The organism is Acidovorax sp. SDU_ACID1, from assembly GCF_045291395.1.
GTDB lineage: Bacteria > Pseudomonadota > Gammaproteobacteria > Burkholderiales > Burkholderiaceae_C > MR-S7.
The window spans coordinates 4,148,023-4,202,272 of sequence record NZ_CP152342.1 but is presented as its reverse complement, the minus strand read 5'-3'; the positions used below and the strand labels follow the sequence as shown (position 1 = coordinate 4,202,272).

Sequence of the window (54,250 nt, the reverse complement as noted above, 5' to 3'; positions counted from 1 at the left end):
GGTGGAAGCGCTCGGCGACTACCTGCGCGCCCAGGGCCTGGCGGGCAGCGCGCCGCTGGAGATGCGCGTGCTCGCGGGCGGCCAGTCCAACCCCACCTACCGCATCACGGCGGGCGAAGGGCGCGACTACGTGCTGCGCAAGAAGCCGCCGGGCACGCTCATCGCCTCGGCCCACGCCATCGACCGCGAATACCGCGTGATGAAGGCCCTGGCGGACACCGATGTGCCCGTGCCGCGCATGCTGCACTACTGCGAGAGCAGCGAGCTGCTGGGCACGCCGTTCTACGTGATGGAGTTCCTCCAGGGCCGCGTGCTCATGGACCAGTCGCTGCCAGGCATGCATCCCGACGAGCGCCGCGCCATCTACCGCGAGATGAACCGCGTCATCGCCGCGCTGCATGCCGTGGACTACCGTGCCGTGGGCCTGGGCGACTACGGCAAGGAGGGCAACTACGTGGGCCGCCAGATCGCCCGCTGGTCGCGCCAGTGCCGGCAATCCTCCTTGCCCATGAACGGCGCGATGCACCGCCTCATGGACTGGCTGCCCGAGCACCTGCCCGCGGGCGACGAGACCACGCTGGTGCACGGCGACTACCGGCTCGACAACCTCGTCTTCCACCCCACCGAGCCGCGCGTCATCGGCGTGCTGGACTGGGAGCTGTCGACCCTCGGCCACCCGCTGGCCGACCTGTCCTACCAGTGCATGGCCTGGCGCATCCCGCCCAGCCTGTGGCGTGGCATCGGCGGGCTGGACCTGGCCGCGCTGGGCATTCCGCAGGAGGCAGAGTACATCGCCTGGTACGGCGACGCCACCGGCCGTGATGCGGCAGGCGATTGGGACTTCTACATCGCCTACAACCTGTTCCGCATGGCGGCCATCCTGCACGGCATCGCTCAGCGCGCGGCCGACGGCAACGCGGCTGCGGAGGACGCGGAGGAGACGGGGGCCAAGGCCGGACCGCTGGCCGAGCTGGGCTGGGAGAGCGCGCAGCGCCACATGGCGGCGCGCGGGTGAGCTATCGAATCAGGAGCTGCTTGCGCTTTTTGTAAGCCATTTTCCTTATCAAAGAATAGGGAAAGCGGCGAATACCAAGCGCAAGCAGCTCCTGAATTCAGAGCGCCAGCTCATAGCCCACCGTGATGGGCGCATGATCGCTGAACTTCTGTGCGCGGTAGATTTCCTCGGTGCGCGCCAGCCGCGCGAGGGCCGGCGTGGCCAGGTGGTAGTCCAGCCGCCAGCCCACGTTGTTCGCATAGGCCTGGCCGCGGTTGCTCCACCATGTGTAGCAGGCATCCGTGGTGTCGGGCTGCAGCAGGCGGTACACGTCCACGAGGCCGCCGCCTTCGTCAGTCGTGTGCAACAGCTTTGTCATCCACGCGCGTTCCTCGGGCAGAAAGCCGCTGTTCTTCTGGTTGCTGCGCCAGTTCTTCAGGTCGGCCTGCTGGTGGGCGATATTGATGTCGCCGCACAGGATGAACTCGCGCTCGGCCTTCAGCCGCATCAGGTGCGGGTGGAAGTTGGCGAGGAAGCGGTACTTGGCCAGCTGCCGCTCCTCGCCCGAGGAGCCGCTCGGAAAATACGCGCTGATGATCGACATCTTGCGCGCGGGCGTGTCGAAGCGCAGCTCCACGTACCGGCCCTCGGGGTCGAACTCGTTGCAGCCGTAGCCCACCACCACGTCGCTCGGCGCGTGGCGCGTGTAGATGCCCACGCCCGAATAGCCCTTCTTGGCCGCGAAGTGGAAGTGGCCCTTCAGGCCCGCGAGCTCCTCGAAGCGGCCCTGCACGTCGCCCGCCTGGGCCTTGATCTCCTGCACGCAAATACAATCCGGGCGGTTCTGGGCGATCCACGCCTCCACGCCCTTGGACGTGGCCGAGCGGATGCCGTTGAGGTTGAGACTGGTTAATTTGAACAAGGAAGAAGTCATGGTGGAGCGGCAGGGCCAGGATCTGGCACAGGAGTTCGTGCGGTTCGCGGTGGAGGCGGGCGTGCTGCGCTTTGGCGAATTCAAGACCAAGGCAGGCCGCATGAGCCCGTATTTCTTCAACGCCGGCCTGTTCGACGACGGCGCCAAGATGGGCCGCCTCGCGCAATTCTATGCACAGGCCCTGGTGGCCAGCGGCATCGAGTTCGACATGCTCTTCGGCCCCGCCTACAAGGGCATCCCGCTGGGCGCCACCGTGGCCGTGGAACTGGCGCGCCTGGGCCGCAACGTGCCCTTCGCCTACAACCGCAAGGAAGCCAAGGACCACGGCGAGGGCGGCACGCTGGTGGGCGCGCCCCTCCAGGGCCGTGTGCTCATCATCGACGACGTGATGAGCGCCGGCACCGCCGCGCGCGAATCCATCGCCCTGATCCGCGCCGCGGGCGCCACGCCGCACGCCATCGCCATCGCGCTCGACCGCCAGGAAAAGGCCACCGAGAACGGGCGTGACGTGGATCACAGCGCCGTGCAGTATGTGCGGCGCGAGCTGGGCATGCAGGTCTGCGCTATCGCCAAACTGGCAGACTTATTGCAATATCTATCGGCAAGCGGTGGCGATGCACAAATGCACGACCACCACGAACGGGTGCTGGCCTACCGCCAGCGCTACGGCGTCAACGACGAATAGCGGCAGCGCGGGGGCAGGGACTTGAAAGCAGGTGCAGCAGGGCGGATCGGCAGGTGCGGCGCGGCGGTGCTTTGCGCGCTGGCGGCGTCGGGTATGGCGCCCGCGTGGGCGCAGCAGGACAAGCCCGCGCAGGAGGTCTACACCTGCATCGACAAGAGCGGCCGCCGCATCACGGCCGACCGTCCCATTGCCGACTGCATCGACCGCGAGCAGCGCATCCTGGACCACACCGGCGCCGAGCGCCGCCGCATCGGCCCCACGCTCACCGAGCACGAGCGCGCCGCCCAGGAGGTGCAGCGCCGCAAGGAGGCCGAGCAGCGCGCCCGCATCGCCGAGGAGCGCCGTCGCGAGCGCGTGCTGCTGGCCCGCTACCCCGACGAGGCCACGCACCGCGAGGAGCGCCTGAACGCCCTCGCGCAGGTGGACGAAGTGGTCGCCGTGGCGCACAAGCGCATCGCCGACCTGCGCGGCGAGCGCAAGCGCATCGACGTGGAGCTGGAGTTCTACCGCCGCGACCCCGCCAAGGCCCCTGCGAAGCTGCAGCGCCAGATCGCCGAGAACGACGAGGCCGTGGCCGAGCAGCAGCGCTTCATCGCAGCGCAGGACCAGGAAAAGCGCCGCATTGCCCAGCGCTTCGACGCCGAGCTGGCCCAGCTGCGCCAGCTCTGGGCGGCCCAGCGCGCATCCGCCGAACAGTGGACGCCGCCACCCGGTACGCGCTGAACAGGAAAAAGGGCTCCCCCAGGGAGCCCTCTCTTTTGATAGCTGCCAGCGCTTGGCTGGAAAGCGCTTCAGGCCAATTTGGCTTTCAACAGCTCGTTGACCTGCGCCGGATTGGCCTTGCCCTTGCTGGCCTTCATCACCTGGCCCACGAGCGCGTTGAACGCCTTGTCCTTGCCGGCCTTGTACTGCTCCACGTTCGCGGGGTTGGCGGCGATCACCTCGTCGATGATCGCCTCCAGGGCGCCCGTGTCGTTCATCTGCTTGAGGCCCTTGGCCTCGATCACCGCATCCACGTCGCTGCCCTCGCCGCTCCAGAGCGCGTCGAACACCTGCCGCGCCGCGTTGTTGCTGATCGTGCCGTCGCCGATACGGCGGATCAGCGCGGCCAGTTGCGCGCTGCCGACCTTGGCCTGCTCGATGCCGATTTCCTCGGCGTTCAGGCGGCGCGATATCTCGCCCATCACCCAGTTCGATGCGAGCTTGGCAGCGCCGCTGGCCTTCGCCGCATCCTCGAAATACGCGGCCATCGCTTGGCTCTGCGTCAGCGTGTCCGCGTCGTACTCGGGCAGGCCGTACTGCGCCACGAAGCGCGCGGCCATCGCGCGCGGCAGCTCGGGCATGCGGGCCTTCACCTCGTCGATCCAGCCGGCGGCGATGCGCAGCGGCGGCAGGTCGGGATCGGGGAAGTAGCGGTAGTCGGCCGCGTCTTCCTTGGTGCGCATGGCGCGCGTCTCGCCCGTGTCGGGGTCGAACAGCACGGTGGCTTGCTGGATCGCGTGGCCGTCCTCGATCTGCTCGATCTGCCAGCGGATTTCGTAGTCGATCGCCTGCTGCATGAACTTGAAGCTGTTCAGGTTCTTGATCTCGCGGCGCGTGCCCAGCGGCTGGCCGGGCTTGCGCACGGAGACGTTCGCATCGCAGCGGAACGAGCCTTCCTGCATGTTGCCGTCGCAGATGCCGATCCACGTCACGATCTTGTGCAGCTCGCGCGCGTAGGCCACGGCTTCTTCCGTGCCGCGCATGTCGGGCTCGGTCACGATCTCCAGCAGCGGCGTGCCCGCGCGGTTCAGGTCGATGCCCGACTGGCCGATGAAGTCCTCGTGCAGCGACTTGCCCGCGTCTTCCTCCAGGTGCGCGCGCACCAGGCGCACGGTCTTCTTCTCGTCGCCCAGGTAGAACGACACCTCGCCGCCCTGCACCACGGGGATCTCGAACTGGCTGATCTGGTAGCCCTTGGGCAGGTCGGGATAGAAATAGTTCTTGCGCGCGAAAATGCTCTCTGGCGCAATGTGGGAGCCGAGTGCCAGTCCCAATTTGATAGCGCAGGCCACCGCCTCGCGGTTCATCACCGGCAGCGTGCCGGGCAGCGCCAGATCGACCGCGCAGGCTTGCGTGTTCGGTTCCGCGCCGAAGGCCGTGCTGGCGCGGCTGAAGATCTTGCTTTTCGTGGCGAGCTGGGCGTGCGTCTCGAAGCCGATGACGACCTCGTAGCCCTGGATCAGTTTCGCGGTCATGTCAGATACCCCCCGGTGTGCGGAGGTGGAAGTCGGTCGCCTGTTGCAGCCGGTGCGCTGCGTTGAGCAGCCGGCTTTCCTGGAAGTAGCTGCCGATCAGCTGCAGCCCCACGGGCATGCCGTGCGCGCCGAAGCCCGCGGGCACGCTCATGCCCGGCAGCCCGGCCAGCGATGCGGGCAGCGTGAAGATGTCGGCCAGGTAGTCGGCCAGCGGGTCGCTGCCGTGCTCGCCGAGCTTCCAGGCCACGCTGGGCGCCACGGGGCCGGCGATCAGGTCGCATTGCTGGAATGCCTGCTGGAAATCCTGAGCGATCATGCGGCGGATCTTTTGCGCCTGCAGGTAGTAGGCGTCGTAGTAGCCGTGAGAGAGCACGTAGGTGCCGATCATGATGCGGCGCTTGACCTCGTCGCCGAAGCCCTCGGCGCGGGTCTTCTTGTACATGTCCACGAGGTCGGTGTAGTCCTTGGCGCGGTGGCCGAACTTCACGCCGTCGAAGCGGCTGAGGTTGGACGAGGCCTCGGCGGGCGCGATGACGTAGTACACGGGGATCGACAGCTCGGTGCGCGGAAGGCTGATGGGCACCAGCTTGGCGCCGAGCTTCTCGTATTCCTTGAGCGCGCCATCGACGGCGGCGCGCACGTCGTCAGCCAAGCCTTCACCGAAGAACTCGGCGGGGATGCCGATGCGCAGGCCGTCCAGGCTGTCACCCAGCTTGGCGCTGAAATCCTCGGCAGGCACGTCCAGGCTCGTCGAATCGCGGTCGGGATCGGGGCCGCACATCGCCGAGAGCAGCAGCGCGCAGTCCTCCGCGCTGCGGGCCATCGGGCCGGCCTGGTCGAGGCTCGACGCGAACGCGATCATCCCGTAGCGGCTCGCGCGCCCGTAGGTCGGTTTGATGCCCGTGATGCCGCAGAACGACGCGGGCTGGCGGATCGAGCCGCCCGTGTCCGTGCCCGTCACGGCGGGCGCGAGGCGTGCGGCCACGGCCACGGCGCTGCCGCCCGAGGAGCCGCCGGGGATGCGCTCGGCGTTCCACGGGTTGCGCACCGGCGCGGGCGCATCGAAGCCCACGGGCGCAACGGCGGAGTTCTCGTTGGCCGAGCCCATGGCGAACTCGTCGCAGTTGAGCTTGCCCAGGGTCACGCAGCCGGCCTCGGCCAGCTTGGTGACCACGGTGGCGTCGAACGGCGAGCGGTAGCCGGCGAGCATCTTGGAACCGGCCGTGCTCGGGAAGTCGCGCGTGACGAAGATGTCCTTGTGCGCGATCGGCACGCCCGCGAGCGGCGCGGCCGTGCCTGCGGCGATGGCGGCGTCCTGCGCGCGCGCCTGGGCCAGCGTGGCGTCCTCGTCGATGGAAACGTAGGCGCCCAGGTTCTGGTGCGCCTTGGCGCGGTCGAGGAAGTGCCGGGCGGCCTCGGCGGCCGAGACGCGCCTGGCGCGCAGTTCGGCGGCCAGCTGGGCCACGCCCAAGTCATGCAATGCGGTGGAGCTCATTCGATCACCTTGGGCACGAGGAACAGGCCGCGCTCGACGGCGGGGGCGCTCTGCTGGTTGGCCTCGCGCTGGTTCGGCTCGCTGGCCACGTCGTCGCGCAATCGCAGGGCGATTTCCTGGATCGCGGCGACAGGGTGCGGCAGGGGTGCGATGCCGTTGGTATCCACAGCCTGCATCTTCTCGACGATGCCGAAGAAACCGTTGATCTGGGTGAGCATGCGCTCACTGTCCTCGGGGCGCAGTTCCAGCCGCGCCAGATTGGCGATGCGGCCGATGTCCTGGGGTGTCAGTGCCATAGGGAAAAGGGCGCGGGAAACCGGATGTAAAGCTCCAATCCGGGCCGTGCCATGGGAAGTTATTCACAGGGGATGCGTTATTATCCCGGCTTTGCCGCAATACCCTCCCTACCGCCGGTCATTGTGCGAAAAAAGCCCACAAACACCCCCTAGATTTCCGGCGACGGCAGGCCGACGTGCATGCCGTGCCTGAGAGGATCCCTGCATGTTCGGAGCATTCCGTCGGTATTTCTCCACCGACCTGGCCATCGACCTTGGCACCGCCAACACCCTGATCTTCGCCCGTGACAAGGGCATCGTGCTCGACGAGCCTTCGGTCGTCGCCATCCGCCACGAAGGCGGCCCCCACGGCAAGAAAGTCATCCAGGCCGTCGGCCACGAGGCCAAGGCCATGCTCGGCAAGGTGCCCGGCAACATCGAGGCCATCCGCCCGATGAAGGACGGCGTGATCGCCGACTTCGTCATCACCGAGCAGATGATCAAGCAGTTCATCAAGATGGTGCACCCGCGCTCGGTGCTCACGCCCAGCCCGCGCATCATCATCTGCGTGCCCTGCGGCTCCACCCAGGTCGAGCGCCGCGCCATCAAGGATGCGGCCGAGGCGGCAGGCGCCACCGCCGTCTACCTGATCGAGGAGCCCATGGCCGCCGGCATCGGCGCGGGCCTGCCCGTGTCCGAAGCGTCCGGCTCGATGGTCGTGGACATCGGCGGCGGCACCACCGAAGTCGGCGTGATCTCGCTGGGCGGCATGGTCTACAAGGGCAGCGTGCGCGTGGGCGGCGACAAGTTCGACGAGTCCATCATCAACTACATCCGCCGCAACTACGGCATGCTGATCGGCGAGCCCACGGCCGAGTCCATCAAGAAGCACATCGGCTCGGCATTCCCCGGCTCCGAGGTCAAGGAGATGGAGGTCAAGGGCCGCAACCTCTCCGAGGGCGTGCCGCGCAGCTTCACCATCTCCAGCAATGAAGTGCTGGAGGCGCTCACCGAGCCGCTCAACCAGATCGTCTCCGCCGTCAAGAACGCGCTGGAGCAGACGCCCCCGGAATTGGGCGCCGACATCGCCGAGCGCGGCATGATGCTCACCGGCGGCGGCGCGCTGCTGCGCGACCTGGACCGCCTGCTGGCCGAGGAAACCGGCCTGCCCGTGCTCGTGGCCGAGGAGCCGCTGACCTGCGTGGTGCGCGGCTGCGGCATCGCGCTGGAGCGCATGGACCGCCAGGGCAGCATCTTCACCAGCGACTGATAACCCATGCCCCTGGGAACCCTGGACCGCTCGGCGCCGTCCTTCTTCCGGCAGGGGCCTTCCCCGCTCTCGCGTCTCGCCCTCTACAGCGCCCTGGCGCTGTTTTTGATGGTGGCGGACGCGCGCTTCCACGTCACCGAGCCGCTGCGCAAGGGCGTGGCCACGGTGCTGTACCCGCTGCAGTGGCTGATGCTGCAGCCGGTGGAGTTCGCCGGCCAGGGCGCGGGCTACTTCCAGTCGCTGCAGGAGGCGCAGGCCGGCACCGACGCGGCGCGCCGGCAGATGGCGCAGATGGCGGTGCGCGCGGGCGAAACCGACCAGCTCCTGCGCGAGAACGCCGAGCTGCGCCAGTTGCTCGCGCTGCGCGAACGCCTGCAGACCCCTGCCCAGGCCGCACAGGTGATCTACGACACGGCGGACCCCTACACCCGCCGCATCATGGTGGACCGCGGGCAGCTCGCCGGCGTGGAGCCCGGTTCGCCCGTGATGGACGCCTCGGGCGTGCTGGGCCAGGTCACGCGCGTCTATCCCATGCTCAGCGAGGTCACGCTGCTCATCGACCGCGACCAGGCCATCCCCGTGCTCAACCTGCGCACCGGCGCACGCAGCGTGGCCTACGGCGACCCGACGATGGGCCACGGCGGCGGCATGGAGCTGCGCTTCACCCCCGGCAACGCCGACGTGCAGGAGGGCGACCTGCTCACCACCAGCGGCGTGGACGGGCTGTATCCGCCGGGCCTGCCCGTGGCCCGCGTGATCCGCGTGGAGCGGCGCGCGGACTCCACCTTCGCCCGCATCTACTGCGCGCCGCTGGCCCAGGTCTACGGTGCGCGCCACGTGATGGTGCTGCAGCCCTTGACCGGCGAAACGGCCGAGGGGGCCAGCCTGCCGCCGCGGCCCGCGCCCGAGCCGCAGGCGCCCAAGCGCGGAGGCCGCAAATGATCATGCCCAAGGGGCAGCAGCTGCTGCTGCCCGTCAGCCCCGCCTTCATCGCGGCCAGCCTGGTGGCGGCCCTGGCGCTGAACATGCTGCCGCTGGGCCGCGTGGTGTGGACGCCCGACTGGGTGATGGTGCTGCTCGCGTTCTGGGGCATGCACCAGCCCCAGCGCGTGGGCATGGGACTGGCCTTCGCCATGGGGCTGTGCATCGACGTGCACCAGTCCGCGCTGCTGGGCCAGCATGCGCTGGTCTACTGCGCGCTCATGTTCGCCGTGCACCTGTCGAACCGGCGCCTGCTGTGGTTCGGCCCGCTGGCGCAGGCGCTGCAGCTGCTGCCGCTCTTCGCCGGCGCGCACGCGCTGGAGCTGCTGCTGCGCATGGCCGGCGGCGGCCTGCTGCCCGGGCTGGACGGCGTGGCCGCCCCGCTGCTGGAGGCGGTGATCTGGCCGCTGGCGAGCTGGCTGCTGCTCGCACCCCAGCGCCGTCCGCCCGACCAGGACGACAACCGGCCGCTATGAACCACCCCCTGAGTCGCTTCGCGCCTTCCCCCTCCAGGGGGACGACGCCGGTGGCCTGGCAAAGCCAGCTCCACGGCGTCCGCTGGCATGGCTTGCTCCGTAGCCATCGGAGGGGTGAGGCCGCGCGCAGCGGGCAGGTGGAATGACCGAGCTGCACAACGTCGAGGCCGATGCGTCGCGCTTTCGCCTGCGCGTGTTCGTGGTGGGCGCAGTGGTGCTCCTGGCGTTCCTGCTCATCGTCTGGCGGCTGGTGGTGCTGCAGGTCATGCGCCACGAAGACCTGGCGGACCAGGCCGAGAGCAACCGCACGGCGGTGGTGCCCATCGTGCCCAACCGCGGGCTGATCCTGGACCGCAACGGCGTGGTGCTGGCCACCAACTACTCGGCGTACACGCTGGAGATCACGCCCTCGCGCGCGATCGACCTGGAGGCGACGATCGACGAGCTGGCCAAGATCGTGGACATCCAGCAGCGCGACCGGCGCCGCTTCAAGCGGCTCATGGACGAGTCGCGCAGCTTCGAGTCGCTGCCCATCCGCACGCGCCTGACCGACCAGGAGGTGGCGCGCTTCGCGGCGCAGCGCTACCGCTTCCCCGGCGTGGAGATCAAGGCGCGCCTGTTCCGCAACTACCCGATGGGCGAGGTGGCCAGCCACGCCATCGGCTACATCGGCCGCATCAACCAGCGCGAGAAGGAGCGCATCGAGGACTCGGACGACGCGGCCAACTACCGCGGCACGGACTACATCGGCAAGCTCGGCGTGGAGCAGAGCTTCGAGTCCACGCTGCACGGCCACACCGGCTTCGAGCGCCTGGAGACCTCGGCCGGCGGCCACGCGGTGCGGCGCCTCAACAGCCACCCGGCCACGCCCGGCGGCACGGTCATGCTGTCGCTGGACATCAAGCTGCAAAAGCTCGTGGAGGAGATGTTCGGCGACCGGCGCGGCGCGCTGGTGGCGCTGGACCCGCGCAACGGCGAGGTGCTGGCGCTGGTCTCCAAGCCCACGTTCGACCCGAACCTGTTCGTGGACGGCATCGACCAGGAGAACTGGCAGGCGCTCAACGAGTCCATCAACAAGCCGCTGCTCAACCGCGCGCTGCGCGGCACCTACCCGCCGGGCTCCACCTACAAGCCCTTCATGGCCCTGGCCGCGCTGGAGCTGGGCAAGCGCAACCCCACGGCGGTGTTCAACGACCCCGGCTTCTTCAACTACGGCGGGCGCACCTTCCGCAGCCACGAAGGCGGGCTGGGCGGCGTGGACATGCACCGCGCCATCCAGTATTCGAGCAACACCTATTTCTATTCGCTGGCCGTCGAGATGGGCGTGGACGCCATCCACGACTTCATGAAGCCGCTGGGCTTCGGCCAGATCACCGGCATCGACCTCGGCGGCGAGCTGCGCGGCGTGCTGCCCAGCACCGAGTGGAAGCGCAATGCCTACAAGCGCCCCGAGGCCAAGCGCTGGTATTCGGGCGAAACCGTGTCGCTGGGCATCGGCCAGGGCTACAACAACTTCACCATGCTGCAGCTCGCCGTGGCCGAGGCCACGCTGGCCAACGGCGGCACGCGCCACCGCCCGCACCTCATCAAGGCGGTGAAGGACTCGGTGACCGGCGAGGTGACCGAGGTGCAGCAGCCGCCCGGCGAGAACCTGGGCTTCAAGCCGAAGAACGTGGCCATCGTGAACAACGCCCTCATGGCCGTGAACCAGGCCGGCACGGGCCGGCGCGTGTTCGCGGGTGCGCCCTACACCTCGGCCGGCAAGACCGGTACCGCCCAGGCCGTGAGCCTCGGGCAGAACGTGAAGTACAACGCCCAACTGCTGGCCGAGCACCAGCGTGACCATTCGCTGTTCGCCGCCTTCGCGCCCGTGGAGGAGCCGCGCGTGGCCGTGGCGGTGATCGTGGAGAACGCGGGCTTCGGCGCCGCCGCGGCCGCGCCCATCGTGCGCCGCGTGTTCGACTACTGGCTGCTGGGCCAGTACCCCAGCGCGGAAGACCTCGCCGCCGTCGCCAAGGGACAGGCCGGCGCGCCCATGGGCACGCCGCGCCGCGCCGAGGACGTGCCGCTCACGACGCCCTGAGCCTTGCGGGAGGCGGCGGCATCTGGCTCACCACCAGCGCCGCCACGATCAGCGCTGCGCCCGCCAGGCCCGCCACGCCCAGCCGCTCGCCGATCAGCACCCAGGCCGTGGCGGCGGCGAACACCGGCTCCAGCCCGAAGACGATGGCGCTGCGCATCGCGTCCACGCGCTGCTGGCCCCAGGCCTGCAGCGTCACCACCAGCACGCTGGCGACCACGCCCAGGTAGACCAGCGCCGCCAGCGCCGGTCCGGGCAGCGCGGCCAGCGCCTGCAGCGACGTGGCAGCGCCGCCGTGGCGCGCCAGCACCAGCGCGCCGGCGGCGGTGAACATCACCAGCGCCTGCACGGCCGCCATGCGCGTGGCGCGCAGCGGCTGCGCGGAGTTGCGGCGCGCACATTCCTCCAGTGCCAGGATGTAGACGGCGTAGAACAGCGTGCTCGCCAGCGTGAGCGTGTCGCCCAGGTTCCACGGCGCGTCCTCGTGGAACATCAGCACCATGCCCGCCAGCGCCATGCCGCAGGCCAGCCACAGCGCGCCGCCGTAGCGCCGCCCCAGCACGGCCATGGCCAGCAGCGGCACCACGAGCACGTTCAGCCCCGTGACGAAGGCGTTGCGGTTGCTGGTGGTGCGCGCCAGCCCTTCGATCTGCAGCCAGAACGCCAGGAACAGCAGCGCGCCCAGCAGCAGCCCCCAGCGCCGCTCGGCCGCGCGCAGGCCGCGCCACATCGGCGCAAGCACCAGCAGGGCGATGGCGAAGCGCGCCCAGATGATCTGCGGCGCGTCCAGGTACGCCGACAGCATCTTCATCGCGGGAAAGGTGGTGCCCCAGACGACGACCACCACCAGGAGGGCCAGCAGGCCCTGGCGTTCGGGACGCATGCGGTTGCTTGTCAAAAAAGGAGCTGGTCGCGCTTGTTGTAAGCCGATTTCAGCATGTTTCGATGCTGAAACCCTTGTATACCGAGCGCGAGCAGCTATGGTTTTTGGGGGTGAGGGCTCAGGCGCCCATGCGCCCGATGAACGCGCGGATGCGGTCGTTGGCCGGGCGGGCGAAGAACTCGGTCGGCGGCGCATCGTGCGCGATGCAGCCCTGGTCGAAGAACATCACGCGGTCGGCCACCTCGCGGGCGAAGCCCATTTCGTGCGTCACCACGATCATCGTCATGCCGCCGCGTGCCAGCTCGCGCATCACGTCCAGCACCTCCTGCACCATCTCGGGGTCGAGGGCGCTGGTGGGCTCGTCGAACAGCATCACCTTCGGCTGCATGGCGAGCGCGCGGGCGATGGCCACGCGCTGCTGCTGGCCGCCCGAGAGCTGCCAGGGGTATTTGTGCGCATGGTCCTGCATGCCCACGCGCCGCAGCAGCGCCATGGCCTTGTCGTTGGCCTCGCCGCGCGGCGTGCGGCGGATGCGCCGGGGCGCGAGGGTCACGTTGTCCAGCACGCTCATGTGGCCGAACAGGTTGAACTGCTGGAACACCATGCCCACCTCGCTGCGCTGCAGTTGCAGCGTGCGCGGGTCGTCGGTCACTTCCACGCCGTCGATGGCGATGCTGCCGCTGTCGTGCGGCTCCAGGCGGTTGATGGCGCGCAGCAGCGTGCTCTTGCCCGAGCCCGAGGCGCCGATGATGACCGTGACCTCGCCCGTGCGGAACACGGTCGAGACGCCCTTGAGCACCTCGTGGCTGCCGAAGGCCTTGCGCACGTCCTTGCAGACGATGTAGGGCGTGGCGTTCGTGTCCTGCGTCATTTCACGCGCCCTTCCACGTCGAAGCGGTGCTCGATCGCGTGCGTCACCTGCGTCACCAGCGTGGTCAGGATCAGGTAGGTGATGGCCACCGTCACCAGCGTCGCCACGGGCTGGAAGGTGGCCGACTGGATGCGGTTGCCCACGTTGGTCAGCTCCACCACGCCGATGGCGTAGGCCAGCGACGAATCCTTGAGCAGCGCCACGAAGTTGCTCACCAGCGGCGGCAGCGCGATCTTGAACGCCTGGGGGAACACCACGTCGAAGAAGACATGGGTGCGGGACAGGCCCAGTGCGCGCGCCGCCTCGGTCTGCCCGCGCGGCACGGCCTGCAGGCCGGCGCGGATGGCCTCGGCGTTGTAGGCGCCCACGTTCAGGCCCAGCGCCACCACGGCGGCGGCGAAGTCGGGCAGGTTCAGCCCCGGCACCAGCACCGGCAGCGCGAAATACACGAACAGGATCTGCACCAGCAGCGGTGTGCCGCGGATGGCCCAGATGTAGAAGCTGGCCACCCAGCGCAGCCATGCCAGGCGCGAGGTGCGCGCCAGCGCCGCTGCGGTGCCCAGCACCAGGCCCACGGCGCCGCTGACCAGCGTGAGGGTGAGCGTGGTGAGCGCGCCTTCGGAGAAGAGGGCCGCGTTGGAGCCGATGGGCTCGGGGAAGAACGAGAGGAACTGGCCGAGCAGCGAGAGGACCAGGGCCATCAGCACCAGGGCCGCCACCAGGGTCGCGTTGCTGCGCTGGGAACGGCTCCAGTGTGCGGGCCAGAGAGCGAGAAGCATGGGAGAAGCGGGCAGGGCGCGCCGCGCCCGGCCGGGAGTATGAAAGAGGTTACTTACAGGTCACGTCTTCCTGGAAGTACTTCTTGGAGATCGCCGCGACGCTGCCGTCGGCGATGGCCTCCTTCAAAGCCTTGTTCCAGGCATCGGCCAGGCCCTGGTTGCCCTTGGAGACGGCGGCGGCCACCTGCTCGACGAACAGCATGTCGCCGGTGTGGAAACCTGCCTGGGGCGCCTTGGCCAGCATTTCCTTGGCCACGAAGCGGTCGGTCACCCAGGCGTCCACGCGCTTGGAAGCCAGGGCGTTGCGCGCGGCCTCGTCGGTGGGGAAGTTCTTCACGTCCTTCACGCCGGGCACCTTCTTCACGGCTTCCAGGTAGGTGGTGCCGGTCTGCACGGCCACCACCTTGCCGGCCAGGTCGCCGGCCTTGCCGATCTCGGCCTTCATGGAGACGATCTGGCCGCCCGAGCAGTAGTGCGGCAGCGTGAAGGTGACGGCCTTGGAGCGCTCGTCGGTGATGGCATGCGAGGCGATCACCAGGTCCCAGCGGTCCTGCGCCAGGCCGGTGAGCAGGGCGTCGAAGCCCACGGTCTTCCACTCGTGCTTGAGGCCCATCTTCTTGACCACGGCCTCGGCCACCTCGATCTCGTAGCCCGTGAGCTGCTTGCCCTTGAAGAAGTTGAAGGGCGCGTACTGCCCCTCGGAGCCAAGGACGATGGTGCCGCTCTTGCGGATGTCCTCCAGCGGGCGCGCCTGCACGGCGACTGCGGTGCACACGGCCAGCACGGCGGCGGCCAGGGTCTTGAGCATCTGCATGAACGTGTTCCTGCGTGGGAGTGTTTTCAGGTACAAAAAATCCGGCCTTGCGGATCACAAGCCGGAAAACCGTTGCCCGCGCAAGGGGCCCGGGTGGGGCGCGTCACGAGGCGGTCACATTATAGGGAGCCCGCCTGGGCGGCGCGCATCGCCATAAACCCTGTCACATCCGCATCAGCGTGGACTTGCCGAACAGGCTCTCCAGCAGGTCCACGGCCAGTTCGGCCGTCTGGTTGCGCACGTCCAGCGCCGGGTTCAGCTCCACCAGGTCGGCCGAGCCGAGCGCGCCGCTGTCGGCCAGCATCTCCATGCACAGCTGCGTCTCGCGGTAGGTGGGGCCGCCGCGCACGGCCGTGCCCACGCCGGGGGCCACGGATGGGTCCAGGCAGTCCATGTCGAAGCTCACGTGCAGGTGCGTGTCCCGGTCCACGTCCTTCAGGGCAGCCTGCATCACGGCGCGCATGCCCAGCTCGTCGATGGTGCGCATGTCGAACACCTCGATGCCGTGCTCGCCCACGAAGCGCTTTTCGTTCGGGTCCACGCTGCGCACGCCGACCTGGGCGATTTCGCCCGCGTGCAGGGCCGGGCCGCTGCCGGCCAGCTGCGTGAGCGCCTGCGGGCCCTGGCCCAGCAGGCAGGCCACGGGCATGCCGTGCAGGTTGCCGCTGGGGGTGGTGTCGGGCGTGTTGGCGTCGGCATGGGCGTCGAACCAGAGCACCTTCAGCCGCTTGCCGCGCGCGCGGCAGTGCCGGGCCACGGCGCTGATGGAGCCGATCGCCAGGCAGTGGTCGCCGCCCATCAGCAGCGGCAGCTCACCGGCCTCCAGGGCAGCGTGCGTGGCGGCGAAGACCGCCTGGTTCCAGGCCACCACCTCGGCCAGGTGGCGAAATCCCTCCGAGGGCGCGTCCTGCGGATTGCCCGGGCCGGCCAGGTTGCCGATGTCGCGCACGGCAAAGCCCCGCTCGCGCAGCGCACGGGCGATGCCCGCGATGCGCAGCGCGTCCGGGCCCATGCTGGCGCCGAGCACGCTGGCGCCCACGTCGGTGGGCGCGCCGATCAAGGTCAGGACAGGCATGTGCTTCTCCGGCAGGTGGGGGGTGGAACGAAAGGGGCATGCTGCACCCGCGGGCGCTCCGTCAGCGTAGGAATGCGTCGTACCCGGTCTTGAGGATCAGCAGCCCCACCACCAGGATGAAGATGCCGCGCACGAAGCCCGCCCCGTGCTTGAGCGCCAGGTGCGTGCCCAGCACGCTGCCGACCACGTTGGCCACGGCCAGCGGCAGCGCGATGTGCCACCACACGTGGCCCTTGAGCGTGAACAGGATCAACGCCGCCAGGTTGGTGGCCAGGTTCAGCAGCTTGGCCGACACCGAGGCGTTCAGGAAGTCGTAGCCCAGCACGCGCACGAACAGGAAGACGAAGAAGCTGCCCGTGCCGGGGCCGAAGAAGCCGTCGTAGAAACCGATCAGCACCCCGATCAGGCTGGCCGCCAGGGTTTCCCGGCGCGCCGCGAAGCGCGGGGCGTGCTCGCGGCCGAGGTCCTTGCGTGCCAGGGTGTAGAGCAGCAGACCGGCCAGCACCACGGGCAGCAGCTTGCGCAGGAAGTCCGCCGAGATCAGGGTGACCACCCACGCCCCGGCGAAGGCGCCGGCGAAGCTGGCCAGCGCCGCCGGCAGCATGGCCGGCCAGCGCATCCGCACGCGGCGGCTGAACTGCCAGGCGGCCACGCCCGTGCCCCAGATGGCGGCGCTCTTGTTGGTGCCCAGCAGCGTGGCGGGCGGGGCGGCGGGGAAGGTGGCGAACAGGGCCGGCAGCAGGATCAGGCCGCCTCCGCCGACGATCGCGTCCACGAAACCGGCCAGCAGCGAGGCCAGCGAGACGATGATCCATTCCATCCGCCGGATTGTCGCACCGCCCTGCAGCCCGCCCGGGGCGGCGCCGGAGGACAAAAAAAGCACCTGGGTCACAGGTGCCTTGGGAATTGCGAGCATCTCGACGCGGATGCTAATGATTGTGTGTTCTTGGAATTTAGGGCTGTCTCCTCGGTCCCCTCGTGTGGCGTGCCGAGGCGCGCTTCGAGTGCATGCAATGTAACCATCGCACCCCGATGGTGCATCGGTGATTTCCCGCACCCCCTGGACAGGGCGCCCGCTCCCCGATACCTCCCGTTTTCCCGTTTGGCACAACTTGTGCGATGCGTTTCCCGACGTTACAAGGAGGGCGAGCGATGCGGTACGGATGGCATGGGGTCCTGGTGGGAGTGGCGGGCTGGGGGCTGCTGCCCTGCGCCGTGCAGGCGCAGGCCGCGGGCGCGCCCGTGCGGCCCGGCATGGTGGACGCGCAGGCGCTCAGCGCGGCCGACACGGGCTGGATGCTCACGGCCACGGCGCTGGTGCTGCTCATGACGCTGCCGGGCGTGGCGCTGTTCTACGCCGGCATGGTGCGGCGCAAGAGCGTGCTCAACACCATGGCCAGTGTGGTGGCCATCGCCGCGCTGGTCAGCGTGCTGTGGTTCGCGGCGGGCTACTCGCTGGCCTTCACGCCGGACACGGCCTGGCTGGGCGGGTTCGCGCGCATGGGGTTCGACGGCCTGCAGTTCGACCTGGCGGCCGGGCGTGTGGCCGTGAGCCACGTGGCGCCGCACATCCCCGAGTCGGTCTACGCCATGTTCCAGCTCACCTTCGCCATCATCACGGCGGCGCTGGTCGTGGGCGCCTTCGTGGAGCGCATGCGCTTCGCGCCGATGCTGGTCTTCATCGGGCTGTGGTCGCTGCTGGTCTACGCACCCATCGCGCACTGGGTGTGGGAGCCGGGCGGCTGGCTGGCGCGCATGGGCGCGCTGGACTTCGCCGGCGGCGCGGTGGTGCACGTCAACGCCGGCGCGACGGGGCTGGCCTGCGCGTGGTACCTGGGCCCCCGGCGCGGCTACGGGCGCGAGGCCTTCGAGCCCTACAACCTGGGCTTCACCATGGCGGGGGCGGCGCTGCTGTGGGTGGGCTGGTTCGGCTTCAATGCCGGCTCCGCCCTGGCCGCGGACGGGCGCGCGGGCCTGGCGATGGCGGTGACGCACATCGCCGCGGCGGCCGGCGCGCTGGCCTGGATGCTGGGCGAGGCCGTGCTGCGCGGCAAGCCTTCGCTGCTGGGACTGTGCTCCGGGCTGGTGGCGGGGCTGGTGGCCATCACGCCGGCGGCCGGCTTCGTCACGCCGCGCGCAGCGCTCGCCATCGGCGCCGTGGCCGGGCTGGCCTGCTACTGGGGCGCCACGGCCCTCAAGCGCCTGCTGGGCGCAGACGATTCGCTCGATGTCTTCGGCGTGCACGGCGTGGGCGGCATCGTGGGCTCGCTGCTCACGGGCGTGTTCGCCAGCCGCACCGTGGGCGGCGTGGAGGGCAACGTGCTCACCCAGGCCCTGAGCGTGGGCGCGGTGCTGGCCTTCAGCCTGGCGGCCTCTTTGGTGCTGCTCTGGATGATGGACTTCGCCCTGGGTTTGCGCGTGGACGAGGAGGGCGAGGCCACGGGCCTGGATCTTTCGCAGCACCGCGAGCGCGTGGGCGGTTGAGGAGCGGACATGAACGACAGCGACAGACTGGCCATCGCCGCCCACCTGCACGTGCTGCTGCGGCGCAGGACGGGGCGGGTGACCGACACCGAATGGATGGCGGCCAACGCCGACTATGCGCAGGAGATCATCCGCTTCGCGCGCCAGCGTGCCCAGCAGGACGATGCGCCTGAGCTGGCCGAATGGGCCGCCAAGCTGGAGCGCGCCATGGCCGAGGCACTGGCCGAGGCGAGCGCGCGCAAGCCCCTGCTGGAGCGGCGGGAGGCTCCCGCGCCGCGCTACGTGGGCGGCATCCGCTAGAAGGCGCTCAGCGCGGCTGCGCGCGGATCCATTCGGCCGCCTTCTCGGCCATCATCAGCGTGGGCGAGTTGGTGTTGCCGCTGGTGATGGTGGGCATGGCGCCGGCATCGATCACGCGCAGGCCCTGGATGCCGCGCACGCGCATCTGCGCGTCCAGCACGGCCATCGGGTCGTCGGCGCGGCCCATGCGGGTGGTGCCCACGGGGTGGAAGATGGTGGTGGCGATGTCGCCCGCCAGGCGGGCCAGGTCCTCGTCGCTCTGGTACTGCGGGCCGGGCTTGTATTCCTCGGGCTGGTAGGGCGCGAGCGCGGGCTGGGCCACGATGCGCCGCGTGACGCGCAGGCTGTCGGCGGCCACCTGCCGGTCCTCGGGGGTGGAGAGGTAGTTGGGCGCGATGGCGGGCGCGGCCTTGAAGTCCGCGCTCTTGATCTGCACGCTGCCCCGGCTCGTGGGGTTGAGGTTGCACACGCTGGCGGTGAACGCGGGGAAGCCGTGCAGCGGCTCGCCGAAGGCTTCGAGCGACAGCGGCTGCACGTGGTACTGGATGTTGGCGTGCGGCCGGTCCGGGTCGCTGCGCGTGAAGGCGCCGAGCTGCGAGGGCGCCATGCTCATCGGCCCGCTGCGCTTCCATGCGTATTCGAGCCCGATGCGCGCCTTGCCCAGCAGCGTGCCGGCCAGCGCGTTCAGCGTGGGCACGCCCTTGACCTTGTAGACGGCGCGGATCTGCAGGTGGTCCTGCAGGTTGGCGCCCACGCCGGGCAGGTCGTGCACCACCGCGATGCCGTGGTGCTGCAGCAGCGCGCCGGGGCCGATGCCCGAGAGCTGCAGGAGCTGCGGCGAATTGACCGCGCCCGCGCTCAGGATCACCTCGCGCTGCGCGTGGGCGGTGACCATCTCCTCGCCCGTCCAGACCTGCACGCCGGTGCAGCGGCGGCTGCCGTCGGCCTGCGTCTCGATGAGCAGGCGCGAGGCTTGCGCCGAGGTCCACATCTCGAAGTTCGGCCGGCCGTAGCAGGTGGGGCGCAGGAAGGCCTTGGCGGTGTTCCAGCGCCAGCCGGCCTTCTGGTTGACCTCGAAGTAGCCCACGCCCTCGTTGTCGCCGCCGTTGAAGTCGTCGGTGGCGGGGATGCCGGCCTGCTGCGCGGCCTGGGCGAAGGCGTCCAGCACGTCCCAGCGCAGGCGCTGCTTCTCCACGCGCCACTCGCCGCTGCCGCCGGTGGTCTTGCTGCCGTGCAGGCGCTTGAAATTCTCGTTCACGCCCTCGGGGCGGTCCAGGCGCCAGTGGTCTTCGTGGCGGCGGAAGGCGGGCAGCACGTTGTCCCAGCGCCAGGCATCGTCGCCGGTGATCTGCGCCCACTGGTCGTAGTCGCGCGCCTGGCCGCGCATGTAGATCATGCCGTTGATGCTGCTGCAGCCGCCCAGCGTCTTGCCGCGTGGGTAGCGCAGCTGGCGGCCGTTCAGGCCCGCGTCGGGCTCGGTCTGGTAGAGCCAGTCGGTGCGCGGGTTGCCGATGCAGTAGAGGTAGCCCACGGGGATGTGGATCCAGTGGTAGTCGTCCTTGCGGCCGGCCTCCACGAGCAGCACGCGGTTCCTCGCGTCGGCCGACAGGCGGTTGGACAGCAGGGCGCCGGCCGTGCCGCCGCCGATGATGATGTAGTCGAAGGTGGTGTCGCTCATGGATAAGGGCAGCCCGCGCGGTGGAAGAAAAGAAGTGCAAGGGGCTGGCGGCGCATTGTGCGAGCCCCGGCGCGGGTGTCGAGAGGGAAAGCGCTAGCAGCTATGTTTTATATAGCTGCTAGCGCTTGCTGTATAAGCGCTGGGGCCGGATTTTGATGTTTTTTCAAGAACGGGCCATGAGCGATTCCAGCAGCCGCGCCACGTGGATGGCCTCGCGCGCGGCGCCGTCGGCGATCTGGTGGCGGCAGCTCGTGCCGTCGGCCACCACGATGGCGTCGGGCTGCTTGCGGATGGCGGGCAGCAGGCTGGCCTCGGCCATCTGCAGACTCACGTCGATGTGCGCGGCCTCGTAGCCGAAGCTGCCGGCCATGCCGCAGCAGGAGCTTTCAATGAGCTCGGCGCGCGTCTCGGGGATGAGCCTCAGCACCTCCATGATGGGCGTGACCGCGCCGAACGCCTTCTGGTGGCAGTGGCCGTGCAGCAGCACCTGCCGCCCGGCGGGGCGCAGCGCGAGTGCGAAGCGCCCGGCCTGGGCCTCGCGCGCGACGAATTCCTCGAACATCAGTGCCTGCCGCGACACGGCGACCGCCTTGTCGCCCAGGCCCAGGGACAGCGCCTCGTCGCGCAGCGTGAGCAGGCACGAGGGCTCCAACCCCACCACGGCCACGCCCTCGCGCGCCAGGGGCAGCAGCGCGTCGATGAGCTGCTCCATGCGCTCGCGTGCCTCCTGCACCATGCCGCCGGCCAGGTAGGTGCGGCCGCAGCAGTGGTGGCTGCCATGGCCCTTCTCGACGGTGTGCACGGCGTAGCCGGCGGCGTGCAGCACGCGGGCGGCGGCCAGCGCGTTCTCGGTCTCGAAGGTGCCGTTGAAGGTGTCCACGAACAGCACGGCGGCCTTGCCCGTGGTGCGGGCGGCGGCGAGCGTGTCGGCATGGCTGGAGAACAGCGCGCGGTCGGCTTCCTGCATGCGCCAGAAGGTGTCGCTGCGCCACGCGGGCAGGCTGCGGCGGGCCGACAGGCCCAGCAGCTTCTCGCCCAGCCAGGCGGCGCCGGGCAGGCGGTTGCGCAGGTTCATGAGCCAGGGCATGCGGCTGGCGCTGGCGGCGTACTCGGGCAGGCGGGCGATGAGCCGGTCCTTGAGCGTGTGGCCGTGGCGGCGCTTGTAGTGCGCGGTGAATTCGATCTTCATCTTCGCCATGTCCACGCCCGTGGGGCAGTCGCGCTTGCAGCCCTTGCAGCCCACGCACAGGTCCATGGTTTCGCGCATCGCCTCGCTGGTGAAGGCGTCGGGGCCGAGTTGGCCCGACAGCGCCAGGCGCAGCGTGTTGGCCCGCCCGCGCGTGACGTGCTGCTCGTCGCGCGTGACGCGGTAGCTCGGGCACATGGTGCCCGCGTCGAACTTGCGGCAGTGGCCGTTGTTGTTGCACATCTCCACGGCCTTGGCGAAGCCGCCGGTCACGTCACCGCCGGTGCCGGGCGCGGTGACTTCCTCGGTCACCGGGTCGGCGTTCACGTTCCAGGCCGACCAGTCGAGCACGGGCGTGATGGGAATGCGCTGGTAGGGCCGCGGCGCGCTGGGCGGTGCGAAGCGGAAGAGCGCGCCGTCGTCCATGCGCGGCGGGTCGATGATCTTGCCGGGGTTGAACAGGCCGGCCGGGTCCATGTGCTGCTTGATGGCGCGGAAGGCCTCGTTGATCGCGGGGCCGAACTGCCACCCGATCCACTCGCCGCGGCACAGGCCGTCGCCGTGCTCGCCGCTGTAGGCGCCCTTGTACTTGCGCACCAGCTCCGCCGCCTCCTCGCCGATGGCGCGCATCTTGGCGGCGCCGCCCTCGGGGCCGTCCACGCGCATGTCGAGGATGGGGCGCACGTGCAGCGTGCCCACGGAGGCGTGGGCGTACCAGGTGCCGCGCGTGCCGTGGCGCGCGAAGACCTCGGTGAGCGCGTCGGTGTACTCGGCCAGGTGCTCCAGGGGCACGGCGCAGTCCTCGATGAAGCTCACCGGCTTGCCGTCGCCCTTGAGGCTCATCATGATGTTCAGGCCGGCCTTGCGCACCTCCCACAGGTTCTTCTGCGGCGCGTCCTCGGGCATGCGCACCACGCTGCCGGGCAGGCCCAGGTCACCCATCAGCTCCACGAGCTGGTCGAGCTTGGGCCGCAGGCCGGCCTTCTCGGGCCCGGCGAATTCCACGAGCAGGATGGCGGCGGGCGTGCCGTCGATCAGCGCCGTCTGCATGGTGGGGCGGAAGGCCGGGTTGGTGAGCGCCAGGTCGATCATGGTGCGGTCCACCAGCTCCACCGCGCAGGGGCCGAGCTTGACGATGTGCTGCGCCGCGTCCATCGCCGCGTGGAAGGTGGGAAAGTTCACCACGCCCAGCACCTTGGCGCGCGGCAGCTCGGCCAGTTGCAGGGTGAGGCTGCGCGTGTAGGCCAGCGTGCCCTCGGAGCCGATGAGCAGGTGCGCGAGGTTCACCGAGCCGTCGGCGGTGTAGGGCCGCTCGCTCTGGTTGTGGAAGATGTCCAGGTTGTAGCCCGCCACGCGGCGCATCACCTTGGGCCAGCGCGCCTCGATCTCGGCGCGGTGCTGGCCCGCCAGGTCACGCACGAAGGCCGCGATCTGCGCCGCGCGCCCGCGCAAGGCCGCCACGGGCCCGAAGTCCAGCAGCTCGCCGCTGGACAGCCAGGCGCTGGCGCCCAGCACGTTGTGCACCATGTTGCCGTAGGCGATGGAGCGCGAGCCGCACGAATTGTTGCCCGCCATGCCGCCCAGCGTGGCCTGCGCGCTGGTGGACACGTCCACCGGGTACCACAGGCCGTGCGGCTTGAGCTGCGCGTTGAGGTGGTCGAGCACGATGCCGGGCTCCACCGTGGCCGTGCCCGCCTGCGGATCGACGTGCAGCACCTTGCGGAAGTGCTTGGTGTTGTCCACCACCAGCGCCGCGCCCGTGGTCTGGCCGCACTGGCTGGTGCCGCCGCCGCGCGGCAGCACGGGCACCTGCAGGTCGCGCGCGACGGCCAGGGCGGTGGCGATGTCGTCCTCCGTCTTCGGCACCATGACCCCCACCGGCATGATCTGGTAGATCGACGCATCCGTGGCGTAGCGGCCGCGCGAGGCGGCGTCGAACATCACCTCCGCCTGCGTCTCCTTGCGCAGGCGCTGTTCCAGCGCGTGGCTGACTTCGTTGGACGGGAGGACGGTCCCCGCAGGGGCGAGGCGGGCTTGCGGATCTCTGTGCATGGCGGCTTTCTGGGTGGGGATGCGCGGCGCGGTCGTGGATGGCCCGAGCATCCGCCGGAACGTGGGATGGTGTCAATTTGAATTTTGTATTCATAAACACAATGCGCCAATCCTCTGTGATTCAGGGAAATCCATGATTTGCATTTGTCTTTTGAATGCAAAACTGTGCCCTGCCTTCGCAAGGAATGTCTCGCGTCTGCGCGGCGGCACGCCGGAGCCGCTGCAGCCATTCCAGCCCACCACCCCACCGAGGAAGACAAGCCATGTACGCAAGAAACCCCGTCCGCGCCGTCGCCGGCGCCGCCATCTCGTTGCTGAGCCTGCTGGGCTCCGCGCATGCCGACTGGGCGCCCACCAAGGCCGTCGAGTTCGTGGTGCCGTTCTCGCCCGGAGGCGCCTCCGACCAGATGGCGCGCGTCATCCAGGCGGCCATCACCAAGCACGAGCTGGTGAAAACGCCCATCGTGATCCAGAACAAGGCGGGCGCCTCCGGCGCCGAGGGCATCCTGGACGTGAAGAGCGCGGCCAAGGACCCGCACAAGGTGCTGGTCGGCTCCACCGCCATCTTCACCGTGCCCATGGCCACGGGCCTGCCCTTCAACTGGAAGGACCTCACGCCCGTGGGCATGGTCGCGCAGGACGAGTTCGTGCTGTGGGTGAACGCGGCCACGCCTTACCAGACCGCGGGCGACTACCTGGCGGAGGTGAAGAAGGCGCCCGGCAAGCTCAAGATGGGCGGCACCAGCTCCAAGCGCGAGGACCAGGTGATCACCGCTTCGGTAGAGCAGAAGGCGGGCGTGAAATTCACCTATATCCCATACAAGGGCGGCGGCGAGGCCAGCACCCAGCTCGTGGGCAAGCACATCGACTCCAACACCAACAACCCCAGCGAGTCGATCGCGCAATGGCGCGCGGGACAGGTGCGGGCGCTGTGCCTGTTCTCCGACAAGCGCTCGGGCTACACCGCCAAGGTCACCGAAACCCAGGGCTGGGCCGACATTCCCACCTGCAAGGAGCAGGGGCTGGACGTGTCCTACAACATGCTGCGCGGCTTCTTCCTGCCGGGCGGCGTGACGGCGGAGCAGACCCAGTTCTACGCCGACCTGCTCAAGAAGGTGGTGGAGACGCCCGAGTTCAAGGAGTACCTGGAGAAGAACGCGCTGCGTCCCGACTTCATGGTGGGCCAGCAGTTCGCGGACTTCCTCGCCAAGGATGAGGCCCGCCATGCGGAAATCATGAAGTCGGCCGGCTTCATGGCCAAGAAGTGAGCGGGCCCGCCATGACGGATGCGGCGCACGGCCATGCGGTGCAGGAGCCGCGCGGCCTGACCCGGCGCGCGGTGGAGTGGGGCGTGGCCGCGCTCCTGCTGGCCATCGCGGCGCTGGTGGTCTGGGACAACCTGCGCATCGGCGCGGGCTGGGACGACTCGGGGCCCCAGGCGGGCTACTTCCCCCTGCGCGTGGGCGTGGCGGTCGGCATCGCGGCGCTGGCCGTGGCATGGCAGGCCCGGCGCGAACGGGCGCAGGAGCTGTTCGCCACCTGGGAGCAGCTCAGGAGCGTGTCGCAGGTGCTGGTGCCGCTGCTGGTCTACGTCGCCCTGATCACGACGCTGGGCATCTACGTGGCCTCGGCCCTGTTCATCGCCGCCTTCATGCGCTTCGCGGGTGGCTACGCCTGGTGGAAGTCGCTGGCGCTGGGAGTGTTCACCAACCTCCTGCTGTTCGTGGTGTTCGAGATCCAGTTCAAGGTGCCGCTGCCCAAGGGGCCGCTGGAAGCCTGGCTGGGCTATTGATGTGGGACACCCCCTGAGGCGCTGCGCGCCTTCCCCCTCTCCTGCGGGAGGAGGGACGCCGCCGGTGGCCGGGCAAAGCCCGCTCCACGGCGTCCGCTGGCTCAGGGCGCGCGCTGCTTGCGTGTCGCCGGCAATACAGATCGGAGTAAATGATGGAAGACCTAGGCGCATTGCTGCACGGCTTCAGCGTCGTGCTGTCGTGGAGCAACATGGGGCTGATGCTCGTGGGCATCCTGCTGGGCATCGTGGTGGGCGTGCTGCCGGGCCTGGGCGGGCCCAACGGCGTGGCCATCCTGCTGCCGCTGACCTTCGGCATGTCGCCCACGTCGGCGATCATCCTGCTCAGCTGCATCTACTGGGGGGCGCTGTTCGGCGGCGCCATCACCTCGGTACTGTTCAACATCCCGGGCGAGGCGTGGTCGGTGGCGACCACGTTCGACGGCTATCCCATGGCCCAGCGCGGCCATGCGGGCGAGGCGCTGACGCTGGCCTTCACCGGCTCCTTCGTGGGCGCCATTTCGGGCGTGCTGCTCATCACCTTTCTCGCACCGCTGGTGGCCTCGTTCGCGCTGGAGTTCGGCCCGCCCGAGTTCTTCGCCGTGTTCTTCCTCACGTTCTGCAGCTTCATCGGCATGGGCAAGGAGCCCAAGGCCAAGATCGTCGCGGCCATGGGCCTGGGCCTGCTGCTGGCCGCCGTGGGCATGGACACGATCTCGGGCGACCTGCGCATGACCTTCGGCTCGGGCGAGCTGATGCGCGGCTTCGACTTCCTGGTGGTGGTGATCGGCCTGTTCGGCATCAGCGAGATCCTGATGACCATCGAGGAAGGGCTGGCCTTCAAGGGCAAGAAGGCCAGCATCGACCTGAAGGTGGTGCTCAAGACCTGGGCCGGCCTGCCGCGCTACTGGCTCACCATGCTGCGCTCGTCGGCCGTGGGCTGCTGGATGGGCGTGACCCCGGGCGGCGCGGTGGCCGCCAGCTTCATGGGCTACGGCCTGGCCAAGAAGTTCTCGCGCCGCGGCGACCACTTCGGCAAGGGCGAGCCCGAGGGCGTGCTGGCGCCCGAGACGGCAGCCCACGCGGCCGGCACCTCGGCCCTGCTGCCCATGCTGGCGCTGGGCATCCCCGGTTCGGCCACGGCGGCGGTGCTGCTGGGCGGGCTGATGATCTGGGGCCTGCAGCCGGGGCCGCTGCTGTTCACCGAGCAGAAGGACTTCGTCTGGGGCCTGATCGCCAGCATGTACATGGGCAACCTCGCGGGGCTGCTGATCGTGCTGTCCACCGTGCCGCTGTTCGCGGCCATCCTGCGCATCCCGTTCTCCATCGTCGCGCCCATGATCCTGATGGTCTGCGCCATCGGCGCCTTCACGGTGAACGGCTCGGCGTCGGACATCTGGATGATGCTGGTCTTCGGCGTGGTGGGCTACGTGTTCAAGAAGCTCGACTACCCGCTCGCGCCCATGGTGCTGGCGCTGGTGCTGGGCGACCGCATGGAGGATGCGTTCCGCCAGAGCATGCTGGGCAGCGGCGGCAACGTGGGGGTGTTCTGGCACAACGGGCTGTCGGGCTCCATCATCACGCTGGCCCTGGTGCTGCTGCTGTGGCCCGTGATCAGCGCCGTGCTGGCCCGCATCCGCGGCCGGCGCGACGACCCCGCGGTGGCCTGACTGCTGCCCGCTACTTGGTAGCGGCGCCCAGTGCGCCGCGGCGCATCTGGTCCAGCACCGTGTCGCGCTTGGAATGCAGGTGGGCCATGAGCAGCGCGCGCAGCCGCGGCGCGTCGTGCGCGGCCAGGGCCTCCAGCATCTCGCCGTGCTCGCGCGCCGCGTGCTGCCACTTGTTGGGGTCCTGGTTGGTGTGGAAGCGCATGGGGTGGGCGCGGGCGTTCACGCTGCGGTACACCTGGCTCAGCACGGGGTTCTTGGCGGCGGCGTTGATGGCCGCGTGGATGCGCGCGTTCAGCTCGTAGTAGCCCGCGAGGTTCTTGCGCGCGAAGCAGGCCATCATCTCGTAGTGCAGCGCGCGGATCTCGTCGAGCTCCTCGTCCGTGACGCGCTGCGCCGCGAGCTCGCCCGACAGCCCCTCCAGGCTGGCGAGCACCTCGAAGGTGCTGATGATGTCGCTCTCGTCCATGCACGCCGCCACGGCGCCCCGGTTGGGCAGCAGCTCCACCAGCCCCTCGGCGGCCAGCAGCTTGATGGCCTCGCGCAGCGGCGTGCGCGAGACGCTGAGCAGCTCGCACAGCTCGCGTTCGTTGAGCTTGGCGCCCGGCTTGATCTGCCCTTCGACGAGCATGGCGCGCAGGCGCTCGGCCACCTGCTCGTGCAGGGCCACGCGCGGGATCTCCGCCGGTTTGCTGGCTGGTTGTGCTTTTGTCATAAAAATGAATTCATTTTTAACCCCTCCGAACCCAATTTTAGGTGTTAACGCTTACCCTATTTTGTTTTTTGCATGCAAAATAGGGCCGGAAAGGAGTTCATCATGCTGCAACTGGATTTTCACCCCACAGGCCGCCATTTTCTGCAGATCCCGGGCCCCAGCCCCGTGCCGGACCGCATTCTGCGGGCCATGAGCCTGCCCACCATCGACCACCGGGGTCCCGAGTTCGGTGCGCTGGGCCGCAAGGTGCTGGGCGACATCGGCAAGATCTTCAAGACGCAGCACCCCGTGGTGATCTACCCGGCGTCGGGCACGGGCGCGTGGGAAGCCGCGCTCACCAACGTGATGAGCCCCGGCGACCACGTGCTGATGTACGAGACCGGCCACTTCGCATCGCTCTGGATCAAGATGGCCACGCGCCTGGGCCTGCGGCCCGAGGTGCTGGCCTGGGACGGCGTGGACAAGGACCTGCCGCACGCGCCGAGCTGGCGCCGCGGCGTGCAGGCCGACATGATCGAGGACCGCCTGCGCCGCGACACGGAGCGCACGATCAAGGCCGTGTGCGTGGTGCACAACGAAACCTCCACGGGCGTCACCTCCGACATCGCCGCCGTGCGCAAGGCCATCGACGCGGCGGGCCACCCGGCGCTGCTCATGGTGGACAGCATCTCCGGCCTGGCCGGGGCCGACCTGGAGCACGACGCCTGGGGCATCGACGTGACGGTGAGCGGCTCGCAAAAGGGGCTGATGCTGCCGCCGGGCATCAGCTTCAACGCCGTGTCGCCCAAGGCGCTGGAGGCCTCCAAGACCGCGAAGCTGCCGCGTGCCTTCTGGGCATGGGACGAGATCATCGAGATGAACAAGAACGGCTACTGGCCGTACACGCCCAACACCAACCTGCTCTACGGCCTGTCGGAGGTGCTGGACATGATCCTGGGGCAGGGCCTGGAAGCGGTGTTCGCGCGCCACCAGCGCTGGGGCGCGGGCGTGCGCGCGGCGGTGCAGGCCTGGGGCCTGCCCATCCAGTGCGCGGACCCGGCGGTCTACTCGCCCATCCTCACCGGCGTGATCCTGCCCGAGGGGGTGGACGCGGACGCCGTGCGCACGCTGATCTACGAGCGCTTCGACCTCTCGCTGGGCCAGGGCCTGGGCAAACTGCGCGGACGCATGTTCCGCCTGGGGCACCTGGGCGACAGCAACGACCTCACGCTGGTGGCCATGGTGGCCGGCGTGGAGATGGGCCTCAAGCTCAGCGGCGTGCCGGTGGCGGGCAGCGGCGTGGAGGCCACCATGGCCCATTTCTCCGCCCACCCGGCGAACACGCAGGCGCAGCCCCGGCTGCGCGTGGCCTGACGGCCTCGGGTGGCGCCCGCCGTGTGAAGAAAGGCGCGCAACGCGCCTTTTTCTTGACCGAAACTATGGAATGATGGGGCGCCGTACTACATCGGCACGCGCCGCTTCCCCACGCCCGCCCGCCGGCAAGCGCCGCGGACTGTGCAAAACTGGGCGCGCACCGGGCTTCGCGCCCTCCGTCGTTCCTACATGCCCCTGTTCACTCCGCCATCGGTCGCCCTGGACAACGCCGCCACACCCCGCGCATTGCCGCAGGGGGACTGGGTGGCGGCCGCCTTCGCCGACCGCCGGGCCTGGCGGCGCCTGGCCGCGCAGCTCAAGGCCTGCGGACGGGGCCATGCATGGAGCCTGCAGGGCCTGGAGCGGCTGGACCACGTGGGCGCGCAGGTCCTGTGGAACCACTGGGGGCGCGCCTGGCCCGCGCAGGTCGAGCTCGACGACGCCCAGCGCGCCATGCTCGAGCGCGTGGCGCAGTTCACCACCGAGCAGGCAGGCGCCGAGCGCTGGCGCCTGGGCGACCAGGTGGACCGCCTGGGCGTGCTGGTGCTGCACGCGCTGGACCACCTGAAGCACCTGGTCGAACTCACGGGCCAGCTGCTGCTGGACGTGCTGCGGCTGCTGCGCAACCCCCGGCGCGGGCCATGGCGAGACATCTCTGGGCACCTCTACCGCATGGGCACCACGGCGCTGCCGATCACGGCGCTGGTGGGGTTCCTGATCGGGGTGGTGCTGGCCTACCTGATGTCGCTGCAGCTGCGGCAGTTCGGCGCGGAAACCTTCATCGTCAACATCCTGGGCATCTCGCTGATCCGCGAACTGGGGCCCATGCTCGGCGCTATCCTCGTGGCAGGGCGCTCGGGCTCGGCCATCACCGCGCAGATCGGCGTGATGCGCGTGACCGAGGAGCTGGACGCCATGCGCGTCATGGGCATCCCGCACGGCTTTCGCCTCGTGATGCCGCGCGCGCTGGCCCTGGGCCTGGCCATGCCGCTCGTGGCGCTGTGGACCACGCTGGCCGCGCTGGCGGGCGGCATGCTCGCGGCCGACGTGGCCATGGGCATCTCGCCGGCCTACTTCGCGCAGGCGCTGCCTGCCGCGGTGAAGGTGGGCAACCTGTGGCTGGCCATGGCCAAGTCGGTGGTGTTCGGCGTGTTCATCGCGCTCATCGGCTGCCACTGGGGCCTGCGCGTCAAGCCCAACACCCAGAGCCTGGGCGAGGGCACCACCGCATCGGTGGTGAGCGCGATCACCATGGTCATCATCGTGGACGCGCTGTTCGCCATCGCGTTCAAGAACGTTGGATTCTGAACAATGAGCGACGAAACCGCAGTCGTCGACATCCGGGGTCTGTCCACCGTCTTCGGCAAGGGCAGCGAGGCCTTCGCCGTGCACCAGAACCTCGACCTCACCGTGCGCCGCGGCGAGATCCTGTCGCTCGTGGGCGGCTCGGGCACGGGCAAGACGGTGCTGCTGCGCCACATCCTGGGCCTGACGCGGCCCACGCGCGGCAGCGTGACGGTGCTGGGCCGGCCCGCTGGCGAACTGGGCGGCGACGGCGCCAGCAGCCGCGTGGGCATGCTGTTCCAGCACGGCGCGCTGTTCTCGGCCTTCAACGTGCTGGACAACGTGGCCTTCGCCCTGCGCGAGCTGGGCACGCTGCCGCAGGAGGTGGTGAACGACGCGGCCATGGTCAAGCTGCGCCTGACCGGCCTGAAGGCCGAGCACGCCCTGCGCATGCCCGCGGACCTGTCGGGCGGCATGATCAAGCGCGTGGCCCTGGCGCGCGCGCTCATCATGGACCCGCCGCTGCTGCTGCTCGACGAGCCCACGGCGGGTCTGGACCCGAACAGCTCCGACGAGTTCTGCGCGCTGCTGCGCGAGCTGCACGCGGCGCTGGGCCTCACCGTCATCATGGTCACGCACGACCTGGACACGCTGTTCGCCCTGTCCACGCGCGTGGCCGTGCTGGCCGACAAGCGTGTCATCGTGGAAGGCACGCCTCAGGAGGTGGCGCACTTCCCGCACCCCTTCATCGACCATTTCTTTCTCGGAGAGCGCGGCCGCCGCGCCATGGCGGCCCCGCCCGCAGACGCTCCCACTGCCGCGCCGGCGGCCAAGGAACCCTGATGGAAAACAAGTCCCATGCCCTGGCAGCGGGCCTCTTCGTGATCGTCGTGACGGCATTGCTGGCCGGCCTGGGCCTCTGGCTCACGCGCGACACCACCGACTACACGCTCTACGAGCTGTCCAGCAAGGAAAGCGTGAGCGGCCTGCAGCCCCAGGCCGCCGTGCGCTACAAGGGCGTGGCCGTGGGCAAGGTCACCCGCATCGGCTTCGACCCGCAGACCTCGGGCAACGTGCTCATCCGCATCGCGGTCAACACCGACGCACCCATCAGCCCCACCACCTTCGCCACCCTGGGCTACCAGGGCGTCACCGGCCTGGCGCACGTCCAGCTCGACGACGCGGATGCTCCGGTGCCGCGCCCTGCTTCCGGCCCCAGCGGGTTGCCGCGCCTGCCGCTGCAAAGCTCGCCCTTCAGCCAGCTGGCCGAGCAGGGCCCGGCCATCCTGGCCCAGGTGCAGGAGGCCACCGAGCGCATCAACACCCTGCTGGGCGACGAGAACCAGGAGCGCTTCGGCACGGCGCTGGACCAGTTCGGCCGCGCGGCCGGCAGCGTCGATGCGCTGGCGCGGCGGCTGGACCACACCGTCACCACGCGCCTCGACCCGGCGCTGGCCGTGGTGCCCGACGTCGCCCAGGATGCGCGCCAGACCCTGCAGTCGCTGCGCCAGGCCGGCAGCAGCGCCGCCACGGCCGCCCAGGAAGTCAGCCAGGCCGTGCGCACCCTCAGCGCCGAAGGCGGCGCGCTCGACGAGATCGCCAGCGGCGCGCGCAGCCTCTCGGCCGCGGCGGACCGCTTCGGCCGCGTGTCCCTGCCGCGCCTGAACCATGCGGCGGACGAAACGGCGCGTGCCGCGCGCCGGCTGGGCCGCACGGCCTCGGGCATCAGCGACAACCCCCAATCGCTCATCTACGGCGCGGGCCGCGCATCCGCCGGGCCGGGCGAGCCCGGCTTCGTGCCGCCCAACGCGCGCAATGGAGATCCAGTGGAATGACTGCTACTACCAAATCCATAGCTGGTCGCGCTTATTCAGCAAGCGCCAGGGCCGTTTTCGGCTTGATGTTCGCGGCGCTGGCCGCCGGCTGCTCCATCCTGCCCGAGCCGCCCGCGCGCGCCGATGTGTACGACTTCGGCCCCGGCCTCATGGCCCCCGCGCCCGCAGACCGGCAGGCCAGCCTGCCCCCGGTCGCGCTGGCCGAGATCTCCACCGTGGGCATCCCCGAAGGCAGCTCCGCGCTGCTCTACCGCCTGGCCTACGCCAACGCCCAGCAACTGCGGCCCTATGCCCACGCGCGCTGGAGCCAGCCGCCAGCGCAACTGCTGCAGCAGGCGCTGCGCGACCGGCTCGGCCAGCGCCGCGTGGTGGTATTGGGCGAGGACGGCATCGCCCAGCAGGTCGAAGGCACCGGCTGGCCCACCGTGGTGCGCGTGGAGCTGGAGGAGTTCAGCCAGGTCTTCAGCGCCCCGGCCAGCAGCGTCGGCCTGGTGCGCCTGCGCGCCTCTGTGGCGCGTGCCGCCAGCGCCGGCGACACGCTGGTGGCCCAGCGTGTGTTCGCCGTGCAGCGCCCCGCCGCCACGCAGGACGCCGCGGGCGGTGCGCGCGCCCTGGCCGAGGCCTCGGCCCAGGCCGCCGAGGAACTGGCGCAGTGGCTGGAGCAGCAGGGGCGCTGAGCGCGCAAACACCGAGGGAGCACAATGGGCGGTTTTCTCCCCCGCAAGCACCTTGCCATGAGCAGCATCGACCTCGCACACATCAACGCCACCCTCGGCCACGACGCCCAGGGGCTGGTGGACTGGGCCGTGGGCCTGGGCCGGCCGGCCATCGTCACCACCAATTTCCGTCCGTTCGAGGCCGTGATCCTGCACCTGTGCACGCGTGCCCAGCCCGACATGCCCGTGGTGTGGATGGACAACGGCTACAACACCGAGGCCACCTACCGCTTCGCCGACGAGGTGACCCGGCGCCTGCAGTTGAACCTCAGCATCTACCTGCCGCGCCGCTCGCGCGCGCACCGCGAGGCCGTGGACGGCCCCGTGCCGGCGCTGGATGATCCGCGCCACGCCGCGTTCACCGAGGAGGTCAAGCTCGAGCCCTTCGCCCGCGCGCTGCGCGAGACCGCGCCCCAGGTGTGGTTCACGGCTCTGCGCGCCAGCGACACCGCCGTGCGTGCGCAGATGGAGCCCGTGTCCATCAACCCCGACGGGCTCGTCAAGGTCGCGCCGCTGCTGCACTGGACGTCCAAGCAGCTCTACGAATACCTCGTGGCCCACGACCTGCCCAACAACTTCGACTATATGGACCCCACCAAGGGCGAAGACAACCGCGAGTGCGGGCTGCACCTGGCGCACTGAGCCGCGCTTCCCGCCACCCCCAGAGAGACGTGCGCCGCACGTCTTTTTTTTGCCCGGTCCGTGCTCCTTCGGCCTACATGCGGCTGTCGCTCCGCGCTGACGCGGCCCGCGCACCTGCGCCGACGGGCTGCGCAGCGCACGCTGCCTACAGTCTCTCCATCGCCCCACGCACCGCGATTCCCGCCGCCGGCGGGACGGGCAGGCGGCGAAGCATTCCCAAGGAGAGCCAGTCATGAATGAGGACCGCATCAAGGGCAACTGGAAGCAGTTCACCGGCAAGATCAAGGAGCAGTGGGGCAAGCTCACTGACGACGACCTCGACGTGATCGCCGGCAAGCGCGACCAGTTCCTGGGCAAGCTGCAGGAGCGCCAGGGCCTGGCCAAGGACGCAGCGGAAGAGCAGCTCAAGAGCTGGCAGCAACGCAACCCCGACTTCCGTTTCGACGACTGATATCCGTGTGCGGCGCGCCTGTCGCGCCGCCCGCGCCCTTCCACATTCCGCAGGAGGACTATCCATGAAAAATACACGCAATCTGATCGCCCTGGTCGCCGCCGGCCTGCTCGCCACGTCCGGCATGGCCATGACCCGCGAGGAGCACAGCGCCGCCAAGGACCGCATCTCCGCCGACTACAAGGCCGCCAAGGCCCAGTGCGACACGCTGAAGGCCAACGCCAAGGACATCTGCATGGCCGAGGCCAAGGGCAACGAAAAGATCGCCAAGGCCGAGCTGGAAGCCCAGTACAAGCCCAGCGATAAGGCCACCTACAAGGTGCATGAAGCCCGTGCCGACGCCGCCTACGACGTCGCCAAGGAAAAGTGCGACGACCAGCAGGGCAACGCCAAGGACGTCTGCGTGAAGGACGCCAAGGCCGCCCACGTGGCTGCCAAGGAAAACGCCAAGGTGGCGCGCGCCCAGGCCAAGGGCGCCGACAGCACCGCTGCCAAGCAGGCCGATGTGGCCGACGCGAAGAAGGATGCCGCGGAAGCCAAGCGCGAAGCAGACTACAAGGCCGCCAAGGAACGCTGCGATGCCATGAGCGGCGACGCCAAGGACGCCTGCGTGGCTGACGCCAAGCGCATGTACGGCCAGTGACCGGCAGGCGCTTGGCGCCCGCCCCGCATGCCGCAGACCCCGCCAGCCCGACGCTGGCGGGGTTTTTTCATGGGCGCAGCGGAGCGCCCTGACCTGCGTCAACACGCGCGGCGGCCATCGCTCCTATGCTCGCGCCGCTTTGGAAACGGCTTCGCAATGGAAGGAATACAGGCCATGGCCGCACTGGAATGGTCCGCAGGACTGGCGCTCGACCTGCCCCTCATGGACAACACCCACCAGGAATTCGTGGCGCTGCTGCAGTCCGTCGAACTTGCGGACGATGCGCGGCTGCTGTCCGCCTGGCAGGAACTGGTGGAACACACGCAGGCCCACTTCGACCAGGAAGACCGCTGGATGCAGGCCACGCGCTTCGCTTCCGGCAACTGCCACAGCCTGCAGCACAAGGTGGTGCTGAAGGTCATGCGCGAAGGCGCCGAGCGTGCGGCCCAGGGCGAGCTGCACGTGCTGCGCGGCATGGCGGCCGAGCTGGCCGTCTGGTTCCCGCAGCACACGCAGGCCATGGACGCCGCTCTCGCGCTGCACCTGCGCCGCGTGGGCTTCGACCCCGCCACCGGCACCGTGCAGTCGCCCGACGCGCTGCCGCAGGAGCTGATCCATGGCTGCGGCGGTGCCTGCTCGTCGGCCGAGCACGAAGCCGAAACGCACGCCTGACGCACCTCACCAGCGCCGCGCGGGCAACAGCCCCGCCATGCGCCATGCGAGCTCGCGCAGCGCCTGCCGCAGCGCCGGCGTGATGCCGCGCCGCCGGGGCGTGTAGGCCGCGGCCAGCACGCGCTGCTTGGCGTGGCGCAGGGCGGCGCGGTCGCGTTCCTGCAGCGCGCGCATCAGCCGGTCGTGGTAGCGCTGCACACGCCGGGCCTCGGCGGGGGTGAGGGGTGCATTCATGCTGCCACCTCCTGCACGGGCATGCGCCGTGCCGCCAGCCCATACCAGTCCACCTTGCGCGTGAGCACCATCACCGCCGCCAGCACCGCGAACAGCGCCACCGCGCCCACCACCAGCGCCGTCTGCTCCAGCTGCAGTAGCCCGTAGAGCAGCCCGTAGAGCAGCGCGATGCCCGCGCCGAACGGCAGGCCGCGCCAGCGCCCGCCCAGCATGTGGCTGGCGTAGTAGCCCAGCAGCAGCACGCAGGCCCCGGCCGCCAGCGCGTAGGACAGGCCGAAGGGCAGATGCTCCGACAGGCTCACCAGCAGCAGGAAGAAGCTGCACAGCGCGCTGCCCACCAGCAGGTACTGCACGGGGTGCACGCGCAGCCTTTTCGTCGCCGGGCCGCCCCAAGACGAAAAAGCGGCCCCCTCGGGGGGCAGCGACCCGCGCAGCGGCGGAGCGTGGGGGCCATTGCTCATGAGCTCGAACAGGCCCACGGCCACGAAGGTGAGGGCGATGAACAGCACGCCGTACTTGGTGGCGCGGTCCGACAGCGTGTAGGGGTTCACCGGGTCGACGAAGGCGACGCTGAAGCTGTCGGCGCAGCGGTCGCCACCGTCTTCGGGCGCGTCGCAGACCGCGCGGCCCTTGGCAATGTCCTGCTGCGCCGTGGTGGCGAGCGACGACAGGCGCCAGCGCGCGGTGAAGCCGCCGTCGCCCACCTCGCGCTCCGACGGCAGGAAGCGCCCCGCGAACGACGGGTGGGGCCAAGTGCTCTGCATCTGCACCTCGGTCGTGCCGCCCAGCGGCACGATGGCCAGGCGCTCGGTGCCCACGAGCTCCAGGTCGAGCGCGGCCGTGAGCACGCCCTCGCGGTGGCGCAGCCCCTCGGGCAGTGCCGCATGCAGGCCGCGCGAGTACACCGGGTGGAAGGTGCCGGGCCTGAGCACCTGCGCGCTGCCGTCCACATCCACCTGCGCGGCGCGGATGCCGCGCGCGTCCTGTACCGCCAGCATCAGGATGGGCGCGCCGCACTGCATGCGCGAGCCGCGCACCGTGCCTTCGGGCCGCAGGGCCGCGAGGTCGGGCCACTGGGCCGTCAGGTGGGCCTTCAGGGTGTAGGCGTGGACCTTGTGCAGGCCGCGCGCGCGCTCCTGCATCAGTGCGGCGGACTGCACCTGCAGCCGCTCGGGCGGGGCCGTCAGCAGGAACTCGCGCCGCCGCTCCTCGGTGCGCCGCTCGGCGCCGGTGCCCACGGTCTCGTCCCAGCTCTCCACGCAGGCGCTGTGCACCAGCGGGCCGATCAGCGTCTGCGGGCCGGCCAGGCTCTGCGCCACGCCATGGGCGGCCGCACTGCGGTAGAGCTGCCGGTCGCGCACTACGTCTTCGATCAGGCCCAGGCCGAACAGCAGCAGCATGCCGACGGCCGCGAGCGCGGCGATTTTTGCGAACAAGGGATGTTTCAAGGGAAGGCTCCTCCATGGGTGGTTCATGGAGGAGCAGTGTTCGCCGCGCGGGTGAGAAGGCGATGAAGTTTGTGAGGCGAATGTGAAGCGGTTCAGCGTACCGATGCCATGCCCAGGTACAGCGCCCCCACGCCCAGCGCCACGGAACCCGCCGCGTAGAGCGCCGCCATCGCCGTCTCGCCGCGCGAGTGCAGCAGCGCCACCTCCAGCGAAAAGGTGGAGAAGGTCGTGAAGCCGCCGAGGATGCCGGTGGTCAGGAACAGGCGCGCCTGCTGCGGCAGCCCGCTCTTTTGCGCCCAGAACTCCACCACCGCGCCCATTACGAACGAGCCCAGCACGTTGATGCACAGCGTACCCCACGGGAACGCGCCGCTCAGCAGCCGCGCCGCGAGCATGTTGACGCCATGGCGCAGCGCGGCACCCACGCCGCCGCCCAGAAACACAAGCAGGAATTCCATGATGGATGCCGCCCTCAGAAAAGTTCAAAAGAAATCGGGCAACAAAAAACCCGCCAGGCGGCGGGTGGGGATGCATCCTGCCGCAGGCGGACGCCATGCGCCCGTGCCGCAGGAGCCATCAGCCATCGGGGCAGGCCCCGGGGCGGTTGTCGGGAAGCTCCATTCCCATCACACCGGTGCATTTTATGCGAACAGCAGCTCCGCGCGGCAGCCTCCGGCCGTGTTGCGCACGCGCAGCTGCCCGCCGTGCAGCAGCATCACGCGCCGCACGATCGCCAGGCCCAGGCCCGAGCCGCTGCGCTGGCCGCCAGGGCGCGCGGTGGTGAAAAAGCGCTCGCCCAGGCGCGCCAGCGCGTATTCGGGCACGCCCGGGCCTGCGTCCTGCACGGCGACGGTGCTGCCGTGCAGCTCCACGCGCACGGCGGTGCCCTCGGGCGAGAAGTCGATAGCGTTGTCGATCAGGTTGCCGATGGCGAGGGTGACCAGCTCCGCCTCCCACGCGCCGCTCGCGCCCTCGCCGTGCAGCTCCAGCGCCACGCGGCGCTGGTGCGCGCGCGCCCGCGCCTGGGCGATGGCGCGCTCGGCGCAGTCGCGCAGCGCCACGGGCGCGGCGGCCTCGGCGTGCTGGCGCTGCTCCAGCTTGGAAAGCTCCAGCAGCCGGTCGATCAGGCGCTGCAGGCGCTCGCTCTGCTCCACCACCTGGGCGGCGAACTGGCGGCGGTCGGCCTCGGGCAGGTCGTCGTGCAGCAGCTCGCCCGCGCCGCGGATGGCGGCCACGGGGCTTTTGAGCTCGTGCGTGAGGGCGCGCACGTAGCCCTCGATGTAGTCGCGCCCTTCCAGCCGCTCGCGCATGCGCTCCATGGCGCGGGCCAGGTCGCCCAGCTCGCCGGGCACCTGCGGCACGGCGGGCGGCGGGCCGTCGCCGCTGGGCCCCTGCACGCTCAGGGCGTAGTCGCGCAGGCGGCGCACGTGCCACACCGTCCACACGGTGACGGCCACGCCCACCAGGGCCGAGAGCGCCAGCAGCAGCACGCCGCCGCGCAGCACCTTGCGTTCGGCGCGGTCGATGAAGCGCTGCACCGTGCGCGTGGGCTTGGCGACGGTGAGCACGCCCGCGATGCGTCCATCCACGCGGATCGGCGCGGCCACGTACATCACGCCGCTGGTGTCGTCCTGCTGCACGTCGCGGCTGGCGCGCGCGCCGTACTCGCCGCGCAGCGTGCGCGCCACGTCGTTCCACTGCGAATAGTCCTGCCCCTCGGCCTGGCGCTCGCTGTCGAAGAGCACACGGCCCGTGGCATCGGTCACGTAGATGCGGAAGTCCAGCGACTGCTTGGCCAGGCCCCAGATCGCCGCGTCCACCGGGCGGCTGGCGTAGGCGCGCACGTGGCGGGCGAAGGCGCCGTCCGCCTGCATGCGCCCGGCGGCCAGGTCGTCGCTGGCCAGCTCGGCGAGGATGTTGGCGGTGTCCACCATCATGTCTTCCATCACCTCGCGCACGCTGGGCTTGATCTCGGCAGTGAACACGCGCAGCACGAAGAACGCGGCGATGCCGTTGATGAGAAAGAAGGCGAACAGCAGGCGGATGCCGAGGCGCATGGGCTTCAAAAAAGTGAGCTGCCTGCGCTTGGCAGGTAAGCGCTGGAGGCCGATTTGGCTTCAAACATCCAGGCAGTACCCCATGCCCCGGTGCGTGCTGATGTACTCGCGCGCCGGGTCGGCTTCGCGCAGCTTGGCGCGCAGGGTCTTGATGTGGGTGTCCACGGTGCGGTCGGTGCTCTCGCTGTCGTCGCCCCAGGCGGCGGCGAGCAGCGCGTCGCGCGCGTGGATGCGGCCCGCGCCCGCGAGCAGCGTGGACAGCAGGCGGTATTCGCGCCGCGTGAGCGCGAGCGGCTGGCCGTGCAGGAAGATGCGCTGGCCGGCCGCGTCGTCGTGGAAGACCGGGGGCGCCGCGGCGGCGGGCGCGGCCGCGCGGCGCAGCAGGGCCTTCACGCGCGCGGCCAGTTCGCGCGGGCTGAAGGGCTTGGGCAGGTAGTCGTCGGCACCCAGCTCCAGGCCGAGCACGCGGTCGATCTCCTCGCCGTGGGCGGACAGCATGAGCACGGGCAGCGTGGGATGCGCGCCGCGCCGCAGCTCGCGCAGCAGGTCCAGGCCGTTGCCGTCGGGCAGGCCCACGTCGAGCACCAGCAGGTCGAAGCACGCGCCCCGCAGTTGAGCCCGCGCGTCGCCCAGCAGCAGGCTGTGCGTGACGGCCAGGCCCTCGCGCTCGAAGGCGTAGGCCACGGTGCGGGCGATGGCGGGGTCGTCCTCGACGAGCAGCAGCCGCGTGCCCATGGCTACCCTGCCAGCGCCGGGAACAGCTTGGTCAGCCCGTCGGCCATCACCTCCACCGCCAGCGCGGCCAGGATCAGGCCCATGAGCCGCGTCATCACGCTGATGCCGGTCTTGCCGAGCACGCGCGCGATGGGGTCCGCCAGCGAGAAGCACAGCGCCGTGGCCGCCGCGATGACCACGCCGTAGCCCACCAGGGCCGCGTGCTGCCAGAAGTTCTGCGCGCGGTCGGCGTAGATCACCACGGTGGACATGCTCGCCGGCCCGGTGAGCAGCGGGATGGTGAGCGGCACCACGGCGATGCTGTCGCCCGCGGCGGCCTTTTCGGCGCCCTGTTCCAGCTCGTGGGTGTGGGGCTTGGCCTCGGCGGGCTGGGCGTTGAGCATGTTCATCGCGCTGATGAGCAGCAGCATGCCGCCGCCCACCTGGAAGCTCTGCAGCGAGATGTTGAAGAACGCCAGGATCTGCAGGCCCAGCAGCGCGCAGGCCGCGATCACGCAGAACGCGCTGAAGGCCGCCACCTCGATGGTGCGGCGGCGCTGCGCGGCGGTGAAGCCCTGCGTGTAGTGGATGAAGAAGGGCACGATGGCCAGCGGGTTGACGATGGCGAGCAGCGCGATCAGCGGCTTGATGGACTCCATCAGCGGCCTCCGGAGACTTCCATGAAGCTGGCCGTGGTGTAGGGCGAGGCGTCCGACATCAGCCACACGATCGCCTCGGCCACCTCCTCGGCCGTGCCGCCGCGGCCCATGGGCACCTGGTGCGCCAGGTCGCGCACGCGGTCGGGCAGGCCGCCGCTGGCGTGGATCTCGGTCTCGATCAGGCCGGGGCGCACCGCGTTCACGCGGATGCCCTCGGCCGCCACCTCGCGCGCCAGGCCCAGCGTGAGCACGTCCACCGCGCCCTTGGCGGCCGCGTAGTCCACGTACTGGTGCGCCGCGCCCAGCCGCGCGGCGGCGCTGGAGAGGTTGACGATGCTGCCGCCCGCGCCGCCGTGTTTCGTGCTCATGCGCTGCACCGCCTCGCGCGCGCAGTAGAAGCTGCCCAGCACGTTGATGTCGAACATGCGGCGCAGGCGCTCGGCGCTCATCTCGTCCACGCGGGCGGGGCGGTCCACCACGCCTGCGTTGTTCACCAGCGCGGTGAGGCGGCCGAGCTGCCGGTCCACGGCCTCGAACATCGCCAGCACCTGCGATTCCTCGGCCACATCGGCCTGCACCGCGATGGCGCGGCCGCCCGCGTCCGCGATGCGGCGCACCACGCCGTCGGCGGCATGGGCGTTGTGTGCGTAGTTCACGGCCACGGCCCAGCCGTGGCGCGCGGCCAGCAAGGCGGTGGCGGCGCCGATGCCCCGGCTGCCTCCGGTGACGAGAACGATCTTGTCCATGATCGGATGACTCCTGCAAGAATCGCGCATTTGAACAGGAAAGGAGCTGCCATGGGCCAATGGATCCACCTCACCTCGGCCGACGGTTTCACGCTGCCGGCCTGGGAGGCGCGCCCCGATGCCGCGCCGCGCGGCGCGGTGGTGGTGCTGCAGGAAATCTTCGGCGTCAACGCCCACATCCGCGCGGTGGCCGACCGCCTGGCCGCGCGCGGCTACCTCGCGGTGGCGCCCGCCACGTTCGCGCGCGTGCGCCCGGACGTGGACCTGGGCTATGGCGACGAGGACATGCGCACGGGCCGCGAACTCAAGGCCGCCGTGGAGGCCCTGCCCGCGCCGGGCGTGCTGGCCGACATCCAGGCCGCCATCGACCACTCCGCCCAGGCCAGCGGCCGCAAGGTGGGCGTGGTGGGCTTTTGCTGGGGCGGCCTGCTCGCGTGGCGCGCGGCCTGCCTGCTGGAGGGCCTGTCGGCCGCCGTGCCCTACTACGGCGGCGGCATGACCACGGCCGATGAGGCCGCCCGCCAGCCGCGCGTGCCGGTGCTGGCGCACTTCGGCGAGCGCGACCACTTCATCCCCGTGGACGGCGTGCAGGCCTTCGCGCGCGCCCATCCCGAAGTGCAGGTGCACCTGTACGCCGCGGACCACGGTTTCAACTGCGACCACCGCGGCAGCTACGACGAGGCCGCCGCCATGGCGGCGCGCGACCGCACGCTGGCCTTCCTGGACCAGCACCTGGCCTGACGCTCCAGGCCGCACCGGCGCCGCCAGCGCGGCGGCGCCGCCACCTATTCCCGGCTGCGGCTCATCTCCATCGAGAAGGTGAAGCGGCTGGCGGGGTGGGTGGAGCGTGAAATCTCCAGCAGCTCCCCCGCCGCGTCGTAATAGCGCCGCGTGATGCGCAGCGCGGGCGAGCCCGCTTCCGCCTGCAGCTCGCCGGCCAGCCCGGGGGGCATGAGGATGGCATCCACTTCCTGGCGGATGCGCGTGATGGCGCGCCCGTAGCGCGCCTCGATCAGGGAGCTGATCAGGGTTTCGGGCGACTCGCGCACCAGCGCGTCGATGTCGCCGAATGCTGCGTCCACGTACACGTCGGTCCAGCAGATGGGGCGGGCCGTAGGCGTGGCGTCTTCCATGCGCAGACTGGAGATGTGCAGCCAGCGCGTGCCGCCGGGGCAGTCCAGCTCCCGGGCCAGCGCCAGGTCGGCCACCAGCCGTTCGGAGCCGCGGACGACGCGCACGTGCCGGGCGCCGAACTGGGCCAGTTCGTCCACCGTGGCGATGGACTGCGTGAACCCCGCCGCCGGCCGCGTGGCCTCCACGCGCGTGCCCACGTTCTTGCGCCGGGAGATCAGCCCCAGTTCCTGCAGCTCGTCCAGCGCCTTGCGCACCGCATAGCGGCTCAGGCCGTGCGTCTCGCACAGCTCGAATTCGGTGGGCAGCAGAGAACCCACGGGATAGGTGCCGGCCGTGATGGCCTCGGCCAGGTCGCGGGCCAGGTCGGCGTAGGTGGTCTTGTTCATGGCGTGCGGCAACGGCTCAGGGTTATTCCTGATTCTTGATTGTTCGAACATATCTACAGTTGATTTGTTCGAACATATCTATATGTTCGATGTATGTCCACTCACTCCAAGCCGCTCCCATGTCCTTCAGCCCCATCTCCAGCACCGTCATCGATTCCATCCTGTTCCGCGACGCCTTCGGCACGTCCGCCATGCGCGAGGTGTTCTCCGACCACCGCCTGATCTCCCGCTACATCGAGGTGGAAGTGGCCCTGGCGCGCGCCGAGGCGCGCTGCGGCGTGATCCCCGCCGAGGCGGCCGAGGCCATCGCCCGCGAGTCGCGCCTGGAGCGCATCGACTTCGACCACATGCGCCACGAAACCGACATTGTCGGCTACCCCATCCTGCCGCTGGTGCACCAGCTGGTGGCCATGTGCGGCGACGCGGGCCGCTACGTGCACTGGGGCGCCACCACGCAGGACATCATGGACACGGCCAACGTGCTGCAGGTGCGCGATGCGCTGGACATCGTGGAGGCCGACATCCGCGCGCTGCGCGCCATCCTGGCCGGCCTGGCGAAGAAGCACCGCGACACGCCCATGGCCGGCCGCACCCACCTGCAGCAGGCGCTGCCCGTGACCTTCGGCTACAAGGTGGCGATCTGGCTGGCCATGTTCGATCGCCACCAGCAGCGCCTGGCCCAGCTGCGCGAGCGCGTGCTGTGCGTGGAATTCGCGGGCGCGGCGGGCACGCTGGCATCGCTGGGCGACAAGGGGCTGGAGGTGCAGCAGGCGCTGGCCGAGGAGCTGGGCCTGGCCGTGCCGGCCACCACCTGGCACGTGGCGCGCGACGGCTTCGCCGAGGCGGTGAACCTGCTGGCGCTGGTGACGGGCTCGCTCGGCAAGATCGCGCTGGACATCATGATCATGGCCTCGACCGAGTTCGCCGAGGTCTACGAGCCCTTCGTCAAGGGCCGGGGCGCCAGCAGCACCATGCCGCAGAAGCGCAACCCCATCTCCAGCGAGCTGATGCTGGCCGCCGCCAAGGCCGTGCGCCAGCACGCCGGCCTGATGGTGGATGCCATGGTGCAGGACTTCGAGCGCGCCACCGGCCCGTGGCATGCCGAATGGGTCGCCATCCCCGAGAGCTTCATCCTCGCCGCCGGGGCGCTGCACCAGGCCAAGTTCGCCCTGGGCGGGCTGATCGTGGACACCGACCAGATGCGCCGCAACCTGGGAATCAGCCGCGGCTTGATCGTGGCCGAGGCCGTGATGATGGGCCTGGCCTCCGCCATGGGGCGCCAGCAGGCGCACGACGTGGTCTACGACGCCTGCCGCACCGTCAACGAGCACGGCGGCACCCTGGCCGAGGCCCTGGCGGCCCTGCCCGCCGTCACCGCGCACTTCGACCGCGCCGCCATCGACCGTCTGACCGATCCCGCGAACTACCTGGGCCTGGCCACGGTGATGGTGGATCGCGCGATCGAGACATCGGCCAAGACCCATTGATCCCCCAACCACCCAGGAGACACGCATGAAATTCCTCAAAACCCTTGGCGCCATCGCACTGCTCGCCGCATCCCCGCTCACCCACGCCCAGGCGTGGCCCACCAAGAACGTGACCTGGATCGTGCCCTTCGCCGCCGGCGGCCCCACGGACGCCATGGCGCGCGACATCGCGGACAAGGTCAGCCGGCAGCTGGGTCAGCCCGTCATCATCGAGAACACCCCCGGCGCGGGCGGCACCATCGGCGCGGCCAAGGCCGCCAAGGCGCCCGCGGACGGCTACACCTTCCTGGTGGGGCACATGGGTTACATGGGCGCGGGCCCGGCACTCTACAAGAAACTGAGCTACGACCCGGTCAAGGACTTCGAGGCCGTGTTCCGCTTCCCCGACACGCCGCTGGTGATGCTGGTGGGCAAGAACTCCCCCTACAAGAACGCCGGCGACCTGGTGGCCGCGGCCAAGGCGCAGCCGGGCAAGATCAACTTCAGCAACGCCGGCGTGGGCTCCACCTCGCACCTGATCGCCGCGCTGTTCGCCGCCCGGGCCGGCATCGACGTCACGCAGGTGGCCTACAAGGGCGCCGCGCCCGCCATCAACGACCTGATCGGCGGCCAGGTCGATGCCATGTTCGACCAGAGCAACACCGCGCTGCCCCAGGTGCAGGGCGGGCGCCTCAACGCCATCGCGCTGACCTCGCTCACCGCCATGCCGCAGCAATACCCCGGCGTGCCCCCGCTGGCGGACAAGACCCTTCCGGGCTTCGAGGCCGCCACCTGGTACGGCCTGTACGCCCCCAAGGGCACGGCCAAGGACATCGTGCAGAAAATGCACCAGGCCTACCTGAAGGCCCTGGCCGACAAGGCCTGGACCGAGCGCATGGCCGCCCAGGGCATCCACCTCCTGCCCGAGGCGCAGTACGCCCCCGACGCGCTGGCCAGGCACACGGCCGCGGAAGTCGAGCGCTGGCGCAAGGTAGTGGCGGACGCCAAGATCCAGCTCGACTGACCGCCATGACACGCATCGCCCAGGAAGACCTGGCGGACAGCCTGGCCCGGGCCTTCCAGTTCGTAAGCCACCACCACCCGCCCGACTTCGTGCGCGCGCTGCGCCGGGCGCTGGCCGCCGAGACCCACGCGCCGGCGCGCGCGGCCATCGAGCAGTTGCTCGTGAACAGCCGCCTTTCGGCCCTGGGGCGGCGGCCCGTGTGCCAGGACACCGGCGTGGGCCAGGTGTTCCTGCGCGTGGGCTGCGGCGTGCGGTTCTTCCGCCGCGATGGCGCGTCGCCCTGGAGCCTGCAGGCCATGGCCGACGAGGGCGTGCGCCGCGCCTACCGCGACCCGGTCAACCCGCTGCGCGCCACCATGGTCTCCGACCCGCTGGGCCGGCGGCTCAACACGCGGGACAACACGCCCGCCGTCGTGCACTGCGAGATCGTGGAGGGCGATGCGCTGGAGGTGCTGGTCGTCGCCAAGGGCGGCGGCGGCGACGTGAAGGCGCGCTTCGCCACGCTGGAGCCCAGCGACAGCGTGGCCGACTGGGTCATCGCGCAGCTGCCCGGCATGGGCGCCGGCTGGTGCCCGCCCGGCACGCTGGGTATCGGCATCGGCGGCACGCCCGAGCAGGCGATGCTGCTGGCCAAGCTCTCGCTGTTCGACCCCATCGACATGGACCTGCTGCAGGCGCGCGGCGCCCGGAACGCCGAAGAAGCGCTGCGGCTGCAGGTCTGCGAGCGCGCGAATGCGCTGGGCATCGGCGCGCAGGGCCTGGGCGGCACCAGCGCCGTGCTGGACGTGAAGCTGCGCACGGCGCCCTGCCATGCGGCCACGATTCCCGTGGCGCTGGTGCCCAACTGCGCCGCCGCGCGGTACGTGCGCTTCACGCTCGATGGCAGCGGGCCGGCACGGATTGAGGAGCCTTCGTCCGACCTGTGGGACGGCATCGCCGACCGCTTCGACATGCCCGGTGCCGTGCGCGTGGATCTCGACCGCCTCGGCGCCGATGCGGTACGCCAGTGGCGCATCGGCCAGACGCTGCTGCTGTCAGGCCGCGTGCTCACCGCGCGCGACGCCGCGCACAAGCGCCTGGTGGATCTGCTCGCGCGTGGCGAGCCGCTGCCGGTGGACTTGCGTGGGCGCGTCGTCTACTACGTGGGCCCGGTCGATGCCGTGGGCGACGAGGCCGTGGGCCCCGCGGGGCCGACCACGGCCACGCGCATGGACCGCTTCGTCGAGCCCTTGATGGCGCAGGCGGGGCTGCTGGCCATGATCGGCAAGGCCGAGCGCGGCCCGGACGCCATCGCGGCCATCGCCCGCCACGGCGGCGCCTACCTGAGCGCCACGGGCGGCGCGGCCTACCTGCTGTCCCGGGCCATCCGCGCCGCGCGCGTGCTGGCCTTCGAAGACCTGGGGATGGAGGCGATCCACGAGTTCGAGCTGGTGGACTTCCCCGTCACCGTGGCGGTGGACAGCCGGGGGCGCACGATCCATGCGTTCATGCAGGTTTCATAGCCAAAACGGCCTCCAGCGCTTATTGGACAAGCGCAAGCAGCTCTCTTTTCAGGAGTCAATGGGCCCCTGCCGCCGCATCTGCGCTGCCCGCCGAGGCACGCGGCGCATGGGCCAGCCAGACCAGCGGGATCAGCAGCATGAACAGCACGGCCGACACGTAGAAGATGTCGTTGGCCGCGAGCATGAAGGCCTGCTGGTTCAGCATGCGTTCCACCTGCGCCAGTGCCTGCTGGGGCGTGAGGCCGCCGGCCTGGAGGCCCTGCAGCGCCTGGGTGAAGGCGGCGTTGCCCTGGGTGAGCCCTTCGGTGAGCTGGGCGTGGTGCAGCGTGGCGCGGCGCTCCCACAGCGTGGTGGCGATGGACGTGCCCACCGCGCCGGCGGTGATGCGCATGAAGTTCGACAGGCCCGAGGCGGCGGGAATGCGCTCTGGCGGAATCTCCGAGAGCGTGATCGTCACCAGCGGAATGAAGAAGAACGCCATGGAGATGCCCTGCACGATGGTGGGCACCATGATGGTCGCCAGATCCGCCTGGGTGTTGAAGTTCGAGCGCATCCACAGCACCAGCGCGAACACCAGGAATGCGAAGGTGGCGAAGCGGCGCGGGTCGCTCTTGCCGATGTTCTTGCCCACCCAGGGCGAGAGCACCAGCGCCAGCAGGCCCACGGGCGCCATCACCTCGCCGGCCTGCGTGGCGGTGTAGCCCATGTACTGCTGCAGCCACAGCGGCAGCAGCACCACGTTGCCGAAGAACAGGCCGTAGCCCACGGCGGTGGCGAGCGAGCCGGCCCAGAAGTTGCGGTTCCTGAACAGCGTGAGATCGACCACGGGATGGTCGTCGCCGCGCTCCCAGATCAGGAAGGCCACGAAGCCGATGGCCGCCACCAGCGCGCAGGCCACGACCCAGGGCGACTCGAACCAGTCGTGCTCCTTGCCGATGTCCAGCATGATCTGCATCGCGCCCACCCAGATCACCAGCAGCGCCAGGCCGATGCAGTCGATGGGCAGGGCACGGCGCACCGTCTCGCGCTTGTGGAAGATGCCCCAGGTGACCACCACGGCGGCGATGCCCACGGGAACGTTGATGTAGAAGATCCACGGCCAGGCCATGTTGTCGGTGATCCAGCCGCCCAGCAGCGGCCCGGTGACGGGCGCGATCAGCGTGGTCATGGACCACATCGCCATCGCCAGCCCCGCGAGCGCGCGCGGGTAGCTGGAGAGCAGCAGCGCCTGCGACAGCGGGATCATCGGCCCCGCGACGAAGCCCTGCAGCGCGCGGAAGGCGATCAGCAGCGTCATGTTCGGTGCCAGGCCGCACAAGAGCGACGCGATCACGAACAGCGTGACGCTGGCCACGAACAGCCGCACCTGTCCGAAGCGCTGCGACAGCCAGCCCGTGAGCGGCACGGCGATGGCGTTGGCCACCGCGAAGCTGGTGATGACCCAGGTGCCCTGCGTGGGGCTCACGCCCAGGTCGCCCGCGATGGCGGGCAGCGACACGTTGGCGATGGACGTGTCGAGCACGTTCATGAACGTGGCGGCCGACAGGGCCAGCGTGCCCCAGGTGCGCGCGCTGCCGGTGAGCGGCGGGGGCGGAGTGTGCGCGCTCATGCTCAGGGCTTGAGGTTGGCCGTGATGATGCGGGCCACGTCAGCGTCGGCGCCCTCGTCGAGCGATGCGTACACGGTGGTCTGCGCCACGGCCTCCTTGCGCGGGGCCTCGGCCAGCGATGCGCCGCCGCGCTCCTTCGTGTCCACCTCGACTTCCATCGACAGGCCCACGCGCAGCGGGTGCTGTTCGAGTTGCGCGGCGTCGAGCGCGATGCGCACCGGCACGCGCTGCACCACCTTGATCCAGTTGCCCGTGGCGTTCTGCGCGGGCAGCAGCGCGAAGGCCGATCCCGTGCCCACGCCCAGGCCCGCCACGGTGCCGGTGTATTCGACCTTCTTGCCGTACAGGTCGGCCGTGAGCTTCGCGGGCTGGCCCAGGCGCAGGTGGCGCAACTGGTTCTCCTTGAAGTTCGCGTCCACCCACACCCCGTGCAGCGGCACGATGGACAGCAGCGGCGTGCCAGCCGCCACGCGCTGGCCGAGCTGCACGCTGCGCTTGGCGACGTAGCCATCCACCGGCGCGGGCAGGGCGGTGCGGCGGTCGGCCAGGTAGGCCTCGCGCACCTTGGCGGCGGCGGCCAGCACGCTGGGGTGCTCCTGCACGGCCACGCCCTGCGTGAGCGACTGGTTGCTGGCGAGCTGCTCGCGCGCCGCCGCCACGCCGGCCTGCGCCGCCGCGAGCTGGGTGCGCGCGGTGTCGAGCTGGCTCTGCGCGTGGTTGAGTTCTTCCTTGGAGACGGCGCCGTCGCCCGTCAGCATCTGGCGGCGGCGCAGGTCGTCCTGCGCGCGGGCGATGTCGGACTGGGCGCGCGCCACGTCGGCCTCGCGCAGGCGCACCTGGGCGGTGAGCGCGCCGTTGTTGGTGTAGAGCTGGCGCGCCTGGCGCACGGCCTGCGCCAGCGCGGCCTCGGCCTGCTGCAGGGCCACGCGCGCGTCGGCCGGGTCGAGTTGCACCAGCGGCGAGCCGGCGCGCACCAGGTCGGTGTCGTCGGCCAGGATGGCCGTCACCGTGCCGCCGGTCTGCGGGGTGATCTGGATCACGTTGCCCTGCACGTAGGCGTTGTCGGTGCTCTCGTAGTGGCTGGCGACCAGCCAGTCGTACAGGCCCCAGGCGGCGCCGGTGAGCACGACCACGCCGGCGAGGGTCAACAGAGCCTTGCGGCGGTTGGGCTTGGGCGCGGCCGGGGAGGGGGATTGCGGTGCGTTCATGGTGAAGGCGGGTGTGTAGGGGAAGGGGGATCAGCTCGCGGCGTAGCCGCCGCCCAGGGCGCGCATCACGGCGGCCTGGGTGTCGAGGCGGCGCGCGGCCAGATCGACGGCCTGGCGGCGCTGGGCCAGCACCTGCGTTTCGGCCGAGAGCACCTGCAGGTAGCTGCCGAGGCCGGCCTCGTAGCGCTTGCGGGCGATGGCGTAGGCGGATTCGGCCGCCTCGCCGGCCTGGCGCTGCTCGGCGATCTGGCGCTCGACCGAGGCGCTGGAGGCGAGTTGGTCGGCCGTGTCGCGCACGGCGTCCAGCAGCGCGGCGTTGTAGCTCTCCACCGCCGCGTCCAGGTCGGCCGACTTGCCCGCCAGGTTGGCGCGCAGGCGGCCCGCGTCGAAGATGGGCAGGCGCAGCGCCGGGCCCACGCCCCATTCGCGGCTGCCGCCCTCGATAAAGCGATCCAGCCCCATGCTGGCCAGGCCCACGAAGGCCGTCAGGCTCACGTTCGGATAGAACTGCGCGCGCGCCACGGCCACGTCCTGCGTCGCTGCTTCCACGCGCCAGCGCGCGGCGGCCACGTCGGGGCGGCGGCCCAGCAGGTCGGCGGGCAGGGCGGCCGGTATTGCTTCTGATTTGATAGCTTCCAGCGCTTTCGGGGTAAGCGCCAGAGCCGTTTTTGGCTCTGCAATCAACGCGCCCAGTGCGTTGCGCGTGAGGGCGGCCTGCTCGCGCAGGGCCTCGATCTGCTGGCGCGCCTCGGGCAGCGCGCCCTCGCTCTGGCGCAGCTCCAGCCGCGTGTCCAGGCCGGCGCTCACGCGCTGCCGTACGAGGCGCAGCATTTCCCCGCGCTGGGCCAGCGTGCGCTCGGCCACCTGCAATTGCTCCTGCAGCCGCGCGAGCTGCAGGTAGGCGTGCACCACGTTGGCCGCGAGCAGCAGGCGTGCGGCATCGGCATCGGCGCGCGCGGCGCGGGCCGTGCCCAGGGCCGATTCGAGCGCGGCGCGGTTCTTGCCGAAGAAGTCGATCTCCCAACTGCCCGACAGGCGCGCCGTGTCGATGCTCAGGACGCTGCCCGCTTGGCCGGGCGGGTAGGGGCCGTTCTCGCTGTAGCGCTGGCGCATGAGATCCGTGCTGGCGTTGACCTGCGGGCCGAGCGCGGCGCGCGCGGCGTGGGTGAAGGCCTCGGCGCGGGCGATGCGCGCCTGGGCCTGGCGCAGGCCGGGGTTGCCGTCCAGCGCCTGCTGCACCAGCGCGTCGAGCTGCGCGTCGCCGAAGGCGCGCCACCAGTCGGGGGCGACGGCCACGTCGGGCGCGCCGGGCGCGACGAGCGTGGCCGTGTCGCGCAGCCGGGCCTGCGGGGCGATACCGCCCGTGTCGGCGCAGCCCGTGAGCGCGGGCAGCGCCAGCAGCGCCACGGCCAGCGTGGCGGCGTAGAGCAGCGCGGAGCCGGGTGGTGCGACGGCGGACGGTGCGGCGGCGGGGTCGGGGGAGAGGTGGTTCTTCATGTTGTGGTTCTCTCGGAGGACGGGGAAATTCAGGAGCCGGGCATGGCGCGGGTGTTGGCGTAGATGCGGGCGAGGAAGTCGCGCAGTCGCGCTTCTTCCGCCTCGTCGAAGCCCGCGAGCAGCTCGCGCTGCACGCCGGCCAGGATGGCGGGGAGTTGCTCGGCCACGGCGCGGCCCTCGGGCGTGAGGGCGATGTTCACCACGCGCCGGTCTTCCTGCGAGCGTTCGCGCTGGCACAGACCCTTGGCCTCCAGTCGGTCGAGCAGGCGCGTGAGGCCGCCGGCGTCCAGGTGGCACACGCGCGCCAGCGCCGCGGCCGTGCCGGGCGGGTCGAGCAGCAGGCGCAGCAGGGGCTTCCACTGTGCGTCGGTCAGGCCCAGGGGCTCCATGCGGCGGTCCACCTCGGCGCCCAGCAGCGTGGCGATGCGGCGCAACTGGAAGCCGAGGCTTTGCTCCACCTCGAACGGAACGGGCAGCGACGGGTCCGACAGCGGGCACAGGCCGTCGCCGGCCAGGGTGTCTTCTTCATCCGGCGTTTTCATAGGGCGCAACAATAATTGCCTAGGCAATTATTTGCCAGGACAAGGATTGAATCCCTGCCGTGAAAAGGGTCTCAGCCCCGTCCCGTGCGCGTCAGGTAGCGCTTGCGCCAGAAGAAGGCCGTGAGCGCCACGGCGATCAAGGTCATGCTGCCCATGGCCCACCAGAAGCCTTCCTCCTGGTGCACGAAGGGGATGAACTCGAAGTTCATGCCGAAGATGCCGGCGATCAGGTTCAGCGGCAGGAACACGGCGGTGAGCGCCGTGAGGGTGCGCATGATGTCGTTGGTGCGGTTGCTCTGCACGGAGAAATGCATCTGCAGCACGGCCTCGGTGCTTTGCTCCAGGCGGCGCACGTGGTGCACCACGCGCTCGATGTGCTCCAGCACGTCGCGGCTGCGTACCTTGAGCAGGTCCAGCTCGCGCGCGGCCTGCGCGTTGCCGCCGGGCGCGGCCCAGGTGTCCAGCGCCTCGCTCCAGGCCTGGATGGCGGCGCGCTGGTCCTCGCAGATCTCGTCGAGCTGGTGCAGGGTAAGGCGCGCGTCGAGCAGCGCGCCCCAGTTGGTGAAGCGGGTGCCGGGCTTGAGCAGCTCGGACTGCCAGTGGTCGAGCTGGCGCGAGAGCTCGCGGCGCAGGTCCAGGTAGTTGTCCACGATGTGGCCGGCCACGCGCAGCATCAGGTCGGCGGGGCTGGCGGGCAGGCGCGTGCCGGCCACGGGGCCGCTGCGCAGGTCGCGCACCACGGCCTCGGCCGGGGTGGTGGCGGGCGCCGCGGCGGGCGGGGGCGCGGCCAGGCGGGCGGCGTAGGCGTCGCGCACGGTGCAGTCTCCGGGGTGCACGGAGAGCAGCACCTGGTCGAACACGGCGAAGCCCACGGGGCTGGTGTCGATGCGCCGCAGCACCGGCGGGCCGCCACGCGCGGCCGCGGCCGCCAGCGGGGCGGCGGCGCTTTCCTGCGCGGTGCCCAGGCGGCGCACCACCAGCAGGTCGTACTGCGAGGTGTAGTCGTAGTGCGAGGGCAGCTGCGGGTTGAGCAGGTCGGACACGTGCAGGTCCACCAGCTGCTGCCCGGCCGCCGCCTGCAGCGCGGCCTGCAGGCGCGGCAGCTCGGCGCTGAAGGCCGCGCGCGTGCAGGCGATCCAGTAGAAGCCCTGGGCGGGCGGCTGCGCGGGCAGGGCCTGCAGCTCCTGCGCCAGGGCGCCGGGCTGCAGGAGGAAGACGCGGATTGGCTGCGGCGGGTTTCCAGTCAAATCGGCCTCCAGCGCTTTTCCATCAAGCGCAAGCAGCTCTTATTTTGAGAGCAGAAGGCGCGCGGCGTCGAGCGCGAAATAGGTCAGCACGCCGTCGGCGCCCGCGCGCTTGAAGGCCAGCAGCGACTCCATCATCACCTTGTCGTGGTCGAGCCAGCCGTTTGCCGCGGCGGCCTTGAGCATGGCGTATTCGCCGCTGACCTGGTAGGCGAAGGTGGGCACGCGGAACTCGTCCTTCACGCGGCGCACCACGTCCAGGTAGGGCATGCCGGGCTTGACCATGACCATGTCGGCGCCTTCGGCCAGGTCCAGCGCCACCTCGCGCAGCGCCTCGTCGGTGTTGGCCGGGTCCATCTGGTAGACGTTCTTGTTGCTGGCGCCCAGGTTGGCGCTGGAGCCCACGGCGTCGCGGAACGGGCCGTAGAAGGCGCTGGCGTACTTGGCGCTGTAGGCCATGATGCGCGTGTGGATGTGGCCGTGCGCTTCCAGCGCCTCTCGGATCGCGCCGATGCGCCCGTCCATCATGTCGCTGGGCGCCACCATGTCCACGCCCGCGTCGGCATGCGCCAGGGCCTGGCCCACGAGGACTTCGACCGTCTCGTCGTTCAGGATGTAGCCGGTGTCGTCGAGCAGGCCGTCCTGGCCGTGGCTGGTGTAGGGGTCCAGCGCCACGTCGGTCAGCACGCCCAGGCCGGGGAACTCGGCCTTGAGCTTGCGCACCACGCGCGGCACGAGGCCGTCGGGGTTCAGCGCCTCCTTGCCGTCGGGCGTCTTCAGCGCCGTGTCGATCGAGGGAAACAGCGCCAGCACGGGGATGCCCAGCTTCACGCACTCCTCGGCCACGGGCAGCAGCAGGTCCAGGCTCAGGCGCTCCACGCCGGGCATGGAGGGCACGGGCACGCGCAGGTTGGTGCCTTCGTGCACGAACACGGGGTAGATGAGGTCGTGCGGCGTGAGCACGGTCTCGCGCACCAGGTTGCGGGTGTATGCGTCGCGGCGCAGGCGGCGCGGGCGGTTGGCGGGGAAAGGGGTGGGGCTGGACAGATGCATGGGCAAATTGTGCGCCATATGCCATGCCGCAGCCTTGCGCTGGCGGGGATCGGGTGCTAGATTGCCCCCGGGCGGCACGCCGCCCCCCGCTTTACCTCCCTGAGCGGGGCCTTGGCATGCCACGCATGCCCAGGGCTTTCCCGCCCGGTCCCGCCGGGCTTCTTTTTCCTCCACCGCCTCCATGCTCTGGGTCAAAGCCTTCCACATCGTCTTCATCGCCAGCTGGTTCGCCGGCCTGTTCTACCTGCCGCGCATCTTCGTCAACCTGGCCATGGTGACGCCCGGATCGGTGGCCGAGCGTGAGCGCCTGGTGCTGATGGCGCGCAAGCTGCTGCGCTTCACGACGATGCTGGCGGTGCCGGCCCTGGGCCTGGGCCTGTGGCTGTGGCTGGGCTACGGCATCGGGCGCGG

53 protein-coding genes and 1 riboswitch (2 of these 54 running past the window's edge) are annotated in these 54,250 nt (G+C 70.2%); of the genes, 26 read left to right on the top strand and 27 right to left on the bottom strand.

What is annotated here, in order from left to right; translation table 11 throughout:
- Positions 1–1,015 carry the 3' portion of a phosphotransferase gene (locus AAG689_RS20640; protein ID WP_406623543.1) on the top strand. The gene continues 26 nt to the left of window position 1, outside the view, so the window shows 1,015 of its 1,041 coding nt (coding positions 27–1,041); the start codon falls outside the window, past its left edge; it ends in the stop codon at positions 1,013–1,015.
- Between the two features lie 97 nt (positions 1,016–1,112).
- Here the strand turns inward: AAG689_RS20640 and AAG689_RS20635 are convergent, their stop codons facing one another.
- Positions 1,113–1,916, bottom strand: a complete 804-nt coding sequence (locus tag AAG689_RS20635) for an exodeoxyribonuclease III (protein WP_020229959.1) — start codon at positions 1,914–1,916, stop codon at positions 1,113–1,115.
- Between the two features lie 10 nt (positions 1,917–1,926).
- On the opposite strand from AAG689_RS20635, the gene pyrE reads away from it, so the two are divergent.
- Both pyrE and AAG689_RS20625 read left to right on the top strand, forming a co-directional pair.
- Complete coding sequence (gene pyrE / locus AAG689_RS20630) at positions 1,927–2,613, top strand: orotate phosphoribosyltransferase (RefSeq protein WP_020229958.1); 687 nt, start codon at positions 1,927–1,929, stop codon at positions 2,611–2,613.
- Between the two features lie 93 nt (positions 2,614–2,706).
- Positions 2,707–3,336, top strand: coding sequence for a DUF4124 domain-containing protein (locus AAG689_RS20625; protein ID WP_406623542.1), 630 nt, complete (start codon positions 2,707–2,709; stop codon positions 3,334–3,336).
- 68 nt (positions 3,337–3,404) lie between these two features.
- Here the strand turns inward: AAG689_RS20625 and gatB are convergent, their stop codons facing one another.
- From gatB to gatC, 3 genes are read right to left on the bottom strand one after another with little or no spacing between them, the layout of a single operon-like run.
- Complete coding sequence (gene gatB, locus AAG689_RS20620; protein ID WP_406623541.1) at positions 3,405–4,850, bottom strand: Asp-tRNA(Asn)/Glu-tRNA(Gln) amidotransferase subunit GatB; 1,446 nt, start codon at positions 4,848–4,850, stop codon at positions 3,405–3,407.
- Between the two features lies 1 nt (position 4,851).
- The gene (gene gatA / locus AAG689_RS20615) at positions 4,852–6,345 is read right to left on the bottom strand and encodes an Asp-tRNA(Asn)/Glu-tRNA(Gln) amidotransferase subunit GatA (protein ID WP_406623540.1); all 1,494 of its coding nucleotides are present in this window, start codon (positions 6,343–6,345) and stop codon (positions 4,852–4,854) included.
- A complete protein-coding gene (gene gatC, locus AAG689_RS20610; RefSeq protein WP_406623539.1) occupies positions 6,342–6,641 on the bottom strand; it encodes an Asp-tRNA(Asn)/Glu-tRNA(Gln) amidotransferase subunit GatC in 300 nt (99 codons plus the stop codon). The genes gatA and gatC overlap by 4 nt, the downstream gene beginning before the upstream one ends.
- 205 nt (positions 6,642–6,846) lie before the next feature.
- Between gatC and AAG689_RS20605 the strand changes: the two genes are divergently transcribed.
- From AAG689_RS20605 to mrdA, 4 genes are all read left to right on the top strand, one after another.
- Positions 6,847–7,890, top strand: a complete 1,044-nt coding sequence (locus AAG689_RS20605) for a rod shape-determining protein (protein ID WP_020229953.1) — start codon at positions 6,847–6,849, stop codon at positions 7,888–7,890.
- 6 nt (positions 7,891–7,896) lie between these two features.
- Positions 7,897–8,832: a rod shape-determining protein MreC gene (mreC, locus tag AAG689_RS20600; protein WP_406623538.1), complete on the top strand. Its 936-nt coding sequence runs from the start codon at positions 7,897–7,899 to the stop codon at positions 8,830–8,832.
- Positions 8,829–9,347: a rod shape-determining protein MreD gene (gene mreD, locus AAG689_RS20595; RefSeq protein WP_020229951.1), complete on the top strand. Its 519-nt coding sequence runs from the start codon at positions 8,829–8,831 to the stop codon at positions 9,345–9,347. Before mreC ends, mreD begins: the two co-directional genes overlap by 4 nt.
- A 142-nt stretch (positions 9,348–9,489) precedes the next feature.
- Complete coding sequence (gene mrdA / locus AAG689_RS20590) at positions 9,490–11,430, top strand: penicillin-binding protein 2 (protein WP_406623537.1); 1,941 nt, start codon at positions 9,490–9,492, stop codon at positions 11,428–11,430.
- Here mrdA and AAG689_RS20585 read toward each other — a convergent pair.
- From AAG689_RS20585 to AAG689_RS20560, 6 genes are all read right to left on the bottom strand, one after another.
- Positions 11,417–12,310 (bottom strand): DMT family transporter, encoded by an 894-nt coding sequence (locus AAG689_RS20585; protein WP_020229949.1) that lies wholly within the window; start codon positions 12,308–12,310, stop codon positions 11,417–11,419. The two genes, mrdA and AAG689_RS20585, sit on opposite strands and share 14 nt — an antisense overlap.
- A 118-nt stretch (positions 12,311–12,428) precedes the next feature.
- Positions 12,429–13,181: an amino acid ABC transporter ATP-binding protein gene (locus AAG689_RS20580; protein ID WP_406623536.1), complete on the bottom strand. Its 753-nt coding sequence runs from the start codon at positions 13,179–13,181 to the stop codon at positions 12,429–12,431.
- Positions 13,178–13,960 (bottom strand): amino acid ABC transporter permease, encoded by a 783-nt coding sequence (locus AAG689_RS20575; protein WP_024001967.1) that lies wholly within the window; start codon positions 13,958–13,960, stop codon positions 13,178–13,180. The genes AAG689_RS20580 and AAG689_RS20575 overlap by 4 nt, the downstream gene beginning before the upstream one ends.
- A gap of 49 nt (positions 13,961–14,009) precedes the next feature.
- Positions 14,010–14,774 (bottom strand): ABC transporter substrate-binding protein, encoded by a 765-nt coding sequence (locus AAG689_RS20570; RefSeq protein WP_020229946.1) that lies wholly within the window; start codon positions 14,772–14,774, stop codon positions 14,010–14,012.
- A gap of 163 nt (positions 14,775–14,937) precedes the next feature.
- Positions 14,938–15,849, bottom strand: a complete 912-nt coding sequence (gene rocF / locus AAG689_RS20565) for an arginase (RefSeq protein WP_406623535.1) — start codon at positions 15,847–15,849, stop codon at positions 14,938–14,940.
- 61 nt (positions 15,850–15,910) lie between these two features.
- Entirely contained in the window at positions 15,911–16,669 is a 759-nt protein-coding gene (locus AAG689_RS20560) for a TSUP family transporter (protein WP_020229944.1), read from the bottom strand.
- Positions 16,670–17,001: 332 nt separating this feature from the next.
- Here AAG689_RS20560 and AAG689_RS20555 point away from each other — a divergent pair, with 332 nt between their 5' ends.
- Positions 17,002–18,333, top strand: coding sequence for an ammonium transporter (locus tag AAG689_RS20555; RefSeq protein ID WP_406623534.1), 1,332 nt, complete (start codon positions 17,002–17,004; stop codon positions 18,331–18,333).
- Between the two features lie 9 nt (positions 18,334–18,342).
- Positions 18,343–18,633 carry a hypothetical protein gene (locus AAG689_RS20550; protein WP_406623533.1) on the top strand — a complete coding sequence of 97 codons (291 nt, stop codon included), beginning with the start codon at positions 18,343–18,345 and terminating at the stop codon, positions 18,631–18,633.
- Between the two features lie 7 nt (positions 18,634–18,640).
- Here the strand turns inward: AAG689_RS20550 and AAG689_RS20545 are convergent, their stop codons facing one another.
- Positions 18,641–20,311 carry a GMC family oxidoreductase gene (locus tag AAG689_RS20545; protein WP_406623532.1) on the bottom strand — a complete coding sequence of 557 codons (1,671 nt, stop codon included), beginning with the start codon at positions 20,309–20,311 and terminating at the stop codon, positions 18,641–18,643.
- A gap of 163 nt (positions 20,312–20,474) precedes the next feature.
- On the bottom strand, positions 20,475–23,549 hold the full coding sequence (locus AAG689_RS20540) for an FAD-binding and (Fe-S)-binding domain-containing protein (RefSeq protein ID WP_406623531.1): 3,075 nt from the start codon (positions 23,547–23,549) through the stop codon (positions 20,475–20,477).
- Positions 23,550–23,812: 263 nt separating this feature from the next.
- Between AAG689_RS20540 and AAG689_RS20535 the strand changes: the two genes are divergently transcribed.
- From AAG689_RS20535 to AAG689_RS20525, 3 genes are all read left to right on the top strand, one after another.
- Positions 23,813–24,817, top strand: coding sequence for a Bug family tripartite tricarboxylate transporter substrate binding protein (locus AAG689_RS20535; RefSeq protein WP_406623530.1), 1,005 nt, complete (start codon positions 23,813–23,815; stop codon positions 24,815–24,817).
- A gap of 11 nt (positions 24,818–24,828) precedes the next feature.
- On the top strand, positions 24,829–25,341 hold the full coding sequence (locus AAG689_RS20530) for a tripartite tricarboxylate transporter TctB family protein (RefSeq protein WP_406626381.1): 513 nt from the start codon (positions 24,829–24,831) through the stop codon (positions 25,339–25,341).
- Positions 25,342–25,493: 152 nt separating this feature from the next.
- Positions 25,494–27,008 (top strand): tripartite tricarboxylate transporter permease, encoded by a 1,515-nt coding sequence (locus tag AAG689_RS20525; protein WP_406623529.1) that lies wholly within the window; start codon positions 25,494–25,496, stop codon positions 27,006–27,008.
- A gap of 10 nt (positions 27,009–27,018) precedes the next feature.
- On the opposite strand, the gene AAG689_RS20520 is transcribed toward AAG689_RS20525, so the two are convergent.
- Positions 27,019–27,720 (bottom strand): GntR family transcriptional regulator, encoded by a 702-nt coding sequence (locus tag AAG689_RS20520; protein ID WP_020229936.1) that lies wholly within the window; start codon positions 27,718–27,720, stop codon positions 27,019–27,021.
- A gap of 102 nt (positions 27,721–27,822) precedes the next feature.
- On the opposite strand from AAG689_RS20520, the gene AAG689_RS20515 reads away from it, so the two are divergent.
- The 9 genes from AAG689_RS20515 to AAG689_RS20475 all read left to right on the top strand — a co-directional run bounded on the left by AAG689_RS20515 (position 27,823) and on the right by AAG689_RS20475 (position 35,316).
- Positions 27,823–29,073, top strand: coding sequence for a pyridoxal-phosphate-dependent aminotransferase family protein (locus AAG689_RS20515; protein ID WP_406623528.1), 1,251 nt, complete (start codon positions 27,823–27,825; stop codon positions 29,071–29,073).
- Positions 29,074–29,262: 189 nt separating this feature from the next.
- Positions 29,263–30,381 carry an MlaE family ABC transporter permease gene (locus AAG689_RS20510; protein ID WP_406623526.1) on the top strand — a complete coding sequence of 373 codons (1,119 nt, stop codon included), beginning with the start codon at positions 29,263–29,265 and terminating at the stop codon, positions 30,379–30,381.
- A gap of 3 nt (positions 30,382–30,384) precedes the next feature.
- The gene (locus tag AAG689_RS20505) at positions 30,385–31,200 is read left to right on the top strand and encodes an ABC transporter ATP-binding protein (RefSeq protein ID WP_020229933.1); all 816 of its coding nucleotides are present in this window, start codon (positions 30,385–30,387) and stop codon (positions 31,198–31,200) included.
- Positions 31,200–32,192: an MlaD family protein gene (locus AAG689_RS20500; RefSeq protein WP_406623525.1), complete on the top strand. Its 993-nt coding sequence runs from the start codon at positions 31,200–31,202 to the stop codon at positions 32,190–32,192. Before AAG689_RS20505 ends, AAG689_RS20500 begins: the two co-directional genes overlap by 1 nt.
- Entirely contained in the window at positions 32,189–32,869 is a 681-nt protein-coding gene (locus tag AAG689_RS20495) for an ABC-type transport auxiliary lipoprotein family protein (RefSeq protein ID WP_406623524.1), read from the top strand. The genes AAG689_RS20500 and AAG689_RS20495 overlap by 4 nt, the downstream gene beginning before the upstream one ends.
- A gap of 57 nt (positions 32,870–32,926) precedes the next feature.
- A complete protein-coding gene (locus tag AAG689_RS20490; protein ID WP_406623523.1) occupies positions 32,927–33,550 on the top strand; it encodes a phosphoadenosine phosphosulfate reductase family protein in 624 nt (207 codons plus the stop codon).
- Between the two features lie 232 nt (positions 33,551–33,782).
- Positions 33,783–34,001, top strand: a complete 219-nt coding sequence (locus tag AAG689_RS20485) for a CsbD family protein (RefSeq protein WP_020229929.1) — start codon at positions 33,783–33,785, stop codon at positions 33,999–34,001.
- 64 nt (positions 34,002–34,065) lie between these two features.
- Positions 34,066–34,644 (top strand): hypothetical protein, encoded by a 579-nt coding sequence (locus tag AAG689_RS20480; RefSeq protein WP_406623522.1) that lies wholly within the window; start codon positions 34,066–34,068, stop codon positions 34,642–34,644.
- Between the two features lie 174 nt (positions 34,645–34,818).
- Positions 34,819–35,316 (top strand): hemerythrin domain-containing protein, encoded by a 498-nt coding sequence (locus AAG689_RS20475; RefSeq protein WP_406623521.1) that lies wholly within the window; start codon positions 34,819–34,821, stop codon positions 35,314–35,316.
- A gap of 6 nt (positions 35,317–35,322) precedes the next feature.
- Here AAG689_RS20475 and AAG689_RS20470 read toward each other — a convergent pair whose 3' ends face one another.
- The 7 genes from AAG689_RS20470 to AAG689_RS20440 form a co-directional block, all read right to left on the bottom strand.
- Entirely contained in the window at positions 35,323–35,550 is a 228-nt protein-coding gene (locus tag AAG689_RS20470; protein ID WP_020229926.1) for a hypothetical protein, read from the bottom strand.
- Entirely contained in the window at positions 35,547–36,998 is a 1,452-nt protein-coding gene (locus tag AAG689_RS20465; RefSeq protein WP_406623520.1) for a cell envelope integrity protein CreD, read from the bottom strand. The genes AAG689_RS20470 and AAG689_RS20465 overlap by 4 nt, the downstream gene beginning before the upstream one ends.
- A 92-nt stretch (positions 36,999–37,090) precedes the next feature.
- Entirely contained in the window at positions 37,091–37,456 is a 366-nt protein-coding gene (gene crcB / locus AAG689_RS20460; protein WP_020229924.1) for a fluoride efflux transporter CrcB, read from the bottom strand.
- A gap of 102 nt (positions 37,457–37,558) precedes the next feature.
- A riboswitch (Fluoride riboswitch) is annotated at positions 37,559–37,632 on the bottom strand.
- Positions 37,633–37,639: 7 nt separating this feature from the next.
- Positions 37,640–39,055 (bottom strand): two-component system sensor histidine kinase CreC, encoded by a 1,416-nt coding sequence (gene creC, locus AAG689_RS20455; protein ID WP_406623519.1) that lies wholly within the window; start codon positions 39,053–39,055, stop codon positions 37,640–37,642.
- Between the two features lie 60 nt (positions 39,056–39,115).
- Positions 39,116–39,790 (bottom strand): response regulator, encoded by a 675-nt coding sequence (locus AAG689_RS20450; protein WP_406623518.1) that lies wholly within the window; start codon positions 39,788–39,790, stop codon positions 39,116–39,118.
- 2 nt (positions 39,791–39,792) lie between these two features.
- Complete coding sequence (locus AAG689_RS20445; protein ID WP_020227196.1) at positions 39,793–40,428, bottom strand: MarC family protein; 636 nt, start codon at positions 40,426–40,428, stop codon at positions 39,793–39,795.
- The gene (locus AAG689_RS20440; RefSeq protein WP_406623517.1) at positions 40,428–41,174 is read right to left on the bottom strand and encodes an SDR family oxidoreductase; all 747 of its coding nucleotides are present in this window, start codon (positions 41,172–41,174) and stop codon (positions 40,428–40,430) included. The genes AAG689_RS20445 and AAG689_RS20440 overlap by 1 nt, the downstream gene beginning before the upstream one ends.
- Before the next feature lie 51 nt (positions 41,175–41,225).
- On the opposite strand from AAG689_RS20440, the gene AAG689_RS20435 reads away from it, so the two are divergent.
- A complete protein-coding gene (locus AAG689_RS20435; RefSeq protein ID WP_406623516.1) occupies positions 41,226–41,915 on the top strand; it encodes a dienelactone hydrolase family protein in 690 nt (229 codons plus the stop codon).
- Between the two features lie 44 nt (positions 41,916–41,959).
- On the opposite strand, the gene AAG689_RS20430 is transcribed toward AAG689_RS20435, so the two are convergent.
- Positions 41,960–42,694, bottom strand: coding sequence for a GntR family transcriptional regulator (locus tag AAG689_RS20430; RefSeq protein ID WP_406623515.1), 735 nt, complete (start codon positions 42,692–42,694; stop codon positions 41,960–41,962).
- A 119-nt stretch (positions 42,695–42,813) separates the two neighbouring features.
- On the opposite strand from AAG689_RS20430, the gene pcaB reads away from it, so the two are divergent.
- The 3 genes from pcaB to AAG689_RS20415 are packed head-to-tail and all read left to right on the top strand — an operon-like array spanning position 42,814 to position 46,686.
- On the top strand, positions 42,814–44,181 hold the full coding sequence (gene pcaB / locus AAG689_RS20425; RefSeq protein ID WP_406623514.1) for a 3-carboxy-cis,cis-muconate cycloisomerase: 1,368 nt from the start codon (positions 42,814–42,816) through the stop codon (positions 44,179–44,181).
- Positions 44,182–44,206: 25 nt separating this feature from the next.
- Complete coding sequence (locus AAG689_RS20420; RefSeq protein WP_406623513.1) at positions 44,207–45,184, top strand: Bug family tripartite tricarboxylate transporter substrate binding protein; 978 nt, start codon at positions 44,207–44,209, stop codon at positions 45,182–45,184.
- Positions 45,185–45,189: 5 nt separating this feature from the next.
- Positions 45,190–46,686: a fumarate hydratase gene (locus tag AAG689_RS20415; protein ID WP_406623512.1), complete on the top strand. Its 1,497-nt coding sequence runs from the start codon at positions 45,190–45,192 to the stop codon at positions 46,684–46,686.
- Between the two features lie 55 nt (positions 46,687–46,741).
- Here the strand turns inward: AAG689_RS20415 and AAG689_RS20410 are convergent, their stop codons facing one another.
- From AAG689_RS20410 to hemB, 6 genes are all read right to left on the bottom strand, one after another.
- The gene (locus tag AAG689_RS20410; RefSeq protein WP_406623511.1) at positions 46,742–48,295 is read right to left on the bottom strand and encodes a DHA2 family efflux MFS transporter permease subunit; all 1,554 of its coding nucleotides are present in this window, start codon (positions 48,293–48,295) and stop codon (positions 46,742–46,744) included.
- 2 nt (positions 48,296–48,297) lie between these two features.
- Positions 48,298–49,503, bottom strand: a complete 1,206-nt coding sequence (locus AAG689_RS20405) for an efflux RND transporter periplasmic adaptor subunit (RefSeq protein ID WP_406623510.1) — start codon at positions 49,501–49,503, stop codon at positions 48,298–48,300.
- A gap of 30 nt (positions 49,504–49,533) precedes the next feature.
- Positions 49,534–51,000 carry an efflux transporter outer membrane subunit gene (locus tag AAG689_RS20400; protein WP_406623509.1) on the bottom strand — a complete coding sequence of 489 codons (1,467 nt, stop codon included), beginning with the start codon at positions 50,998–51,000 and terminating at the stop codon, positions 49,534–49,536.
- A gap of 29 nt (positions 51,001–51,029) precedes the next feature.
- A complete protein-coding gene (locus AAG689_RS20395; RefSeq protein ID WP_406623508.1) occupies positions 51,030–51,542 on the bottom strand; it encodes a MarR family winged helix-turn-helix transcriptional regulator in 513 nt (170 codons plus the stop codon).
- Positions 51,543–51,613: 71 nt separating this feature from the next.
- Positions 51,614–52,789, bottom strand: coding sequence for a magnesium transporter CorA family protein (locus AAG689_RS20390; protein ID WP_406623507.1), 1,176 nt, complete (start codon positions 52,787–52,789; stop codon positions 51,614–51,616).
- Positions 52,790–52,828: 39 nt separating this feature from the next.
- A complete protein-coding gene (hemB, locus tag AAG689_RS20385) occupies positions 52,829–53,839 on the bottom strand; it encodes a porphobilinogen synthase (RefSeq protein WP_406623506.1) in 1,011 nt (336 codons plus the stop codon).
- 181 nt (positions 53,840–54,020) lie between these two features.
- On the opposite strand from hemB, the gene AAG689_RS20380 reads away from it, so the two are divergent.
- On the top strand, positions 54,021–54,250 hold the 5' portion of the coding sequence (locus tag AAG689_RS20380) for a CopD family protein (protein WP_020227183.1). 199 nt of this gene lie beyond the right edge of the window; the window shows 230 of its 429 coding nt (coding positions 1–230); it begins with the start codon at positions 54,021–54,023; its stop codon lies off the right edge, out of view.

What these genes read in the sequence shown, in the direction of transcription:
- gatA (WP_406623540.1), bottom strand. Translation starts at nt 6,345, where the DNA reads ATGAGCTCCACCGCATTGCATGACTTGGGCGTGGCCCAGCTGGCCGCC.
- rocF (WP_406623535.1), bottom strand. Translation starts at nt 15,849, where the DNA reads ATGCCTGTCCTGACCTTGATCGGCGCGCCCACCGACGTGGGCGCCAGC.
- AAG689_RS20500 (WP_406623525.1), top strand. Translation starts at nt 31,200, where the DNA reads ATGGAAAACAAGTCCCATGCCCTGGCAGCGGGCCTCTTCGTGATCGTC.
- creC (WP_406623519.1), bottom strand. Translation starts at nt 39,055, where the DNA reads ATGCGCCTCGGCATCCGCCTGCTGTTCGCCTTCTTTCTCATCAACGGC.
- AAG689_RS20570 (WP_020229946.1), bottom strand. Translation starts at nt 14,774, where the DNA reads ATGCAGATGCTCAAGACCCTGGCCGCCGCCGTGCTGGCCGTGTGCACC.
- AAG689_RS20540 (WP_406623531.1), bottom strand. Translation starts at nt 23,549, where the DNA reads ATGCACAGAGATCCGCAAGCCCGCCTCGCCCCTGCGGGGACCGTCCTC.
- AAG689_RS20505 (WP_020229933.1), top strand. Translation starts at nt 30,385, where the DNA reads ATGAGCGACGAAACCGCAGTCGTCGACATCCGGGGTCTGTCCACCGTC.
- AAG689_RS20530 (WP_406626381.1), top strand. Translation starts at nt 24,829, where the DNA reads ATGACGGATGCGGCGCACGGCCATGCGGTGCAGGAGCCGCGCGGCCTG.
- gatB (WP_406623541.1), bottom strand. Translation starts at nt 4,850, where the DNA reads ATGACCGCGAAACTGATCCAGGGCTACGAGGTCGTCATCGGCTTCGAG.
- AAG689_RS20575 (WP_024001967.1), bottom strand. Translation starts at nt 13,960, where the DNA reads ATGCTTCTCGCTCTCTGGCCCGCACACTGGAGCCGTTCCCAGCGCAGC.
- gatC (WP_406623539.1), bottom strand. Translation starts at nt 6,641, where the DNA reads ATGGCACTGACACCCCAGGACATCGGCCGCATCGCCAATCTGGCGCGG.
- AAG689_RS20535 (WP_406623530.1), top strand. Translation starts at nt 23,813, where the DNA reads ATGTACGCAAGAAACCCCGTCCGCGCCGTCGCCGGCGCCGCCATCTCG.
- AAG689_RS20450 (WP_406623518.1), bottom strand. Translation starts at nt 39,790, where the DNA reads ATGGGCACGCGGCTGCTGCTCGTCGAGGACGACCCCGCCATCGCCCGC.
- pyrE (WP_020229958.1), top strand. Translation starts at nt 1,927, where the DNA reads ATGGTGGAGCGGCAGGGCCAGGATCTGGCACAGGAGTTCGTGCGGTTC.
- AAG689_RS20580 (WP_406623536.1), bottom strand. Translation starts at nt 13,181, where the DNA reads ATGACGCAGGACACGAACGCCACGCCCTACATCGTCTGCAAGGACGTG.
- mreD (WP_020229951.1), top strand. Translation starts at nt 8,829, where the DNA reads ATGATCATGCCCAAGGGGCAGCAGCTGCTGCTGCCCGTCAGCCCCGCC.
- AAG689_RS20560 (WP_020229944.1), bottom strand. Translation starts at nt 16,669, where the DNA reads ATGGAATGGATCATCGTCTCGCTGGCCTCGCTGCTGGCCGGTTTCGTG.
- AAG689_RS20405 (WP_406623510.1), bottom strand. Translation starts at nt 49,503, where the DNA reads ATGAACGCACCGCAATCCCCCTCCCCGGCCGCGCCCAAGCCCAACCGC.
- AAG689_RS20490 (WP_406623523.1), top strand. Translation starts at nt 32,927, where the DNA reads ATGAGCAGCATCGACCTCGCACACATCAACGCCACCCTCGGCCACGAC.
- pcaB (WP_406623514.1), top strand. Translation starts at nt 42,814, where the DNA reads ATGTCCTTCAGCCCCATCTCCAGCACCGTCATCGATTCCATCCTGTTC.
- AAG689_RS20470 (WP_020229926.1), bottom strand. Translation starts at nt 35,550, where the DNA reads ATGAATGCACCCCTCACCCCCGCCGAGGCCCGGCGTGTGCAGCGCTAC.
- AAG689_RS20430 (WP_406623515.1), bottom strand. Translation starts at nt 42,694, where the DNA reads ATGAACAAGACCACCTACGCCGACCTGGCCCGCGACCTGGCCGAGGCC.
- AAG689_RS20520 (WP_020229936.1), bottom strand. Translation starts at nt 27,720, where the DNA reads ATGACAAAAGCACAACCAGCCAGCAAACCGGCGGAGATCCCGCGCGTG.
- AAG689_RS20510 (WP_406623526.1), top strand. Translation starts at nt 29,263, where the DNA reads ATGCCCCTGTTCACTCCGCCATCGGTCGCCCTGGACAACGCCGCCACA.
- AAG689_RS20445 (WP_020227196.1), bottom strand. Translation starts at nt 40,428, where the DNA reads ATGGAGTCCATCAAGCCGCTGATCGCGCTGCTCGCCATCGTCAACCCG.
- AAG689_RS20525 (WP_406623529.1), top strand. Translation starts at nt 25,494, where the DNA reads ATGGAAGACCTAGGCGCATTGCTGCACGGCTTCAGCGTCGTGCTGTCG.
- AAG689_RS20555 (WP_406623534.1), top strand. Translation starts at nt 17,002, where the DNA reads ATGCGGTACGGATGGCATGGGGTCCTGGTGGGAGTGGCGGGCTGGGGG.
- AAG689_RS20395 (WP_406623508.1), bottom strand. Translation starts at nt 51,542, where the DNA reads ATGAAAACGCCGGATGAAGAAGACACCCTGGCCGGCGACGGCCTGTGC.
- mrdA (WP_406623537.1), top strand. Translation starts at nt 9,490, where the DNA reads ATGACCGAGCTGCACAACGTCGAGGCCGATGCGTCGCGCTTTCGCCTG.
- AAG689_RS20605 (WP_020229953.1), top strand. Translation starts at nt 6,847, where the DNA reads ATGTTCGGAGCATTCCGTCGGTATTTCTCCACCGACCTGGCCATCGAC.
- AAG689_RS20415 (WP_406623512.1), top strand. Translation starts at nt 45,190, where the DNA reads ATGACACGCATCGCCCAGGAAGACCTGGCGGACAGCCTGGCCCGGGCC.
- hemB (WP_406623506.1), bottom strand. Translation starts at nt 53,839, where the DNA reads ATGCATCTGTCCAGCCCCACCCCTTTCCCCGCCAACCGCCCGCGCCGC.
- AAG689_RS20410 (WP_406623511.1), bottom strand. Translation starts at nt 48,295, where the DNA reads ATGAGCGCGCACACTCCGCCCCCGCCGCTCACCGGCAGCGCGCGCACC.
- crcB (WP_020229924.1), bottom strand. Translation starts at nt 37,456, where the DNA reads ATGGAATTCCTGCTTGTGTTTCTGGGCGGCGGCGTGGGTGCCGCGCTG.
- AAG689_RS20625 (WP_406623542.1), top strand. Translation starts at nt 2,707, where the DNA reads ATGGCGCCCGCGTGGGCGCAGCAGGACAAGCCCGCGCAGGAGGTCTAC.
- AAG689_RS20475 (WP_406623521.1), top strand. Translation starts at nt 34,819, where the DNA reads ATGGCCGCACTGGAATGGTCCGCAGGACTGGCGCTCGACCTGCCCCTC.
- AAG689_RS20495 (WP_406623524.1), top strand. Translation starts at nt 32,189, where the DNA reads ATGACTGCTACTACCAAATCCATAGCTGGTCGCGCTTATTCAGCAAGC.
- AAG689_RS20545 (WP_406623532.1), bottom strand. Translation starts at nt 20,311, where the DNA reads ATGAGCGACACCACCTTCGACTACATCATCATCGGCGGCGGCACGGCC.
- AAG689_RS20485 (WP_020229929.1), top strand. Translation starts at nt 33,783, where the DNA reads ATGAATGAGGACCGCATCAAGGGCAACTGGAAGCAGTTCACCGGCAAG.
- AAG689_RS20420 (WP_406623513.1), top strand. Translation starts at nt 44,207, where the DNA reads ATGAAATTCCTCAAAACCCTTGGCGCCATCGCACTGCTCGCCGCATCC.
- AAG689_RS20585 (WP_020229949.1), bottom strand. Translation starts at nt 12,310, where the DNA reads ATGCGTCCCGAACGCCAGGGCCTGCTGGCCCTCCTGGTGGTGGTCGTC.
- AAG689_RS20435 (WP_406623516.1), top strand. Translation starts at nt 41,226, where the DNA reads ATGGGCCAATGGATCCACCTCACCTCGGCCGACGGTTTCACGCTGCCG.
- AAG689_RS20550 (WP_406623533.1), top strand. Translation starts at nt 18,343, where the DNA reads ATGAACGACAGCGACAGACTGGCCATCGCCGCCCACCTGCACGTGCTG.
- AAG689_RS20515 (WP_406623528.1), top strand. Translation starts at nt 27,823, where the DNA reads ATGCTGCAACTGGATTTTCACCCCACAGGCCGCCATTTTCTGCAGATC.
- AAG689_RS20400 (WP_406623509.1), bottom strand. Translation starts at nt 51,000, where the DNA reads ATGAAGAACCACCTCTCCCCCGACCCCGCCGCCGCACCGTCCGCCGTC.
- AAG689_RS20440 (WP_406623517.1), bottom strand. Translation starts at nt 41,174, where the DNA reads ATGGACAAGATCGTTCTCGTCACCGGAGGCAGCCGGGGCATCGGCGCC.
- AAG689_RS20480 (WP_406623522.1), top strand. Translation starts at nt 34,066, where the DNA reads ATGAAAAATACACGCAATCTGATCGCCCTGGTCGCCGCCGGCCTGCTC.
- mreC (WP_406623538.1), top strand. Translation starts at nt 7,897, where the DNA reads ATGCCCCTGGGAACCCTGGACCGCTCGGCGCCGTCCTTCTTCCGGCAG.